The sequence below is a fragment of the Oscillospiraceae bacterium genome (genome assembly GCA_015068525.1).
Taxonomy (GTDB): domain Bacteria; phylum Bacillota; class Clostridia; order UMGS1840; family HGM11507; genus SIG450.
This window is the reverse complement of the sequence record SVKJ01000001.1, coordinates 57,672-115,342: the sequence shown is the minus strand read 5'-3', so window position 1 is coordinate 115,342 and position 57,671 is coordinate 57,672. Positions and strand designations below refer to the sequence as shown.

Annotated in this window: 48 protein-coding genes, 1 pseudogene and 2 riboswitches (2 of these 51 cut by a window edge); of the genes and pseudogenes, 9 read left to right on the top strand and 40 right to left on the bottom strand. The window is 33.8% G+C overall.

Going from position 1 to position 57,671, the window contains the following annotated elements; all coding sequences use genetic code 11:
• From E7419_00430 to E7419_00410, 5 genes are all read right to left on the bottom strand, one after another.
• On the bottom strand, positions 1-1,331 hold the 5' portion of the coding sequence (locus E7419_00430; protein ID MBE7013655.1) for a hypothetical protein. 283 nt of this gene lie to the left of the window's left edge; the window shows 1,331 of its 1,614 coding nt (coding positions 1-1,331); its start codon is at positions 1,329-1,331; the stop codon falls past the left edge of the window.
• Positions 1,332-1,407: 76 nt separating this feature from the next.
• Positions 1,408-5,673 (bottom strand): DUF4430 domain-containing protein, encoded by a 4,266-nt coding sequence (locus E7419_00425; protein ID MBE7013654.1) that lies wholly within the window; start codon positions 5,671-5,673, stop codon positions 1,408-1,410.
• Between the two features lie 238 nt (positions 5,674-5,911).
• Positions 5,912-6,143, bottom strand: a riboswitch (cobalamin riboswitch).
• Between the two features lie 119 nt (positions 6,144-6,262).
• Positions 6,263-6,412, bottom strand: coding sequence for a FeoB-associated Cys-rich membrane protein (locus E7419_00420; GenBank protein ID MBE7013653.1), 150 nt, complete (start codon positions 6,410-6,412; stop codon positions 6,263-6,265).
• A gap of 4 nt (positions 6,413-6,416) precedes the next feature.
• Positions 6,417-8,399: a ferrous iron transporter B gene (locus tag E7419_00415; GenBank protein ID MBE7013652.1), complete on the bottom strand. Its 1,983-nt coding sequence runs from the start codon at positions 8,397-8,399 to the stop codon at positions 6,417-6,419.
• Positions 8,400-8,444: 45 nt separating this feature from the next.
• Positions 8,445-8,657 (bottom strand): ferrous iron transport protein A, encoded by a 213-nt coding sequence (locus E7419_00410; GenBank protein MBE7013651.1) that lies wholly within the window; start codon positions 8,655-8,657, stop codon positions 8,445-8,447.
• 209 nt (positions 8,658-8,866) lie between these two features.
• Here E7419_00410 and E7419_00405 point away from each other — a divergent pair, with 209 nt between their 5' ends.
• The 4 genes and pseudogenes from E7419_00405 (at position 8,867) to E7419_00390 (ending at position 11,263) form a co-directional block, all read left to right on the top strand.
• The gene (locus E7419_00405; protein ID MBE7013650.1) at positions 8,867-9,229 is read left to right on the top strand and encodes a metal-dependent transcriptional regulator; all 363 of its coding nucleotides are present in this window, start codon (positions 8,867-8,869) and stop codon (positions 9,227-9,229) included.
• 21 nt (positions 9,230-9,250) lie between these two features.
• Positions 9,251-9,349, top strand: a pseudogene (locus E7419_00400) (cell filamentation protein).
• Between the two features lie 270 nt (positions 9,350-9,619).
• Positions 9,620-10,129: a cell filamentation protein Fic gene (locus E7419_00395; GenBank protein MBE7013649.1), complete on the top strand. Its 510-nt coding sequence runs from the start codon at positions 9,620-9,622 to the stop codon at positions 10,127-10,129.
• A gap of 366 nt (positions 10,130-10,495) precedes the next feature.
• Positions 10,496-11,263 carry a glucosamine-6-phosphate deaminase gene (locus E7419_00390; GenBank protein MBE7013648.1) on the top strand — a complete coding sequence of 256 codons (768 nt, stop codon included), beginning with the start codon at positions 10,496-10,498 and terminating at the stop codon, positions 11,261-11,263.
• Positions 11,264-11,334: 71 nt separating this feature from the next.
• On the opposite strand, the gene E7419_00385 is transcribed toward E7419_00390, so the two are convergent.
• A complete protein-coding gene (locus tag E7419_00385) occupies positions 11,335-11,781 on the bottom strand; it encodes a low molecular weight phosphotyrosine protein phosphatase (protein MBE7013647.1) in 447 nt (148 codons plus the stop codon).
• A 113-nt stretch (positions 11,782-11,894) separates the two neighbouring features.
• Here E7419_00385 and E7419_00380 point away from each other — a divergent pair, with 113 nt between their 5' ends.
• Entirely contained in the window at positions 11,895-12,749 is an 855-nt protein-coding gene (locus E7419_00380) for a hypothetical protein (protein ID MBE7013646.1), read from the top strand.
• Positions 12,750-12,787: 38 nt separating this feature from the next.
• Here E7419_00380 and sigE read toward each other — a convergent pair whose 3' ends face one another.
• From sigE to E7419_00300, 16 genes are all read right to left on the bottom strand, one after another.
• The gene (gene sigE / locus E7419_00375; protein MBE7013645.1) at positions 12,788-13,498 is read right to left on the bottom strand and encodes an RNA polymerase sporulation sigma factor SigE; all 711 of its coding nucleotides are present in this window, start codon (positions 13,496-13,498) and stop codon (positions 12,788-12,790) included.
• A gap of 22 nt (positions 13,499-13,520) precedes the next feature.
• Positions 13,521-14,360 carry a hypothetical protein gene (locus E7419_00370; GenBank protein ID MBE7013644.1) on the bottom strand — a complete coding sequence of 280 codons (840 nt, stop codon included), beginning with the start codon at positions 14,358-14,360 and terminating at the stop codon, positions 13,521-13,523.
• A gap of 164 nt (positions 14,361-14,524) precedes the next feature.
• Complete coding sequence (gene thiT, locus E7419_00365; GenBank protein MBE7013643.1) at positions 14,525-15,082, bottom strand: energy-coupled thiamine transporter ThiT; 558 nt, start codon at positions 15,080-15,082, stop codon at positions 14,525-14,527.
• 101 nt (positions 15,083-15,183) lie between these two features.
• A riboswitch (TPP riboswitch) is annotated at positions 15,184-15,297 on the bottom strand.
• A gap of 32 nt (positions 15,298-15,329) precedes the next feature.
• On the bottom strand, positions 15,330-15,752 hold the full coding sequence (locus E7419_00360; protein ID MBE7013642.1) for a hypothetical protein: 423 nt from the start codon (positions 15,750-15,752) through the stop codon (positions 15,330-15,332).
• A gap of 21 nt (positions 15,753-15,773) precedes the next feature.
• A complete protein-coding gene (locus E7419_00355) occupies positions 15,774-16,118 on the bottom strand; it encodes a type II toxin-antitoxin system PemK/MazF family toxin (protein ID MBE7013641.1) in 345 nt (114 codons plus the stop codon).
• Between the two features lie 2 nt (positions 16,119-16,120).
• Positions 16,121-16,375 (bottom strand): hypothetical protein, encoded by a 255-nt coding sequence (locus E7419_00350; protein ID MBE7013640.1) that lies wholly within the window; start codon positions 16,373-16,375, stop codon positions 16,121-16,123.
• An 86-nt stretch (positions 16,376-16,461) separates the two neighbouring features.
• Positions 16,462-17,616, bottom strand: a complete 1,155-nt coding sequence (alr, locus tag E7419_00345; protein MBE7013639.1) for an alanine racemase — start codon at positions 17,614-17,616, stop codon at positions 16,462-16,464.
• Positions 17,617-17,669: 53 nt separating this feature from the next.
• Entirely contained in the window at positions 17,670-19,145 is a 1,476-nt protein-coding gene (locus E7419_00340; protein MBE7013638.1) for an NAD(P)H-hydrate dehydratase, read from the bottom strand.
• 10 nt (positions 19,146-19,155) lie between these two features.
• A complete protein-coding gene (locus E7419_00335) occupies positions 19,156-19,668 on the bottom strand; it encodes a hypothetical protein (protein MBE7013637.1) in 513 nt (170 codons plus the stop codon).
• A gap of 9 nt (positions 19,669-19,677) precedes the next feature.
• On the bottom strand, positions 19,678-21,816 hold the full coding sequence (locus E7419_00330) for an RNA-binding transcriptional accessory protein (GenBank protein ID MBE7013636.1): 2,139 nt from the start codon (positions 21,814-21,816) through the stop codon (positions 19,678-19,680).
• A gap of 18 nt (positions 21,817-21,834) precedes the next feature.
• Positions 21,835-22,545 (bottom strand): rRNA pseudouridine synthase, encoded by a 711-nt coding sequence (locus E7419_00325; protein ID MBE7013635.1) that lies wholly within the window; start codon positions 22,543-22,545, stop codon positions 21,835-21,837.
• Positions 22,546-22,656: 111 nt separating this feature from the next.
• Entirely contained in the window at positions 22,657-23,190 is a 534-nt protein-coding gene (locus tag E7419_00320; protein MBE7013634.1) for an inorganic diphosphatase, read from the bottom strand.
• Positions 23,191-23,284: 94 nt separating this feature from the next.
• Complete coding sequence (locus E7419_00315) at positions 23,285-24,184, bottom strand: FAD-dependent oxidoreductase (protein MBE7013633.1); 900 nt, start codon at positions 24,182-24,184, stop codon at positions 23,285-23,287.
• Between the two features lie 10 nt (positions 24,185-24,194).
• Complete coding sequence (locus E7419_00310) at positions 24,195-26,555, bottom strand: ribonucleoside triphosphate reductase (protein ID MBE7013632.1); 2,361 nt, start codon at positions 26,553-26,555, stop codon at positions 24,195-24,197.
• A gap of 84 nt (positions 26,556-26,639) precedes the next feature.
• Positions 26,640-27,314 carry an anaerobic ribonucleoside-triphosphate reductase activating protein gene (locus tag E7419_00305; GenBank protein MBE7013631.1) on the bottom strand — a complete coding sequence of 225 codons (675 nt, stop codon included), beginning with the start codon at positions 27,312-27,314 and terminating at the stop codon, positions 26,640-26,642.
• A 357-nt stretch (positions 27,315-27,671) separates the two neighbouring features.
• Complete coding sequence (locus E7419_00300) at positions 27,672-29,963, bottom strand: cupin domain-containing protein (protein MBE7013630.1); 2,292 nt, start codon at positions 29,961-29,963, stop codon at positions 27,672-27,674.
• A gap of 403 nt (positions 29,964-30,366) precedes the next feature.
• Here E7419_00300 and spoIIID point away from each other — a divergent pair, with 403 nt between their 5' ends.
• Positions 30,367-30,609: a sporulation transcriptional regulator SpoIIID gene (spoIIID, locus tag E7419_00295; protein ID MBE7013629.1), complete on the top strand. Its 243-nt coding sequence runs from the start codon at positions 30,367-30,369 to the stop codon at positions 30,607-30,609.
• 63 nt (positions 30,610-30,672) lie between these two features.
• Positions 30,673-32,109, top strand: a complete 1,437-nt coding sequence (locus E7419_00290; protein ID MBE7013628.1) for a proline--tRNA ligase — start codon at positions 30,673-30,675, stop codon at positions 32,107-32,109.
• An 86-nt stretch (positions 32,110-32,195) separates the two neighbouring features.
• On the opposite strand, the gene E7419_00285 is transcribed toward E7419_00290, so the two are convergent.
• The 3 genes from E7419_00285 to E7419_00275 all read right to left on the bottom strand — a co-directional run bounded on the left by E7419_00285 (position 32,196) and on the right by E7419_00275 (position 35,711).
• Positions 32,196-34,322 (bottom strand): polyribonucleotide nucleotidyltransferase, encoded by a 2,127-nt coding sequence (locus E7419_00285; GenBank protein MBE7013627.1) that lies wholly within the window; start codon positions 34,320-34,322, stop codon positions 32,196-32,198.
• A gap of 141 nt (positions 34,323-34,463) precedes the next feature.
• Entirely contained in the window at positions 34,464-34,727 is a 264-nt protein-coding gene (gene rpsO / locus E7419_00280) for a 30S ribosomal protein S15 (GenBank protein MBE7013626.1), read from the bottom strand.
• Positions 34,728-34,877: 150 nt separating this feature from the next.
• Positions 34,878-35,711 (bottom strand): pyridoxamine kinase, encoded by an 834-nt coding sequence (locus tag E7419_00275; protein MBE7013625.1) that lies wholly within the window; start codon positions 35,709-35,711, stop codon positions 34,878-34,880.
• A 101-nt stretch (positions 35,712-35,812) separates the two neighbouring features.
• Between E7419_00275 and cls the strand changes: the two genes are divergently transcribed.
• Positions 35,813-37,030, top strand: a complete 1,218-nt coding sequence (gene cls / locus E7419_00270; protein MBE7013624.1) for a cardiolipin synthase — start codon at positions 35,813-35,815, stop codon at positions 37,028-37,030.
• 29 nt (positions 37,031-37,059) lie between these two features.
• Here cls and E7419_00265 read toward each other — a convergent pair whose 3' ends face one another.
• Positions 37,060-38,712, bottom strand: a complete 1,653-nt coding sequence (locus E7419_00265) for a hydantoinase B/oxoprolinase family protein (protein ID MBE7013623.1) — start codon at positions 38,710-38,712, stop codon at positions 37,060-37,062.
• Positions 38,713-38,727: 15 nt separating this feature from the next.
• Positions 38,728-40,800 carry a hydantoinase/oxoprolinase family protein gene (locus E7419_00260; GenBank protein MBE7013622.1) on the bottom strand — a complete coding sequence of 691 codons (2,073 nt, stop codon included), beginning with the start codon at positions 40,798-40,800 and terminating at the stop codon, positions 38,728-38,730.
• Between the two features lie 92 nt (positions 40,801-40,892).
• Here E7419_00260 and E7419_00255 point away from each other — a divergent pair, with 92 nt between their 5' ends.
• Positions 40,893-41,798, top strand: coding sequence for a LysR family transcriptional regulator (locus tag E7419_00255; GenBank protein MBE7013621.1), 906 nt, complete (start codon positions 40,893-40,895; stop codon positions 41,796-41,798).
• Between the two features lie 117 nt (positions 41,799-41,915).
• On the opposite strand, the gene E7419_00250 is transcribed toward E7419_00255, so the two are convergent.
• The 13 genes from E7419_00250 to ileS form a co-directional block, all read right to left on the bottom strand.
• Entirely contained in the window at positions 41,916-43,157 is a 1,242-nt protein-coding gene (locus E7419_00250; GenBank protein ID MBE7013620.1) for a hypothetical protein, read from the bottom strand.
• An 862-nt stretch (positions 43,158-44,019) separates the two neighbouring features.
• Positions 44,020-44,937, bottom strand: coding sequence for a dihydroorotate dehydrogenase (locus E7419_00245; protein ID MBE7013619.1), 918 nt, complete (start codon positions 44,935-44,937; stop codon positions 44,020-44,022).
• Complete coding sequence (locus E7419_00240; GenBank protein MBE7013618.1) at positions 44,937-45,710, bottom strand: dihydroorotate dehydrogenase electron transfer subunit; 774 nt, start codon at positions 45,708-45,710, stop codon at positions 44,937-44,939. Before E7419_00240 ends, E7419_00245 begins: the two co-directional genes overlap by 1 nt.
• Before the next feature lie 12 nt (positions 45,711-45,722).
• Positions 45,723-48,905: a carbamoyl-phosphate synthase large subunit gene (gene carB / locus E7419_00235; GenBank protein ID MBE7013617.1), complete on the bottom strand. Its 3,183-nt coding sequence runs from the start codon at positions 48,903-48,905 to the stop codon at positions 45,723-45,725.
• Entirely contained in the window at positions 48,898-49,983 is a 1,086-nt protein-coding gene (gene carA, locus E7419_00230) for a glutamine-hydrolyzing carbamoyl-phosphate synthase small subunit (GenBank protein ID MBE7013616.1), read from the bottom strand. Before carA ends, carB begins: the two co-directional genes overlap by 8 nt.
• 16 nt (positions 49,984-49,999) lie before the next feature.
• Complete coding sequence (pyrF, locus tag E7419_00225; GenBank protein ID MBE7013615.1) at positions 50,000-50,911, bottom strand: orotidine-5'-phosphate decarboxylase; 912 nt, start codon at positions 50,909-50,911, stop codon at positions 50,000-50,002.
• Complete coding sequence (locus E7419_00220) at positions 50,912-52,186, bottom strand: dihydroorotase (protein MBE7013614.1); 1,275 nt, start codon at positions 52,184-52,186, stop codon at positions 50,912-50,914.
• Positions 52,187-52,469: 283 nt separating this feature from the next.
• Positions 52,470-53,390, bottom strand: a complete 921-nt coding sequence (locus E7419_00215) for an aspartate carbamoyltransferase catalytic subunit (protein ID MBE7013613.1) — start codon at positions 53,388-53,390, stop codon at positions 52,470-52,472.
• 74 nt (positions 53,391-53,464) lie between these two features.
• Positions 53,465-54,856 (bottom strand): uracil-xanthine permease, encoded by a 1,392-nt coding sequence (locus E7419_00210; protein ID MBE7013612.1) that lies wholly within the window; start codon positions 54,854-54,856, stop codon positions 53,465-53,467.
• A 33-nt stretch (positions 54,857-54,889) separates the two neighbouring features.
• A complete protein-coding gene (pyrR, locus tag E7419_00205; GenBank protein ID MBE7013611.1) occupies positions 54,890-55,417 on the bottom strand; it encodes a bifunctional pyr operon transcriptional regulator/uracil phosphoribosyltransferase PyrR in 528 nt (175 codons plus the stop codon).
• Between the two features lie 168 nt (positions 55,418-55,585).
• Entirely contained in the window at positions 55,586-56,500 is a 915-nt protein-coding gene (locus E7419_00200) for an RluA family pseudouridine synthase (protein ID MBE7013610.1), read from the bottom strand.
• A 1-nt stretch (position 56,501) separates the two neighbouring features.
• On the bottom strand, positions 56,502-56,942 hold the full coding sequence (gene lspA, locus E7419_00195) for a signal peptidase II (protein MBE7013609.1): 441 nt from the start codon (positions 56,940-56,942) through the stop codon (positions 56,502-56,504).
• A gap of 50 nt (positions 56,943-56,992) precedes the next feature.
• A protein-coding gene (gene ileS, locus E7419_00190; GenBank protein ID MBE7013608.1) for an isoleucine--tRNA ligase crosses the window boundary here: on the bottom strand, positions 56,993-57,671 show its end. Its footprint extends 2,114 nt past the window's final position; the window shows 679 of its 2,793 coding nt (coding positions 2,115-2,793); the start codon falls outside the window, past its right edge — the gene reads right to left on this strand; its stop codon occupies positions 56,993-56,995.

Genomic DNA, 57,671 nt, shown 5'->3' with positions numbered 1-57,671 from the left:
GGATTAAACTCATTTTCCGATATACCTTTTATAATTCCGTAAGAATATGCAATAGAAACATAGTTGTAAAACCAATCATTTACATTTACATCTTTAAAAACAATGTTGCTCTTTTTATAAATGCCAAGACCTTTGGTTATAATAGTTGCAAATTCTGCACGTGTCATTGTACCGTCCGGATCAAAAATATTTTCTGACTTACCGTTTATAATTCCCCTTTCAGCCAATGCTTCAATTTTTGTTTTTTCTTTATATTCTGCTATATCTGTAAAAGTCTTACCCGGAAGAATAACATCCATTTTCATAACATCTTTATTTTTATTTTTCAACCCAATCAAAGACTCAGTATTTTCAAAAAAGGAAACTGCATCAGACATTTGGAACAAACCGGGTTTACCTGTACTTGCTCTCTTTACTGAAACTATACCATAAAAAGCCTGCTCGGTTGCCATAAGATTTGAACTGTTCCCACCATTTTCGTGAGTAAATCCTTTTCCCCGAACATAGCAGGTCATAAGATTATCTAAAATCGTATATCCGTTTTTAACAAACCGCGAATCATTAATTGAAATACCAAGTTCACTAAGAGCAACAAGCATTTGAACACAACTTTCAGAATTCGGAGTTCCAAAACTCGAAAAGCCTCCTTTATCATCCTGATTTTTACTCATTGTATCAAGTGCTGTGTTTATTGCGTTTTTCACACTCTTATTATACTGATATTTCGAAAGAGCACAAAGTGCCATTCCCGTAATATCAGGATTTGCTGTATCTCCTGAAAGCGCCCATCCTCCATCTGATGTCCGATTATCAAGAATATAGTTTATATACATCTCTCTTGTTGCCTGAATGGTAGCATCAGGATTATCCGGCATATCATAATTTCCGCAATCAAGTGCAATAAGTGCCCATATTGCTCCATTTATTCCTTGCCAAATTGTTTTTTCATAATCGCCAAGTGGTGTTAGAAGATTATAACCTGCAACATCTTCAGGACTTTTACCGATAGATGTAAGGGCAACAATAACTCTTGCATATTCAGTATATTTCTTATCGTGAAGATTACCTTTATTTTTCTTCACATATTCTTCTGCATTTTCATAATAGTTCATATAGTATTCATCCGTAATCTCTATACCACTTCGCGAAAGACCTAAAACCGTCCATTCCCCTCCAACAGAACCTACTTTTGGATTTGGTACAGTTTTTAATATATATGAAGCAATATCATTTAAAACAAAATCAATATCATAATTTATTTTAGCAAAAGATGTAACATAAGTTGATAAACATATTATCAGTATTAAAAACATTGATATAAATCTCTTCATTTTTAATGCTCCTTTTAAAAAGGCGAAAGCGAGCAGTCAGTTTTTACTCTAACTGTTCGCAAAATACCTTAAATTCTTATTTTATTACATTCTCACAAAAACGCATCAGAACTTTCGCAACCTGAGCACGGGTTGCGGTAGCTTTCGGTGAAAGTGTAGTTTCACTTGTACCATTTACAAGTTCAGCTTTGTTTGCCCAAGAAATTGCATCAAGTGCCCAATCACTTACATCACCTGTATCTGCAAAGCTTGAAATTTCAGCCTTATTAGTTACATCATAACCCTGCATTTTTGCAAAACGATAGATAATAAGTGCCATCTGTTCACGGGATATATCACTATCGGGTGCAAACTCTGTGCTTGTGATACCATTTACAATTCCTTTTGCAGCCGCCCAAGCAACCGCATCAGAATACCACTGACCTTTAACTACATCTTTAAAGTTATGTGTGCTTTCAACACTTTCAGGCTTTGCCATTCTGTAAAGAACGGTTACGAGCGTAGCTCTTGACATTTTACCTTCAGGCTCAAAACCGTTACCCGTACCACACATAAGATTATTTTCATATACATACTTTATGTAATTATAGTGCCAATCTTCTTTTTTAACATCATAAAAAGTGGTTTCTGTGAAAGTGGGTTTTTCTTGAATTTCGGCATCTTCCTTTTTGGCTTCTTCCTCATTTGTATCTTTTTTAGGAGAAGTTCCTTTTCCACCAAAGGAACCTGTTGTGCCGGGAACAGTCGTCCAGTCATTAGTAAAGAACCAAACAATTTTATCTCCGTTATTAATTTCGCATTCAGTCAGACCCACCTTTGGCAAGGTATCATTGACTTTATACATCCATCCGGAATTTTTACTATCGTTAAACTCAGCCAATGTGCGTCCACTTTTTGTCATGGATTCAATATATCCGCTTTCAGCTCCTACCTGAGTGATGCCACTGTTTTCAAGTGCTTTTATCAGGGCATGATATACGGTAGCACCTGTACCTGATAAGGTTACAGATTTGTTATTTAGCCAATAGCCTGTATCTGACTTAATGGTTACTCTGACAGTGATACTATCTCCACTTGGTTTAGATGGAGTTATAACTGCACCTGTGCCTGTAGCACGTCCTGGGGACAGAGTGTTACTACTGAAGTCATAGACATTGTAGGCTGTACCATTTTTAATTACTTGATATACCGCAATAAGAGCAGGAAAGCCCTGCTGTGTGGCATAAGCATTTACCGTTGTATCACCGTCATTAAACCCAAATCCGCTATTATCCTCCAAAGCAAAATCTAAAAGTCTATCCACAACACTGTTACCGTTTTTGATGAAACGGCTATCAGTGTCAGGGTTGATGCCCATCGCACTAAGTCCCATAATGACACAGGCAGAATTGTTGGCATTCTCACCCCATGTTCCGCCAAAACCACCGTTACTGAGCTGAACTTCACTAAGATAATGAACCGCCTTATCGATAGCATCCTTTACAGCAGCATTGTCATTATAATATTTAGCAAGTGCCAGGATAGCTATACCTGTAGCATCTGCCTCTGCTGTTTCAAATGCAGTCCAGCCGCCATTTTCAAGTTGAGTATCTAAAAGTGCATTAACTAAATCCGCTTCCTTTGTATCCGTACTATAGTTACCTTGCTGATAAGCAAGAAGTGTATAAGCAGCAGTCCAGATTGCGCTTTGATGAGAAGTACTGTTTAGCCCCGCCACAACATCTACAGGTGTGTTACCGTTGACCGGATAAATCTCTTTAGGATTTATACCAATACTTTGCATATCAAGAATTGTCTTAGCATAGACGGATTCATCAGGATTTCCTGAAGAAATACTATTAAGTGAGATATTTATCATATTTTGTTTTGCTGTATCCGTAAGTTTCAAACCCGAAGGACGTACCTTTTCATAGGCAGCCATAGCCATAAAAGACTCCCAGTTGGTTGTATCTGTTGTTTGTGCTGCAATACCATCCAGTAAAGCCTCTAAAGATTCAGCAGTGTTTAAACTGCGAGAGCCTGGAATGGTAATCTTAATTGTTTTCTTAACACTTTTTACACCTTCGATAGAAGCCTTCAATGTAATTTCAGCATCAAGGCTAACTTCTGTAGTATTAAGAGGTGCTGTAACCTTACCTGTGCCATTACTGAATGTAATTACATCGCCTGGTGTAATGTTCCATGTAATTTGATAGGGATAAGATGCAGAATTGTATGTATTGAAAGTAACTTTTTCTCCATCAATTTTGGCATTTTGTCTTAAATATAGATTTGATGTAACCGAATTAGCATCGGTATTTTTATTTTTTATCTCATCGAAGGTCAGTGCATCCGCTATTCGTTGTAACTTGTCGCGTTCCGTTTCCAGTTCAGATTCTGTCCATGCTAATACTGTGGCATCAAAGTTTTTGGATAAAATTGTTTTTCCTTTGGCAAGCGTGAGAGTTATTGTTCCTGTTACATTTTCTCCTAAAACAGGGCGAGTTACTGTGGATTTGTCATATCCTTTATCGGGAATTGTGATTGGCAGATTTTCTGTACTCCATGTGGTAGTGTAGCCCTCGTAAGATGGAAAATACAGGTTATCCTTAATATTTGATAAGTCTGCAATCGCACCGTTTTTATCCGTAACTTTAATATCAGATGCAGCACCATCTAAAACAGTCTGCATTTCTTCACGCGTTACAGCAGAAACTACAATATCAAAGGCAATCTGACAATCTGACTTCTCAGGCATAGGACCTGCACCACACATAATAGAAGTTTCCTTATAGACAAGTGTTGCTGTCAAAGTAACATTTACATCCTGTTCTCCTACATTCGGACGATTAATCTTAACCTCATACTTACCACCTGAGGGATGAGAAGAAGAACTAACAGGATTTCCGGTGACTTTAATTACATCTTCGTTGCTTGATGCCCATACGATATACAGTCCTGATGTCTTGCCACCTGGTAGTAAAAGTGTAGTCTTCACATTGTTTAAAGAAGTGTTGCCATTTAGCACTTTAGGATCATTCATATACGCTGCAACATCTGATTTCATAGCATCTATGGTTTCTGCTTTCGTTTGTGAATGTTTTGGAATTACAGCACTTACATTTATCTGTTCACTTTGTTCATTAAAAGTTAGTATAATAGGCAGGATAATTTCTTTTACATCATCTTTTGGGTAAGTGATAGTGCCATCTTGGGCAATAATATCTGTTGGAGTAAAATTCTCAGCAAACGCCACAGTAATACCATCATCATTTATTAGTTCACATACCAAAGCTAATATATTGGTGTCATCTGTCACAGAGTCATATTTAAATCCCGAACCTGTTGAATTGGTATATTCTATCGGTTTAACAGTACTTGATTCTATTATTTTTTTCGCAGTGTTAAGTCGTCCGGGAATATTAATGGGAAATGTTTTAGTATCTGATGCTTCATTGCACCAGATTGTAGCTGTCAAGGTGACCATTGTATCTTCATCGGGAATAGTGACTACGCCTGTATCAGCATTTATACTCGAACTATCAGAAATCCATTCAATTCTGGTTTTCCCACTTTTGCCTGTTTTTGGAAGAGTAATGTTTTGTTCGTTAGTATAAGTAACAGAGAGTGCTTCTTTGTCTTCCGCTACATATTCCGCATCTGTTTTACCTTCTTCCGTTACAGTAACAATACAAACGGGAGGTACAATGTATGAACCGTCAAATTTAGCAGAAACCGTATATGTACCACCTTCTTCAAACGACAGAGAAACCTTACCCTCGGCATCGGTTATTTTGTCAGGAACCTCTTTGCCATCTACAGTAATCACTGCATTGGAAAGCGGAGAATTCCCTTCCTTAATAAGAGTCAGATTTAAAACATCTTCACTAGCCACTGTAGCGGTAGTTTTATCAAAAAATGTGTATGCGTCAGACCAGCCTTTTGTATCCTGATAGAACCAAAAAACGAGATGGGCTTTATCTTCAACCTTTTCGTTAACACTCCATGCAACGTGGTTGTTATTACAGTAGCCGGCATATTCAGATTCTATGCCCCAAAATTTCGTGATGGAGATATAAGCCCCCATATCAGTCGTTCTATAGCCGTTTGCTCCGTCTACATAATAGGTATCGTGCAGGGCGGTAAATGCATCATCAATCGTTGGTGACTCAATATCCAATGTAACCGGAACATATGCCATTGTTTCTTTGTTTTTTCCGGTTGTAAATTCTCCGTCTTGTACCACACTAACATAAACCGTGATGCTGTCTGTCGCCATAACTCCTATAGGTAAAAGTGACATAAGCATTGTGAATACTAATAAAATAGCTGAAAAACTTTTAAATCCTTTTTTTAATTTCAATTTGATTCAATCCTTTCATCTAAAAAACTCAATTTTAAAATAAGTTGTTTTATTGTGTTTCTCACCTCCGATTTGCTTACCGCAGGCAACAAAAAAACTGCGGCAATTTTTCTTTTTAAAAAAATTACCACAGCTGAGTTTTTCTGTGATGAATCACAATTCAGATAAGAATATAGGATAAATCCCCTAAATATATTTAAATCTCAATCTGAAAACACCATTCCTATGCCAATTGGCACTTACGGAACAATACCAAAGCAGGTCTTGTGACTCGCACCATATAGGCAAAAAAGCCCACATTTTTATATCCTGCCTTCTCAGTTTCCCAATGACTATCTTTCGATAACGGATATAAAAACTTCGATGCACACACCGACAGTTTAACCGCAGGGGATTCTCACCCCATTCCCTTTACACTGATTATGCCTTTTTTTTGCGACATAATCAACACTTTGTGTGAATATATTAAATTTTTACATTAAATAACTTAACACATTATTAAATTAAAGTCAATAGATAAAAATATTTTTCACTATAGCAACAATAATTTTGTAAAAGCACACGTGTTAATTTACAATAATATTATTTTTTAAGAATCCTCGCCGCAGGATTTCTTACTGCATTCTTTAGCATACGGGCAGCCAATACATTTAGCCCCCTGCTTTTTGGATTTATATATGTATCTTAGTGCCAAACCAACTATACATACTAATATTAAAATCACAATTAAGTTTTCCATAAGTTTATACCTTTTGTTTTTTAAGATTATTATCTGCTTTTACACAAAGATAAATGATAATACCTATCATACACAAAACAGCAATAAGTCCTCCGATAAATCCATTGCCAACTGTTCCTGTTTCAATAAGAGAGCCTATCTGATATACCAGATATGATACTATGTAACCTGTTGCAATCTGGAGTGAAATTCCGCCCCATAACCATTTAGCACTTTTCATTTCAGAATTCATTGCTCCGATTGCAGCAAAACAAGGAGGAGTAAATAAATTAAACATTAAACATGCTAACGCTGCCGATTTTGTAAGAGCAAAAATTCCTGCAACCTCTAAAGAACCGCTTGTAAGTGCAAGTTCTTCAACATCTATAAAATTAGTTACGCCATAGCACACTGCAAGTGTACCAACAACATTTTCTTTTGCGATAAATCCTGTAATTGCCGCAGCAGCCATTTGCCATACACCAAATCCCAAAGGAATAAGTAAAACAGCAAAAGGAGATGCAACCTTAGCAAGAATTGAAGTTGATTCCATACCTTCTTCTATAAGTTCAAAGTTCAAATTAAATGATTGCATAATCTGAACAGCAGTATTACATATAAGGATAACAGTACCTGCTTTTACAATATAAGCCCAACCACGTGAACACATAGACAAAAATGCTCTTTTTATACTTGGCATTTTATACTCGGGAAGTTCAATTATAAAGTATGATTTCCTTGCCTTATTACCTGTAATTTTATTAACAAGAAGTGCGCCAATAAAAATAATTACAATACCTGCAAAGTACATTAAAGTACCTACCCAAGACGCGTCATCAAAAAACACACCTGCAAAAAGTGCTATAACAGGTAGTTTTGCACCGCATGGCATAAATGGCGCCAGCATTGCTGTTGCCCGCCTTTCCCTTTCATCTCTTATGGTACGACAAGCCATAACTCCCGGAATTGCACAACCTGTTCCTATAACAAAGGGAATAACAGATTTACCCGATAAACCTACTTTTTTAAATATAGGGTCAAGTACTACTGAAACTCTTGCCATATATCCGCAATCTTCAAGCAGTGCGATAAGGAAATACATTACCATTACAAGAGGAAGGAAACCTACAACAGCACCTACACCGCCAATAATACCGTCAACTAAAATTGCGTATAAAAGTGGATTAATATCAGAAAAAATCCCTCCAACCCATTCCTGAAACATTTCTATCCACGCAACTAAAGTATCTGCTAAGAACGGACCGAATGAGGATTGAGATATATCAAAAACAAGAAACATTATAAAAGCAAATATAGGAATTCCAAGCCACTTGTTAGTAAGAAATGCATCTATTTTATCCTGATAATTTAATTCTTTTGTTAAAATTTTTCGTTGCTCAACGTTTCTGACAATACTGTTAACAAAGCTGAATCTTTTTCTGTCTGCCATTTCGGATGACTTTTTATCTTTAATATCAATATCATTTTGCATAAACGGAGCGTCTTGCCCTTTTCCAATTTGAAAAACTGCTTTTTTTATAACTTCTTTTAGTCCGTCAGAAGATGTGGATACAGTTTCCACAACAGGACAACCTAATGTAAAAGATAAAGTTCCTATGTCAATTTTTGTTTGTTTCTTTTCATTTATATCAGTTTTATTAATTGCAACAACAACAGGAATACCAAGTTCTAAAAGCTGAGTTGTAAAAAACAAACTACGGCTTAAATTAGTTCCGTCAACAATATTTATTAAAACATCAGGTTTTTCATTTTTTATAAAAGAACTTGTTATACTTTCTTCCGATGTAAAAGGTGACATAGAATACGCTCCGGGCAAGTCAACTATGATAATTTCTTCTTTCCCGTCATAAAATTCTTTCCTTAAAGTGTGTTCCTTTATGTCAACCGTAACCCCTGCCCAGTTCCCTACTTTTTCATTAGCACCTGTGAGTGCATTAAACATTGTAGTTTTTCCACTGTTGGGATTACCTGCTAAAGCAATTCTCATTTTTTCTTCTCCTTTATTATATTATGGTTAGTACCTACTAACATACTATATTTTTATAGCTTCTGCCAACGGGTTATCTATATGATATCTTCCATCTTTAATAGAAACAATACACCCTCCTTTAAGATGTGATATAACAGTAACAGGTTCGCCACTGTAACACCCTAAAGAAAACAAGAATGAATTAAGTTCCTCGTCAAAAGTTTCAATAGATTTTATTATGTATTCTTTTCCAATCTCTGCATTTTTTAAATTCATTAATATCGCCTGCCTTTTATTTAATTAGCCACTGCTAACTCGTTTTCAAAAAAATCAATTAGCATATGCTAACCAATAATTATGATAACATAACTTATCTTATTTGTCAATAATTTTTAAGTAAAAAAATTCCTATTTTTCTTTTACTTGAAAAAAATCATTATCTGTGATAAAATAAATATAAAATATAGGAAAAAGGAGAAAAGTTTATGCAATTACAGGAATCTGCCGAAATGTATCTTGAAACAATATACATTTTATCTAAAGAAAAAAACATTGTAAGAAGCATCGATGTTGCAGAATATATGAACTACTCAAAGCCTAGTGTATCAAGAGCAGTTGGGCTTTTGAAAAACGGCGGGTATGTAATAATGGCAGAAGACGGTTCTCTTACTCTTACCGAACTTGGAAAAGATGTTGCAAATAAAATATTTGAAAGGCATACTATTTTATCAAAACTTTTAGTCCATATCGGTGTTTCGGAAGATGTTGCTGCAAAAGAAGCATGTAAAATAGAACATGTTATAAGTGACGATACACTTTTAAAAATCAAGAACTTTCTTAAAATATAATATAATTGGTGGAGGTTTATTGTGGCTTTAGAAAATAAACTCAACATAACAGAGTCTGTCGAACTTGCTCGTTTCGAAGAAAAAATCAGCAAGAAAAAAGCTATCGAACTTTACAATAGCCTTCGGAAAGTTATCCAAACTCGTTTTTAAATTGTAAATTTTTGATATAATATCGTTAAAAGTTTTGAAAATATTGCATATTCCCTGCACCTTTTGCCTCATTCTATCGAAAAATTTCCTAATTTGAAAATTCTTCGAACCTCTAACGCTTTAAAATTGAGATTTTTCTAGGCGGAAGATTTCGATAATACGAGGTATATCGGAATCGACAACAACGAAAAAGCCGATTTTTAAGGGTTAGAGGCGGGTTCGGATAGCTCTCCGACGGCTATAGGTTTGCTTGACGGACTGTACGCAGGTGAATTTTCTGCCCTTGCTTTTATTCATAAATATTTATTCGATGAGATTTATGACTTTGCAGGCAAAATAAGAGATGTTAACATTGCAAAGGGTGGTTTTCGCTTTGCACCAGCAATGTATCTTGAAAGCGCATTGGAACACATCAGTAATATGTCGCAGGGAACATTTGATGAAATAATTGAGAAATATGTCGAAATGAACATTGCACATCCATTCAGAGAAGGCAACGGCAGAAGCACGAGAATATGGCTTGACCTTATGCTAAAAAAAGAACTTGGAAAAGTTATTGACTGGAGCAAGGTTTCAAAAGAGGACTATCTGCTTGCTATGGAGCGAAGTCCGATAAAAGACATTGAAATCAAATATATCTTAAAAAATGCTTTGACTGATAAGATAAATGACCGCGAACTGTATATGAAAGGTATAGATAACAGTTATAACTATGAAGGCTATGCGGCTTTTAAAACAGAAGAATTGTGAGATTATAAGAATTTTTAATAACTTGTTGTACTTCATAATAACTGCAGCAAAAATCAAAATGGACGCAATGGGGTCTGTCCCTTTTGCGTCCATTCCGTTTTGTAATAAAAATTTTCGGGAGGGGATGGAACCCCTCCCCTACTGTTTTATAATATTTTTTTTAAAAATTATCAATATATTTTAATAACTTTATTTTTTGTTTTTAATTTCATTATTATATAATATTAACAAACAGTTTTCATAAAATGTTTAATCTTTCATTTTAACAGGCAAATATTATTATAAAGTATTCTTTTTATGATTTTTGATTATTTTGGTTTGACAAAATGTGTCAATGATGTTATCATTAAATAAGTAAAAATTAATATGGAGGAATTTAAAATGTTAGAAAAAACAAGTTTTAAAGTTAACGCTTATAAAACAAGAAAAGAAATGGGTCTTGCAGCTGCTGAAGACTGCAAAGCAAAAATCATTGAACTTCTTTCAAAGAAAGACGAAATCAATATGATTTTCGCTGCTGCTCCATCACAAAATGAATTTTTAGAAAGTTTACTTAACTGTAAAGAAATTGATTTTACAAGAATCAATGCTTTCCACATGGATGAATATATCGGTTTACCTGAAGGTGCTCCTCAGGGATTTGGTCAGTTCTTAAAAGACAGACTTTTTGGAAAAGCACCATTCAAATCTGTTAATTACCTAAATGGTAATGCAGAAGATCCTGAAAAAGAATGTGAAAGATATTCTCAGTTACTTAAAGAAAATCCAACAGATATCGTTTGCTTAGGTATCGGCGAAAACGGTCACATTGCTTTCAATGACCCACACGTTGCATTCTTTGATGATCCTAAAATGGTTAAAATAGTTGAACTTGACAATGTTTGCCGTCAGCAACAAGTTAATGACGGATGCTTTAACCACATTGACGAAGTTCCTACTCACGCTTTAACACTTACAGTTCCAACACTTAAAAATGTTGACTGCCACATTTGTATAGTTCCTGCTCCAACAAAAGCACAAGCAGTTAAAAATACAGTTTATGGCGAAATCACTGAAAAATGCCCTGCATCAATTATGAGATTATCAAAAGATGTTAATATCTATCTTGATGCTGACAGTTCAAGTTTACTATAATTTTAAGAATTTTTTAAAAAAGTAAACAAACTTTAAAACGCACCAAAAAGTTTTCCTTTTTGGTGCGTTTTTTATGTATATAGTTTATCTCTGACGGCCTTACAGCCTTTTAATATATCACGGTATGCCGTTTCAAAATCCCCCGTGTACCAAGGGTCACTAACCTCTTTTTTCTCGCCTGTCCATTCCATTAAAAGAGAAATTTTGTTATAAGTATCCTCTCCAACAACATATCTTATATTTCTTAAGTTGTTATTATCCATACATATTATATAATCAAATTTTTCATAGTCCTCTTTTGTTATTTGCTTTGCAACCTTTCCATCACATAAAATGCCATATTCTTTTAATTTTCTTTTTGCAGGAGGATAAACAGGGTTGCCAATCTCTTCTCTGCTGGTTGCACGCGATTCTATATGAAATTCCTTGTCATCTTCTTTTACAAGGTCCTTAAATATAAATTCAGCCATAGGACTTCTGCAAATATTTCCATGACAAACAAAAAGTACTTTAATCATAATAACTCTCCTTTCTTTTTTTAATTATAACAAACTTTTAAAATATAAAAAAGATTTGAAAATCACATAATACTATGATATAATATAATGTGATTTATTACGGAGGTTTTTATATGCACCTTTTAACACATACACTGTTTCATTCTTTTTTAGACACAATTAAAATTATACCTTTTATATTTTTAATGTATCTTTTAATTGAATATTTTGAACATAAAAATAATACACATTTAAGCCACAAACTTATGAAAACCAAATTTTCAGGGCCTGTTTTCGGAGGACTTTTCGGAAGTATTCCCCAATGTGGATTTTCTGTTATTGCATCAGATTTGTATTCAAAGCGTGCGATAACTTTGGGAACTCTTATTGCAATCTTTATTGCAACAAGTGATGAGGCAATTCCGATTATACTTTCCACCCCTCAAAAGTCACACATAGTATTGGAACTTATTTTAATTAAAATAATAATAGCAATTCTTTTCGGATTTATAATAGATTTAATATATAAAAACAAAAAAGAGATAATTTGCGATAGCAGTAATGAACATCACCATTTTCACGGAAACTGCGAAAGTTGTGAAGACGGCATTATAAAATCAGCACTTATACATACTGTTAAAATATTTTTATTTGTATTTATTGCATCTTTTATTTTCAGTCTTGCAATAGAAATTACAGGCGAAGAAAAATTAACTTCTCTTTTTTTAAAGGAAAGTTTTATTCAGCCATTTATTGCGTCTTTAATAGGACTTATACCAAACTGTGCGGCATCGGTTATTTTAACACAAGGTTTTTTAAATGGAATAATTTCATTTGGATCACTTGTAGCAGGATTATGCTCGGGTGCAGGAGTCGGGCTTTTAGTATTATTTAAAAGAAACAAAAATTTAAAAGAAAATATTACTATACTTATTATTCTCATTTTAATCGGTACATTATCAGGATTTACAATTCAATATATTATATAAAAAAGCATCACATAGTGATGCTTTTTTACTTTTTCAATTTATGACTCCATCATCTTTATGATTTCCCGTTGCAATCTTGATATTATTTTTTTCTCAAGCCTTGAAATATACGACTGGCTTATTCCAAGCATATCAGCAACTTCTTTTTGAGTTTTTTCAGGACCGCTTGTTAAACCAAAACGCAAATTCATTATATTTTGCTCTCTTTGTGAAAGTTTGGATAATGCTTCTGTCAGAAGTTCCTTATCTACTTTTTCTTCAAGAGTTTTATATATAATATCATTATCCGTTCCAAGTATATCTGAAAGCAAAAGTTCATTTCCGTCCCAGTCAACATTTAACGGTTCGTCAATTGAAATTTCTGTTTTCTGATTTGATGTTTTTCTTAAATACATTAAAATTTCGTTTTCTATACATTTGGAAGCATAGGTAGCAAGTTTAATATTTTTATCGGGATTAAACGTATTTATTGCTTTTATAAGTCCTATTGTTCCTATTGATATTAAATCCTCTACATTTATCCCCGTATTTTCAAATTTTCTGGCAATATAAACTACCAGCCTTAAGTTATGCTCGATTAAATATTCTTTTGCTCCCGGAACACCGCTTTGTTTCTTTTTTAAATATTCTTCTTCTTCCAAAGGGGTAAGAGGGGGTGGCAGAATATCTGCTCCCCCAATATAGTAGAGAATATTATCAGTTTTTAAAATTTTTTTTAAAAATAAATCTACCCATTCTATAAGTTTCATATTAACCTCCTAGAGCCGATGGCTATATCTGTGGATTTAATATTGCATTAAATTCGTTATTTTCTGACAATTTATTATAAGTGACTGCAATTATAACATCCGTTATTTTTCTCTCTTTTTCCTCCTTTATGACAATATAATCAGGTTTAAATCCTTTTAAAATATCATTGGAACTTGAATTTTTATAAGGAATAAGCCTTATTTTATTTATAATTCTCCTGTTTATATTTACACAAAGATTATCATTTTCCTCTAAAAATTTTTCTAAATCTTTATTAATTATTTGTTTTATATCAGAAAAATTTACCAGTATCACAGGATACTTTGTTATAGGATCTAAAAGCAAATTACCGGTATCAAGCATACCTGATACTGTTACGCTTTTCCCATCACAAAAAATATCAACGGTTTTAATTTGCCTAAGTTTTATAGTATTTCTTTTTATAAGTTTTAGTGAAATTACAACAATAAAAGAAGACAGTACAACTCCCAGAATCACTGCAAGTAAATTATTTTCAATGTAAAAAAAACCGTTTGACATTTTAATCACTCCATACAAATTATTTAAATAACCACTTATCCCTCCAAAGAGAAATGAGATTATGTAAAAGGTAGAAACAATCTTGAAATTCAATTTTGAAAAAGTAACATAAAGGATAAAAAACGTTACAAAAATATATGTAAGAGTATTAAAAACAAAAGATTTTTCAAAAGCAAATATTCCGTATATTCCGCCTATTAAAGCACCTGATAAAATTTTAAAAATATTTCTTTTTAGAAATAATGTTTTAGCAGTTGAATAAAGTATTATATAATCAATTGCAAAGTTTATTAAAAACATCATATCCCAGTATACCGTCACTTAAGTCACCTCACACGATATATTATAATACTTTACATAAATAAAAAATGTCGAAACATTGTATGAAAATACAAAAATGTTTCGACATTTCTTTAGGGGCTTTTAAAAAACTCCAGACAGCAACCAGTAGGGAACGACCTATGTGTCGTTCTGATAATAACATTCTATTTAATAATATTCTTAAAATATGTAATTTTAGAAATCACAGTTATAATAACAACAGTTATAATAAGTTCAATACCCATATAAGAACCGTTATATATAAGAGAGTATAAGAAAGCACTTTGACCTTCAGGCGCATAAACATTCCATATAAGAATCCCTGACAAAAAGTGACAAACAAATCTTAAAAACACAACAACAAATGTTCCTGTTATAAGTTTTGCTGTTTTATTTTTTATAAATGCACTAAAAGTTTTTCCTAAGCCAAGCACTGTATACGCAACTACATAATCTAACATTATTACTAAAAAATAATAGTAAAAATTTTGGGTAGGCGGTGCGGCAATACCTCCGATTAACATTTGTATAAGTGAATAACAAAATGCAGAACAAATCCCCCATTTTGCATTTAAAACAAATGATATAAGTATAACAGGTACCATACTTCCTAAAGTTACCGAACCACCGTTTGCAAGTTCTATTATCTTAAAAAAAGACAGTGCCGAAGAAAGAGCAATCATAACCGCCGCTCTTGTTAAATTAAATGTTTTTTGTTCCATAATTTTTCCCCTTTCTTATTAACATATCTGTTTAGTTAAAACAAGGAATAACCCAATTAAATTTCACAAAAAAACCACAGGTAACAAGACCTGTGGTATATTATGCGCATACAAAATATTCCCTACGTTGGCATTATCCAAATCAGGTTACGGGTCGAAGTCAAACCTTCCTCTCAGCCTGAGTAAAACTCATTAAGGCTCCCCTTGTTGACATCATTATATTATAAAATGAAAAAAATGTCAATATTTATTTTATTTCATAGTTTCCTTTAACCATAATTACAACATTGGTTATTGCCTTAAATCCTCTTCCGTCATCTCTTGGAATGATAAGAAGATGATTTGCCGGCATATCATAGCCGGTTGACAAATCCCCTGCCATTGTTACATCAGAAAGTCCTCCGAGTTCCGAGCCAAGTACTTCGGCTTTACCTTGCCTTAAAATCACTTCGCACCCACTTTTACCGATAAAAGTCTTACCTTGTTCTATTGAAACAACTTCAAAGGAAGAGCCGCCTTTATTTGCATCTATGTAGTCTTTTACTTCCTGCATAAATACATCATTTAAATAACTTTCGGTAATAAGAGGATCGTCAGTTCCTATTACTGTTAAAAAACTTAACGACAGAACTAATATAAAACCCAGTGTCAACAATATTTTCTTTTTCATTTTTCCCGCTCCTTAGTTAATTTACATAAGACCGAAGCTTATACTTAAAGCATCGCTTACCTTATACATATAGTCATCATTAAGATGCCCAATTCGTTCCCTTAATCGTTTTTTATCAATAGTTCTTACCTGTTCGGCTAAGATAACCGAATCTTTAGGTAATCCAAATGTTTCTGCATCTATCTCAATATGAGTTGGCAGTTTTGCCTTATTTATTTTGCTTGTTATCGCCGCTGCGATTACAGTTGGACTGTATTTATTGCCCACATCATTCTGAACTATAACTACCGGCCGTATTCCGCCTTGTTCAGAGCCTATTACAGGGCTTAAATCGGCATAATAAATATCTCCACGTTTGATTTGCAAATTTATTCACACTCCGTCAAATACTGCTCTGTTACTTTAAGAGCATCTTCATCTGCCTCCAAACACATCTTTGCAAACCCCAAATTTATATCGCCCATCTTAAGATATCCTTCTTTTAATTCATTCTTTTTAAAAGTATATCTTACTTTTTTAAAAAGCGCATCGGTTACTTCTTTTTTTATATCAATATTTAATTTTTTTAATTCGTCATATAATGATTTAGGTATTTCAATTTCGATTTTTTCTAATGATTTCAATGTTATCTCCTCCCTTTATTTTTTTAGAGATAATTCTTTGTAAAATCATTATACTATTTTTTATACATATAGTCAAACATCAAAATTTACCTTTTTTGCTCATTATCGACAAAATATACCCTTTCAACACGTTTACCTATATCACACAAAATTTCATAACTTATAGTTCCAAGTTTTTTTGCCATATCGTCTGCGGTAATCTCACATTTGCCGCTCTTTCCTATTAATATAACATCATCGCCCTTTTTAACATTTGCAATTCCTGTTATATCAACTATAATCTGATCCATACAAACTCTGCCCGTAATCGGTGCTTTTTTCCCGTTTATTAAAACATAGAAATCATTTGAAAGGTTTCTTCTGTATCCGTCTGCATAGCCTACTGAAACTACGGCAAGTTTTGTACCTTTTAAAACCTTTTTTGTTCTGCCGTAACTTACAGTAACATCAGATGAAACTTCGCGTATCTGAGAAATTTTCGCTTTCCATGTAAGAAACGGCTTAATGCCAGGTAAGACATTTTTTAAATGCTCTTCGGGATAATACCCATATAGTATAATTCCACATCGTACCATATCAAGATGCTTATCTTTACAAGCAATTACACCTGCGCTGTTGCAAGTATGCTTTATCGGAATTTCAATGCCTTTTTTATTAAGAGCACCTAAAACATTCAGGTACAGTTCCTGCTGTCTGTCACAAAAATCCAAGTCCTCGTTGTCAGAATCGGCAAAATGAGTAAATATACCCTCAACTTCGATATTGGAAAGATTATTTATTTTTTCGATTTCTTTAACAGTTTCATAACAAGATGAAGCATCAAATCCAAGCCTTGTCATTCCTGTATCAAGTTTAATATGAACTTTTAAAATTTTGTTAATACTTTTAAGGTGTTGATTTAAAATATCTGGAAATTCAAAATCATAAACGGTAGGGATAAGGTCATACCTGATTACTTCATCAATATCCTTAAAGTCAATATAAGAAAGAACAAGTATCGGTTTTTTTATTCCTGCTTTTCTTAGTTTGATACCTTCTTGTAAACATGCAACAGCAAAATGGTCGACTTCATTTTCTTCGCATATTTTTGCAAGTTCTATAGCACCATGCCCATAGGCATCTGCTTTTATAACTGCAAGAAGTTTAACGCTTTTTCCAATATGTTCTCTTATAATTTTAAGATTATTTTTAAAAATATCCAGATTGACTTCAACCCATGTTCTTGACCTATGAAAATCCATTTCAACTTTCACCCTTATTATAATTTACTTATTTTTTCTTAATTATAACAAATTTAACTAAAAATTTGTTTTAAAGCCTCAGGAATATACTGCGTTATGTCCGAAGCAATTAAACCATATTCCGTTTTATTAAGTGATGCCAAATCACCTGAAAGTCCGTGAATATAAGCACCTAAACTTGCAGCATCAAAAGTACTAAGTCCCTGTGCAAGCAGACCTGCAATTATTCCGGATAATACATCTCCTGAACCTGCAGTAGCCATTCCGGAGTTACCTGTAGGATTTATTCTTATATTACCGTCAGTTCCTCCAACAAATGTTGATGCACCTTTAAGAAGTATAACTGAATTAAATTCCTTAGCAAACTTTGAAGTTAAATACATTCTGTTTAAATTTATTTCCTCTGTATCCATATTTATAAGTTTGGAGAATTCCCCTGTGTGAGGAGTTAAAACTGCAGAGCATTTTTTATTTTTGATTAACTCTTTATTTAAAGCCAGATATCCGATACTGCCGGCATCAAACACAACAGGCTTTGAAAATTTTTGAGTTATCTGTTTTATTATATGCTTTTTCTTTAAATCCTGGCAATACCCCATTCCGACTGCAATAGCATCAAGTTTATCAAAATAATTTGCAATTTCGCTTTCTTTTACCACTATTGCTTCAGTTAATTTACAAGATACAATAGAAAAAATTTCGTCAGGAACAAACACGTATAAAAGTCCTGCTCCTATTCTTAGCGCTGCCATAGCAGATAAACACACCGAGCCTGCCATACCATAACTTCCGCCAACTATTCCTACCTTACCATAATCTCCTTTATGTGAATCAGGCTTTCTTTTCGGTAAAAGTGTTCTTACAGTTTCTGAATCTGTAAGATGGTTCTTAAATACAAGTTCATTTACACATTCATAAGGTATGCCAATATCCAGAACTTTTTTCTGCCCCACATAAGATTTTGCAGGGTATACATTAAGCCCGACTTTATCAAGTGCCAAAGTATATGTATAATCTGCTTTAATAGCACTTTTTGAAACCTTACCCGTATCAGCACTCACGCCGCTTGGCACATCTACTGATACAACTGTATTTTTAAGATTTGAAATTCTATCAATTGCTTCTTTAATATTTCCTTTAGGTTCTCCTGTTAAAGATATTCCTAAAAGAGCATCAACAACAACTGAATTTTCAGGTACTTGTTCAGTAAAATCCTTAAATTCCACCCCACAGTTTAAGGCATCATGATATTTTTCCAAAACGACCTCGTTAAACTCATCTTCCTTACAGGTTAAATATACGCGCACATTATTCCCATCACATTTTAAGTATCTGGAAAGAACGATGCCATCTCCCCCGTTATTTCCTTTTCCGCAAAATATAGAAAAGTCATTTCCAAGATTATCTTTTTTTATTTCCTCAAATATACTTTTACCTGCATTTTCCATAAGAGTGGATACGGGAATATTATATTTTTCACTTGCCAGTTTATCAAGTTGTTTAATATGTGCTGATAAGGCTAAATACATAACTATACCTCTATTTTATATTTTTGTTGTAGATTTTAAAAGCATCTGTCATTTTACTTGTTGGATTAAATATTAAAAGCATTCTGTCACCATGTTTGTTATAAAATGTCGCATAACATCTGTTAATACTATCCTTTCCGATACTTGCATCTAAAACTACTTTAAATTCTCTTTTTCTTTTAAAGATACTATTATCTTCAACCTGTCCGAATTCGTCAAAATTCTTAACGGATACAGTAACAAGCCTTTTCCTCGACCTTTTGGCAACAATTCTGTCAACATCAAGTTCATCATTTGTAAGTATATATTCATATTCTACACTGAGTTTTTTATGTACAAACCATACACCAAAAAACAAAAGTGCAATTAAAAAGCCTGAAAGTTGCATTACAACAGGACTGGTAATAGCAACTAAAAATACTCCGACAGAAAGAACAGATGCAAGTGTATATAAGAATATGAGTAAAACTATTTTTCCAAAAGTATATTTTTTTCTAATAATAAATTCCAAATAAGTATCCATTATATTCTCCTATTTCATCGTAAGTGAAATTCTTCCTTTTTCCACATCGACACTTAAAACCTTAACTTTAACAATATCTCCGACAGAAAGAACTTCTGATGGATGTTTTATATATTTATCGCAAATTTGCGAGATATGCAAAAGCCCGTCATGGTGTACTCCTAAATCAACAAAGGCACCAAAATCTATAACGTTTCTTACAGTACCTGTAAGAAGCATATCAGGTTTTAAATCTTTAATATCTAAAAGGTCAGAACGAAGTTCAGGTTTTGGAGCAGAATCTCTGATATCTCTTCCCGGTTTTTTAAGTTCTGAAATTATATCAGTTAAAGTCGGCAAACCTATATTTAATTCTTCGCATATTTTTGATTTATTATATTCTTCTGCCTTTTTTTCTATATCATTAAGATTGCCTATATCGTCTTTTGAATATCCTAAAATATCCAAAAGTTTAAGTGCCGCATCATAACTTTCAGGGTGAACAGATGTATTATCTAAAATATTCTTTCCACCCGATATTCTTAAGAATCCTGCACACTGCAAAAATGCTTTTTCGCCAAGTTTCGGAACTTTTAAAAGTTCTTTTCTTGTTTTAAATTCTCCGTTTTCTTCTCTGTATGTTAAAATGTTTTTAGCAACTGTTGAATTTATACCCGATATGAATGATAAAAGTGACGGAGAGGCAGTATTTACATCTACCCCAACCGAGTTAACACAGTTTTCAACAACACCTTTTAGTGATTCTGAAAGTCTTTTCTGATTCATATCGTGCTGATACTGACCAACACCTATGGCTTTCGGGTCAATTTTAACAAGTTCGGCAAGTGGGTCTTGAAGTCTTCTTGCAATTGAAACTGCACTTCTTAGTGCAACATCAAATTCAGGAAACTCTTCTGCACCGAGTTTTGATGCTGAATATACTGATGCTCCCGCTTCGGATACAACTATATAGTAAACTTCCTTATCGGTTTCTTTAATAAGGTCAGCAACAAAAATTTCAGATTCTTTTGATGCAGTACCGTTACCGATTGATATTAAATCTACATCATATTTTTTAATAAGAGAAAGAATTTTCTTTTTTGCTTCCTCTACTTTATTCTGAGGCGGTGTCGGATAGATAACGCAGGTATCTAAAACTTTACCTGTTTTGTCAATAACTGCTATTTTACAGCCTGTCCTGTATGCAGGGTCTAAACCTAATATTGTTTTACCTTTAAAAGGTGCCTGCATAAGAAGATTTTTAAGATTAACAGCAAAAACTTTTATCGCATCTTCCTGTGCTTTTTCGGTTAAGTAATTTCTCATTTCCCTTTCAACTGACGGGAAAATAAGTCTTTTATAAGCATCGTCACACGCTTCTTTTACATAAGAATATCCAATACTACCTGTATTTACAATAATTTCGTTATATATAAGTTCAAGTGCATTTTCTTCAGGGACAGTTATTTTAACAGTTAAAACGCCTTCGTTTTCCCCTCTGTCCATAGCAAGAACTCTGTGATTAGCAACTCTTAAAACAGGCTCTTTATAGTCATAATACATTTCGTATACTGAATTTTCTTCTTTTGAATTCTTACTTTCAATAAGCCCATTTTTTAATATAAGACTTCTCAATTTCTTTCTTATTTCTGCATTGTCAGAAACGTTTTCAGCGATAATATGCATTGCTCCCTCTAATGCGTCTTGGGCTGTTAAAACTTCTTTTTCTTCGTCTATATAATCTTTGGCAATTTCCAAAATATCTCCTTCAAATATATTCTGAAGATAAATTTTAATTGCGAGAGGCTCTAAACCTTTTTCTTTTGCGATTGTTGCTTTTGTTCTCTTTTTAGGTTTATAGGGTCTATATATATCCTCAACCTCAGTAAGAGTTTTAGCGTTATTTATGTTTAAAACAAGTTCGTCAGTAAGTTGCCCCTGTTCATCTATAAGACGGATAACCTCTTCTTTTCTTGTGGTTAAGTTTCTAAGATATGTAAGCCTGTCAAAAAGTTCTCTTAAAAGCTGGTCATCTAAAGAACCTGTTTTTTCCTTTCTATACCTTGCTATAAAAGGAATGGTACATCCTTCGTCAATAAGTGCGACAGTGTTTTCAACCTGCCATAAGTTAATTTTAAATTCTTCTGCCAAAACTTTTGTAATATCCATTTTATATTTCCTTTCCTTTTATATTTCGTTTCCCTTAATCAATTCTATTTCTTCATTTGTAAGTTCCCTGTACTTACCAAGTTCTAAATTATCGTCTAATATAAGATTGCCGATAATAATTCTTTTTAAATATATAACTTGGTTATTTACTGCTTCAAACATTCTTTTAACCTGATGGAACTTTCCCTCATATAAATCTATAAGACATTTATCTTCGCAAAGCCTGATAACTTTTGCCTCTTTGGTTAAATATCCGTCATCAAGGGTAACGCCTTTTTCTAAGTTCATAATATCTTCTTCACTTAATTTATCCCTTAAGTGAACTAAATATCTTTTTCTTACATGACATTTCGGACCTGTTATAAAATGGTTAAGGTCTCCGTCATCCGTTAAAAAGACAAAACCTTCGGTATCTATATCAAGCCGTCCTGCAGGTGCAACTCTTTTTTTAATAAGAGGGTCGTCTATTAAATCAAGAACTGTTTTATTATAATTATCTTCAGTTGCTGTTACATATCCTTTAGGTTTATTAAGCATAATATATAAGTTTTTCTTAAAAGTCACTTCTTCACCCATAAAAGTTACAACATCTTTCGTTTCATCAACTTTAAAAGACGTATCTTTTATAACCATTCCGTTAACAGTTACTGAACCTTTTTTAATAATCTTTGAAAGTTCACTCCTTGACCCTTTTCCCATATTGGATAAATATTTATCAATACGTATCATTTTATTACCTTTCAAACATATATTTTCTTACCTTTTATAATATCAAATTTTATGTAATAAGTCAAATAAAAAGGGCAAGATTTTATATATCTTTACCCATTTATAGTTTAATTATTTACAAAACTTATCTATATAATTTTCTATCGCCTTATCAATAATTTCAAGTGATGTTTTATAATCACTTACTTCGTTTACTGCTGTTTCCTTATTTTCTAAATTTTTATAAACTGCAAAGAAATGGCTCATTTCATCAAAAACGTGTTTTGGCAGTTCGTCAATATCCTTATAGATATTATAATAAGGGTCATTAAACGGAATAGCAATAATTTTTTCATCATTTCTTCCGTTATCTATCATAGATATAACTCCAATAGGATATGCACGGACTAAAGTCATAGGTTCAATTGTTTCAGAGCAAAGAAGAAGGACATCAAGCGGGTCATTATCATCTCCGTAAGTTCTTGGAATAAAACCGTAATTTGCAGGGTAATGAGTGGATGTATGCAAAATTCTGTCAAGCAGTAAGTAACCTGTTTCTTTATCAAGCTCATATTTCTTTTTGCTACCTTTTGAAATTTCTATAACACAGATAAAATCCTCTGCGTTTATTCTCTTTGGTGAAATATCGTGCCATATATTTGACATTAAAAAACCTTCTCCTTTTTTAACATAATTTAATTATTATAAATATTATATTTCCTTTATCCCAAAAAAATATCAACTTTTAGTTGATATTTTTTTACTTAATATAATCACAAGCAGCAAGGGCAGCAATTGCGCCATCAGATGCAGCTGTTGCAACCTGACGTATTCTTTTTGTTCTGCAATCTCCTGCGACAAAAATTCCGTCACGGTTTGTTTTGCAGTCTTCACTTGCTTCAACGTAACCCCAGTCATTAAGTTTTAGTGTATCTTTAAAAATTTCATTCTGAGGAATTAATCCGACAGCAATAAACATTCCGTCAATATCCAAAGTTGTTTCTTCGCCTGTTGCTTCTTTTTTTATAATTATACCTTTTATATCTTTATCTGCAATAATTTTACTTACGGTAACACCTAAAATAATTTCAACATTCTCTTTTTTCTCAAGTTGTTCTGCTAATTTCTTTTCGCCTGTAAGAAAATCAAGGTTTTGCACTATATAAACTTTTTTGCAGGTTTCAGATAAAAGAACTGCTTCCTGAAGTGCAGAATTACCTCCGCCTATTACTGCAACAGTTTTATCTTCATAAAATGCGCCGTCACAAACTGCACAAAAAGAAATTCCGTTACCAATAAATTCTTCTTCTTTTTCAATTCCTAAAAGTCTATGCTTTGTACCTGTTGCAATAATTACAGATTTTGCGTAAAAATCTCCCTCATCGGTTTTTACAGTTTTTATATCTTCGTCTATAATACCTAACGCTTCACAACATTCAACGTCAAGTCCTAAGTTCATAGCCTGTTCTATAAGTTTTTCGGCAAATTCATTTCCCGTTACACTTACAAAACCCGGTATATTTTCAACTTTAGGAGAAGATGTAATCTGCCCGCCAAAAGTACCTTTTTCAATAACAAGCACTTTTTTTCCTGCACGAAGACCGTACACAGCGGCGGTAAGCCCTGCAGGGCCACCGCCGATTATTATAATATCATATATATTCATACTATCACGCCTTTAAAAATTTCTTGATATCTGAAACCCCTGCATACTTTGAAACATTTCCGTTTTCTATATGAACAAGAGTCGGAGCCTGTTTAACTTCAAGTTCGGTTGCAAACTCTTTATTTTCATCGGCTAAAAGTTTCAAGTATGAAATTCCCGCTTTATCAAGGAATGTTGATGCCATTTTACAGTTAGGACAAGTTGCAGTAGTAAAGAGGTAGTAACCGTCATTTTTTGATACACTGTTATTTTCTTCTTTTACTGACTGTTCTTCTTTTTTTGCGCCTTTAAACTGTGAATTTTCTATATCGTATACTTTTCTTTCAGAATATTCCTGACTCTTACCGTCATTCCAGTTCTGAACAGGACGATAATATCCTGTAATACGGCTGTATACTTCCGTCGTTTCCCCACATTCAGGGCATTTATATTCTTCCCCTGCAATATATCCGTGATTTTTACATACTGAATATGTTGGAGAAAGTGTATAATATGGAAGTGAATAGTTCTCAGCAATTTTTCTTACCAAATTTGCCGCTGCTTTCCAGTCAGGAAGTTTTTCTCCTAAGAATGCATGGAATACTGTTCCTGATGTATAAAGTGTCTGAAGTTCGTCCTGAATATCAAGGGCTGTGAATATATCTTCTGTATATCCAACAGGCAGATGTGAAGAGTTTGTATAATAAGGCTTGTCCTTATCCCCTGCTGTTATAATACTTGGATAATGTTTAAGGTCGTGTTTGGCAAGACGATATGCAGTAGATTCTGCAGGTGTTGCCTCTAAGTTATAAAGGTCGCCATATTCTTCCTGATAGTCAGAAAGTCTTTCTCTCATATGATTTAACACGTCTTTAGTAAACTTTTGCGCTTTTTCTTCAGTAAGATTTGCTTTAAGCCATTTAGCATTAAGGCATGCTTCATTCATACCAACAAGACCAATAGTTGAGAAATGATTATCAAATGTGCCAAGATAACGTTTTGTATATGGATACAGTCCTGAATCAAGAAGTTTGCTGATAACAGTTCTTTTAACTTTTAATGAACGAGCAGCAATATCCATCATATGATCAAGGCGTTTATAAAAATCTGTTTCATTTTCTGCCACAAATGCAATTCTTGGCATATTAATTGTAACAACACCGACTGAACCTGTAGATTCGCCACTTCCGAAGAAACCGCCTGATTTCTTTCTTAATTCACGTAGGTCAAGTCTTAAACGGCAACACATACTCCTTACATCGCTTGGTTCCATATCAGAGTTGATATAGTTTGAAAAATACGGTGTACCGTATTTAGATGTCATCTCAAATAACAGACGGTTATTTTCTGTATCAGACCAGTCAAAATCTCTTGTTATGGAATAAGTAGGAATAGGATACTGGAATCCTCTGCCGTTAGCATCGCCGTCAATCATAACTTCGATAAAGGCTTTGTTAATCATATCCATTTCTTTCTGACAGTCTTTATATTTAAAGTCCATTTCTTTTCCGCCAACTATACAGTTAAGTTCTGATAAGTCGTTAGGAACTACCCAATCAAGAGTAATATTGGAAAATGGTGCCTGCGTACCCCATCTGCTTGGTGTATTTACACCATATATAAATGATTCAATACATTTTTTAACCTGATTATAACTTAAGTTATCCACCTTAACAAAAGGTGCAAGATATGTATCAAATGATGAAAACGCCTGTGCTCCTGCCCATTCGTTCTGCATTATTCCAAGAAAGTTAACCATTTGATTACACAGTGTAGCAAGATGGCTCGCAGGAGAAGATGTAATTTTACCTGAAACTCCGCCTAAACCTTCCTGAATTAACTGTTTTAAAGACCAACCTGCACAATAACCTGTAAGCATAGATAAATCGTGAATATGAATATCAGCATTTCTATGTGCTTCTCCGATTTCGCTGTCATAAATTTCGGATAACCAATAGTTAGCAGTAATAGCACCTGAATTGCTTAAAATAAGCCCGCCGACTGAATATGTAACTGTTGAATTTTCTTTAACTCTCCAGTCATTTATTTTCAAATAGTTGTCCACAATTGCTTTATAGTCAACCATTGTGGCATTAATGTTACGAATTTTTTCTCTCTGGCGTCTGTATATAATATATGCTTTTGCAACATCATCATAGCCTGCTTTAATAAGCACGGATTCAACACTGTCCTGAATATGTTCAACTTCAATATGACCATCTTCAATTTTAGGTTCAAATTCCGCAGTTACTTTTAAAGCCAAAAAATCAATTATATCTTTATTATACTGTTTCTGACAAGCATCAAACGCCTGATATATGGCTGTGCTTATCTTAGAAAGATCAAAATCAACTATCTTTCCGTCTCTTTTAATAACATTATACATAATACCCCTCCTAATCGAACTGAATTCATTCTACCACATATATATTGTGTTGTCAATAGCAAAAACACTATATATATTATTTTTTTATCGTATTTTTACTGTGGGAACAAATTTTTGCGCTCGTTGAGCCATTTGTTCTAATTCATCTTCGCTTACAGGTGTTAAATTATTTGAAAATACGTTTCCTGAATCGACAAAATTCTGAATAAAATATCTTTTTGCACCAGAAATTCTCATAGAAATTTTCTCTAAATCTATGGGTGTATGGAATTCTTTTGTAACAGTCGTTCTAAATTCATAATCTACTTTATCTGACAGTAAAAAATCAATACTTTTCTCAATTAAGTTATAATAAAAATTGACACCTGCAGTTTCAAAGTATTTTTCAGGCACATTTTTTATATCCATTGCAACATAGTCAACAAGCCCTTTTCCAACCAAACCTATAAGTTTATCAGGATAACTTCCGTTAGTATCAATTTTAATTTTATATCCCAATTTTTTTACTTTAACAAGAAATTCTTCTATATCGTGCATTAAAGGTTCTCCGCCTGATATCACTATACCATCAAGTACATTCTTTCTTTTTTCTAAAAATGAAAGAATTTCCTCTTCTTTATATGTTTCACATTTTCCCTCTACTAAAAGTGAATTGTGACAAAACGGACATCGGAAATTACAGCCTTTTGTAAATACAATACAGGCAACCTGACCGGGAAAGTCAAGCACTGTTAATTTTTGAAAACCGCCAAATTCCATAAAATTACCTCCATACAATGATGAATTCATTATACAATAAAAAAGGGGATGTTAAAAAACTCCAGACCGCAAAAAGTAGCAAGCGGCCTATGTGTCGTTCCGATAAAAACAACACATTGTAAATAACATAAAATATTATTTTGTAACAAGGTAAAGATTTTTTAAAAAATCTTTGGAATTTATACTTTTTGCTATAAACGAATTTAGCCGCTCGACATACTTAGTACGCCTTCGGGTGACCCAAAATGAAGGATTTTGGCTAAATTCGTTCATTCTGAAGCTTTTTTCCTATCCCCAAAATAGAGGGTGTTTAAAAATTTAGTTTTTAAACACCCTCCTTTTCATTTATTAAACTACTTATAATTTATTTCTTTGAATTTTTCCGCTTACCGTTTTTGGCAGACTGTCTTTAAATTCAACAATTCTCGGATATTTATAAGGAGCAGTTTTTTCTTTAACGTAGGTCTGGATTTCCTTTTTAAGTTCTTCTGACGGTGTTGTTCCGTTAACAAGCACGATACTTGCTTTTACAATCTGCCCTCTTATTTCATCAGGAACAGCAGAAACACCACATTCTAAAACATAAGGAAGTTCCATAATAACACTTTCAATTTCAAATGGACCTATACGATATCCTGAAGATTTAATAACATCATCCACTCTGCCCACATACCAGTAGTATCCGTCTTCATCGCGCCATGCGACATCTCCTGTATGATAATATCCGTCATGCCATACTTCTTTGGTTTTTTCTTCGTCACCATAGTAGCCTGTGAATAAACCGCAAGGAGCACCGTCTTTAACATTAATTACGATTTCTCCTGATTCACTTGTTGCTACCTCATTGCCGTCTGCATCGTGAAGTTCTACCTTATATATAGGTGCAGGTTTACCCATCGCACCGATTTTATGAGGTTTGCCTACAAGATTACCGATAATCATTGTACTTTCAGTCTGACCGAAACCTTCTTTTATTCGAAGTCCTGTAGCCTTTTTAAATTGACGGTAAACTTCAGGGTTAAGCGCTTCCCCTGCAGTTGTCATATGCTTAACTGATGAAAAATCATATTTGGATATATCCTGCTTAATCATCATTCTAAGCATTGTAGGCGGTGCGCAGAATGTTGTTATCTGATATTTTGCAAACATTGGAAGAATTTCTGCTGCATCGAATCTGTCAAAATCATATACAAAAGTTGCCGCTTCGCATAGCCACTGACCATATAGTTTACCCCACATAGCCTTTGCCCATCCTGTATCGGATATTGTAAAATGAAGTCCGTCAGGATCAACATTATGCCAGTACTTTGCAGTATGGAAATGGCCAAGAGGATATTTATAATTATGGGTTGCGATTTTTGGATATCCTGATGTGCCTGATGTGAAGTACATAAGCATTGTATCATTACCACATGGAGAGTCTTCGTTACGGTCAAAGTGAGTGCTGAATCTCTTAAACTCTTCATCAAAGTTTCTCCAGCCCTCTTTAGTTCCTCCAACCATAATTTTATTTATTACCTGTGGGCATTTTTCTATAGCTAAATCAACATGGTCTGAAATTTCGCCATCGTGAGTACAAACAATTGAAGATACTCCTGCTGAATCAAAACGATAAGTTAAATCATGCTCGTGCAGTTGGTCAACTGCAGGAATTGCAATCGCACCAAGTTTATTAAGGCCAAGCATTGCAATCCAGAACTGATAATGACGCTTTAATATGAGCATTACCCTGTCTCCCTTTTTAATTCCAAGGGATGCAAAATAATTTGCACATTGATTTGAAAGTTTTCTCATATCTGTAAAAGTAAATCGTCTTTCAGTTTTATCTTTACTAATATGCAACATTGCAAGTTTATCAGGCTCACGCCTTGAGAGTTCGTCAACAAGGTCAAAAGCAAAGTTAAACTTATCTTCGTTCTTAAAGGTAATTGAGGTAGGAGTTCCCTGCTCGTCCTCAACTATATCTATGTATTTATGATATACTCTGTCTTTAGTATCCCTGTGAACAGTTCCTATAATTTGTTCAGGTGTTACCTCCTCAGAATTTGCATCTTCTGCTATACTGCCATCACCTTTTAATACTATCGCATAAAAAGTACAGTCTTTTCCGTTAACTGCAATCATACCGTGTGGCGTATCACTGTTATAATAAATACTGTCACCAGGGCCAAGAACTTCTTTATGTTCCCCAACCTGAACCATGAGGTGACCTTCAATTACTATATCACATTCCTGACCTGTATGTGTTGTAAGTTCAATATCTTTATTTTGTGCCTGTTCGTCAAATTTACTTACAACAAATAAAGGCTCGGCAATTCTGTTTTTGAATGCATAAGCAAGGTTATGGTAAACCATACCATGCGCTTTTGCAATTTGTTGCCCCATTCCTGAACGTGTTACAGTATAAGATTTAAGATTAGGACTTATACCTTCAATAATATCGGTAACGTTTACGCCAAAAACAGATGCACAACGGTAAATAAAAGCAAAGTTAAGATCTGCCTCTCCGTTTTCACATTTTAAATATTCGTCAACCGTAACGCCTGTTTTCTCAGCCATATAGGACGGTGTATAATTTTCAATTTCACGAAGCTCTTTTATTCTTTGAGCCATCTCTTTAATTTTCTCGTTGATTTTAATATCCTGCATAGAAAATTTCTCCTTTTATGTGAGGCATAAAAAAACCCGCCTCAAAGTAAATTTGAAACTTTGAGACGAGTAAATAAATTACCCGCGGTACCACTCAAATTGCGATTTAAAAACCGCCTCTTAAGGTCAATCAACCTTTATGCATTCACGCAGCAATAACGGAAAGGTTCTACTTGTAATAATACTTTCTTCCTTTCGGCTCAGAAGCTACAAACTTAAAAACTCATTTATGACTTGCACCAACCGTCATTTCTCTTTAAAACTCTATTTTTAAGCCCTCTTCGTCAACGCCTTTATATTAATATACTATATTTTATTTATTTTGTCAAGTTTTTATTTTAACATCATATCTTAAAATAAGCACTCATATAATTTATAGAGATCTATTTTGGAGGGATTTTTAGTGAAAGGTAATATTGAAGAACGCGCTCTTAATATTGCAAAATACATAGTAGATAATAAACAGACAGTACGAAATGCTGCAAAGGTTTTTAATATAAGTAAAAGCACGGTTCACAAAGATTTGACAGAGCGTCTAAAAAAAATAAACAGGCAGTTATACCTGTCTGCACGAGATGTTCTTGATTTAAATAAAGCAGAAAGGCATTTAAGAGGCGGCGAGGCTACCAGAAAAAAGTACAAATAACTCTAAATCTATTGACATTGATATGATTTTCAATTAAAATAGATAGGTAAAGGTGGTTATATTATGGCTAATGATAAAAAATTTGTTGAAGAAATAACATCTATGGATGTTGATTTTGCAAAATGGTATACAGATATTGTAAAAAAAGCGGATCTTATTGAATATACATCAGTTAAAGGTTGTTGTGTTATAAGACCATACGCTTATGCCATTTGGGAAAATATAAAAAGTGTTTTAGACTCAATGTTTAAAGATACAGGGCATGAAAATATTTATATGCCGATGTTTATTCCTGAAAGTTTACTTCAAAAGGAAAAAGACCATGTTGAAGGATTTGCTCCCGAAGTTGCATGGGTTACACATGGTGGAACTGAAAAGTTACAGGAAAGATTATGTGTAAGACCTACTTCCGAAACACTTTTTTGCGAACATTATAAAAATATTATACAATCTCACAGAGATTTACCAAAATTATACAATCAATGGTGCTCAGTTGTAAGATGGGAAAAAACAACAAGACCATTTCTTCGTTCTGCAGAATTTTTATGGCAGGAAGGTCATACAGCTCATGCAACGAAGGAAGAGGCACAGGAAGAAACAATTAAAATGCTCAATGTATATGCAAAGTTCTTAGAAGAATATCTTGCTATCCCTGTTGTTAAAGGAAGAAAAACTGACAAGGAAAAATTTGCAGGTGCAGTTGCTACTTACACTATTGAAAGTTTAATGCATGATGGTAAAGCACTTCAATCTGGAACAAGTCACAATTTTGGTGACGGATTTGCAAAAGCATTCGGTATTGAATACACAGATAAAGACAATAAGAAACAAAATGTATTTCAGACTTCATGGGGTGTTACTACAAGACTTATTGGTGCAATCATTATGGTTCACGGGGATGACAGTGGTTTGGTTCTTCCTCCTAAAATTGCTCCGACTCAACTTGTTATAGTACCTGTTGCTATGCATAAAGAAGGAGTTTTAGATAAGGCAAATGAACTGAAAGACAAGTTATCATCTTCTTTCAAAGTTAAGATTGACTCATCAGATAAATCTCCCGGATGGAAATTCTCGGAATATGAAATGAAAGGTGTTCCTCTTCGTCTTGAAATCGGCCCTAAAGATATTGAAAACAACCAGTGTGTTTTAGTAAGACGTGATACAAGAGAAAAAGTATTTGTTTCACTTGATGAGCTTTCAGATAAAGTTCAGCAAATTTTAGATGATATTCAGAATTCTCTGTTTGAAAAAGCACTTAAACACAGGGAAGAAAACACAAGCGTTGCCTTAAATTATGACGAATTTAAGAAGGTTGTTTCTGAAAAACCAGGTTTTGTCAAAGCAATGTGGTGTGGAGATGTAGAATGTGAAAATAAAATCAAGGAAGACACTACTGCCACTGCAAGATGTATGCCATTTGACCAGGAAGAATTAGCAGATACCTGTGTATGCTGCGGAAAAAAAGCCAAATCAATGGTATATTGGGGAAAAGCGTATTAAAAAAAGTTATATGTTTTAACACAAAAATAAACCTATGAAAAATATCATAGGTTTATTTTTTCTATTAAATCTTTTAATACTGTTTATTATTCTTCAGTTTTTTCTTCTTTAACTTCTTCTTTTGTTTCAGGTTTTGGTAAAGCATCTTTTCTTGAAAGATTTACTCTTCCCATCTTGTCAATTTCAATAACTTTAACAACGATTTCGTCACCTACATTAACAACATCTGTTACTTTGTTAACACGTTTAAAATCAAGTTTTGAAATGTGACAAAGGCCTTCTTTATTAGGAAGAACTTCAACAAAAGCACCGAAATCCATAATTCTTGTAACTTTACCTGTATAAACTTCGCCAACTTCTATTTCTTTAACAATGCCTTCAATTATTTTAACTGCTTTATTTCCTGATTCGGTATCATTAGCAGCGATAAATACTCTTCCGTCATCTTCAATATCAATTTTAACACCTGTATCAGCAATAATTTTCTGAATCACTTTACCGCCTGAGCCGATAACATCTCTGATTTTATCAACATCAATCTGCATTGTCATAATTTTTGGTGCATATTTTGAAAGTTCAGGTCTTACTTCAGGAATTGCTTTTAACATTACTTCGTCTAAAATGTAGTATCTTGCTTTCTTGGTTTTTTCAAGTGCTTCTTTTATTATTTCCATTGTTAAACCATCAACTTTGATATCAACCTGAATAGCAGTAATACCTTTTTTAGTACCACCTACTTTAAAGTCCATATCTCCGTAAAAGTCTTCTAAGCCCTGAATATCTACCATTGTTGCAAAACCGTTATCATCAGTAATAAGACCGCACGATATACCTGCAACAGGAGCAGTAATCGGAACACCTGCAGCCATTAATGCTAAAGTAGATCCACAGATACTTCCCTGAGAAGTTGAACCATTTGAAGATAAAACTTCAGATACAACTCTTATAGAATATGGGAACACATCTTCGGAAGGAATAACAGGTTCTAACGCTCTTTCAGCTAAAGCACCGTGACCTACTTCACGTCTTCCCGGACCACGTGATGGTTTTGTTTCCCCTACTGAATAACTTGGGAAGTTATAGTGATGGATGTATCTTTTTGAACTTTCTTCGTCAATTCCGTCTAATTTCTGCATATCGGATAAAAGTCCCAATGTTACTATAGAAAGAACCTGAGTCTGACCACGGGTAAACATACCTGAGCCGTGAGGACGAGGAAGAAGGTCAACTTCTGCAGACAGAGGTCTTATTTCATCCATTCCTCTGCCGTCAACTCTTTTTCTTTCATCTTTTAACCATGCTCTTACTATTTTCTTTTGAAGTTTATACATTACTTCGCCGATTTCAGCTTCAATGATTTCTTCGTATTTTTCTTTAAATGCTTCAACTGCTGCATCGGTAATTACGCCGATTGCTTTATCTCTTTCTGATTTTTCGATAATAACAAGTGCTTTTTTAACATCTTCTGCAAATTTTTTCTCAACATCATCAAATAAATCATGGTTAACATCGATTGATTCATATGAGAACTTTTCTTTACCGATTTCTTTTGCTATCATATCGATAAAGTCGCACATCTTCTTAATTTCTTCATGAGCGATTTCGATTGCTTTTAGCATATCTTCTTCGCTTACTTCTTTAGCGCCTGCTTCAATCATAACAATTTTTTCTCTTGATGCGGCAACTGTTAAATTAAGAGTAGAAATTTCTCTTTGTGCGCTTGTTGGATTTATTACGAATTCCCCGTCACATATACCCATATTAACTGCACCGATTGGTCCGTTAAACGGAATATCCGAAATTGCAACTGCAAGTGCTGCACCGTTCATAGCGGCAATTTCAGGAGAGTTATCCTGTTCAACACTCATAACTGTTGCAACGATGGAAACATCGTTTCTTAAGTCTTTAGGAAATAGTGGACGCATCGGTCTGTCAATAAGTCTTGATGTAAGAATTGCTTTGTCAGTAGGTTTTCCTTCTCTTTTCATAAAAGAACCAGGAATTTTACCAACTGAATATAATCTTTCTTCAAAGTCAACGTTAAGAGGGAAGAAATCAATTCCTTCTCTTGGTTTTTGTGATGCAGTTACATTTACTAAAACTGCAGTTTCCCCATATCTTACAAGACATGAGCCGTTTGACAATCCTGCCATTTTACCTGTTTCAACAATAAAAGGACGCCCTGCCAATGTTGTTTCATAAACTTTAAACATATTTTTCTCCTTTCGGGAGTTTGGGTTTTAGCAGTTAGATATATATTCTTTTTTTAAAACACATATCTAATTGCTATAACCCTATCTTCTCCCCTGTAAATTTTTAAATATTATTAAAGGGGCATATTTGCCCCTTTAAAACTACTTTCTGATGTTCAACTTTTCAATGATTGCTCTGTATCTTTCAATATCTTTTTTCATAAGATAAGATAAAAGATTTTTTCTTTTACCAACCATCATTAAAAGACCTCTTCTTGAGTGGTGGTCTTTTTTGTGAGTTTTAAGATGCTCTGTTAAATGATTGATTCTTTCAGTTAATATAGCAATCTGAACTTCCGGAGAACCTGTATCACCGTCTTTTAATTGATAAGTTGTGATAAGTTCCTGCTTTCTTTCTTTAAGCATAATAATTTACCTCCTTTTTATATTTATCAGATATCTTAGTAAAGGGTCAAAGGTGTGCGGAAATTATCCGCTTTATCCCAAAGTGCAGTAATACTGCACTAAACCAAGAATATCGACCATAGAACATTTTACCATAACATTTTAGGTTTGTCAATTTATTTTTTCTCTAAATTTAAAGAATTTTTCATAAACTAAACCTTGTTCCCATGTTCCTCCCATATTGTAGGTTTCCTTAATAATTTCTGTTAAAATTTCATGAGCGCAATTTGCAGAGTCGAGAATGTTTTTACCGCCTAAATACTCGCCTAAAACAAGTGAAGAAAACACATCTCCTGCTCCGCAATACTCACCTTTTACATATTCACATTCCACTATTTCCATTTCGCCAAGTTCTGAAACTATCATACAGTTTTTATCATCAATGGGGGCAGATGTTATAATTATTTTATTTGCTATTCCCATTGCATTTATCCTGTCTATAAGTGTTCGTGCATTTTCTCTTGTGATTTTTTCTTTATAAGGAAGATTTGCAAGAAAACAGGCTTCCGTATAATTAGGTGTTATAATATCTGCATACAGGCATAATTCTCTCATTTTTTTCACTGTATTATTATCAAAATATGTATATAACTTTCCGTCATCGCCTAAAACAGGATCAATAAGAATAAGGTTTCCTTTAATTTTGTTTTCTATAATAAATTGTTTTACAGTTTCCATCTGCTCCACTGTTGGAATATAGCCTGTGAAAACTGCATCAAATTCTACATTTAGATTTTTAAGCTTTTCTATTATATCTTTTGTTGTATAAGATAAATCAAAATTTGCAGGTTCCAAAAAACCTGTATGATATGAAAGATATGATGTAACAATGGGGCAAACTTCATAACCCATTGAAGATAAGGTCGGTATTACTGCAGTCAAAGAACATTTACCGAATGTTGACAGATCGTTAACGGCTGCAATTCGTTTTAATAATTTTTTCATTTATTTCTTTCCTTTTTTATAAAAAATCTATTTCCATTATTTATTTTAATATAAAACTTTTTAAAAAACAATAATAAATTAAAAAAAAGAGTGAGAAAATTATGAGTTTTATCCCCTTTTATGATTATTTACTTATAAACAAGAAAGATATTTTAGAAGAAAAAAACGAAACTGTAAGAAAAAATCGTGATTTAATCCTTTTTAATCTTATAAACGGAGAAAGTATTTTTTCAAAAGATAACTCTCTTGTATTATTTACTGACGCAAAAGAAAAATACAAAAGTTTATTTTACGATATTTTAAATGCCAGACATTCTGTGAATATTGAATATTTTATAATCAGAAATGACAGGCTTGGAAGAGATTTTATAAATCTGCTTTGCAAGAAAGCCAAAGAAGGTGTAAAAGTAAACCTTTTATATGACGAACTGGGAAGTTTTAAGACAACAATGAGAATGTTCAGACCACTTATAGAAGCAGGAGGAAATGTTTGCAGATTTTTAGGACCTATAGGTGTACTGAGGGTAAATAACAGAAATCACAGGAAAATAGCAATTATAGATGGTAAAATCGGTTATATAGGAGGAATGAACATCGGGCTTGAATACATGGGACTAAAAAAACCCTCTCCATGGAGAGATACCCATTTAAAAATTACAGGTTCTTCTGTTTATTCCCTTCAGGCAAGATTTTTAAATGACCTTGTAAACACCAATAAAGGACTAAGTAAAGAAAATTACAATTCTTTTTTCCCCGAATATAATTTTTGCGGCAACAAATGTATGCAGATTATTTCCTCAAATCCTGAAACAAAAAAAGAGGAAATTAAACTTTCCTTTCTTAAAATGATAAATAATGCCAAAAAAAGCATCTATATACAAACACCTTATTTCGTTCCTGATAATTCTTTAAAAGCAAGTCTTAAAATGGCATCGCTGTCAGGAGTTGATGTAAGGATTATGATACCGGGAAAACCTGACAAAAAATATATTTATTATATAACTTTGTCGCATATTGAAGAACTTTTAAAATGCGGAGTAAAATTTTATATTCACGATGGATTTTTACATTCTAAAACTATTATTACTGATTGTGAAATTACATCAATAGGAACGAGCAATTTTGATATAAGAAGTTTTTCATTAAACTATGAGGTTAATGCATTTATTTATGATAAAGATTTTGCACTAACAAACATAAACGCCTTTTTAAAAGATGTTGAAAAAAGCACTTCTTTAACATATGAAAGTTTTTTAAAAAGAAGTTTTTTAAAAAAACTTTGTGAAAAAGTGCTTAAAATATTTTCACCGTTTGCATAGCAAACGGTGATTATTCTTATACAGGTTTATTAATCAAGGCATCCTGCCTCTTTTAGCCAGTTTTCATCAATTATGCCTTCTCTTAATTCCTTTTCTAAAATACTCTTATCACGCATGGATACATCTCCGTATCCACCGGCACCGGCAGTAATCATTTCGATAACATCATTTTCCTTAAGTTGTATATTTCTTGGTTTTGGATTATCAAGAATAGTTTCGTTATCTCTGTATATTTTTATTGAGGCATTACCCCCGCTTTTTCCGCCTGCCAGTCCCCATGGTCGAATTTTACTTCGTTCTGTTGATGCGCTGACGAGCATGGTATCGGAACTATCGGAAGTAATTTTTATCGTTCTTATTATACCAAGACCTCCACGATATTTCCCTGCGCCACAACTATTTTCAGATAAAGCATATTTTTCAACCATAAGAGGATATTCCATTTCCAGTGCTTCTACAGGAAGATTTGAAGTGTTTGTCATATGCACATGAACAGCATCAAGTCCATCTTTGTTAAACCGTGCTCCGCTGCCTCCGCCAATTGTTTCCACATATACATATGGCTGTTCTGTTCTCTTATCATATCCTGAAAAAGAAAAGTAACTCATTGCGCCATTTCCTGCAGCAGTTACCATTTCGGGATTTATTTTAGAAAACGCGCCAAAAATTACATCTGCTATTCGTTGTGTAGTGGACTCACGGTCAGAAGTTGGGGCAGGTTCACTCGCACATACTATACTTCCCTCTTTTGCAACTACATTAATACTGTCAAAAAACCCTGAATTTGCAGGAATTGTGTGATCGAGTATAGCCATTAAAGAATAATAAACAGTCGCCTTAAGCGCACATTCAACGCAGTTATGCGGGCCTTTGTTCTGAGGCGAAGAACCTGTAAAATCAAATGTAATGTTATCGCCCTTAACAATAAGTTTAAGTTTAATTAAAACACTTTCGCCGCCTATACCGTCATCATCCATATAGTCTTCGAAAAGATATTCGCCGTCAGGCAAATCCTCAATTGCCTTACGAGCCTTTTTTTCGCCATATTCAAGCCATTTTTTACAAAATGCTTCATATGTATCAAAACCAATTTTATCAATCAGTTCCGCAAATTTTTCGGCACCGAATTGATTGGTTATAATCTGAGCATTCAAGTCCCCTTTACGCTCATATTTCATCTGAAAATTAAGCATAATAAGTTCTAAAACATCACTGACAATTTCACCTTTATTATATAGTTTGACAAGAGGAATTCTAAGACCCTCGTCATAAATTGTAGTTCCTTTTCTGCTCCTGTCGGCGTGATGTCCGGTGTTAACCATAAATGCTGCAAGTTTCCCTTTATAGAAAACAGGTTTTACTAAAACAATATCAGGTAAATGAGAACCTCCCCCTGTATAAGGGTCATTAGCTATAAAAACATCTCCGTCATATATTTCTTCCGGCTTATATTTTTTTAAAAGCACGTCAATCGCGCCCGATAATGAACTAAAATGCAAGGGAATATGCTGCGCAAGAGAAAGAAGTTTGCCCTCAGGACTGAAAACAGCCACCGATAGATCTTTTCGTTCTTTGATGTTTGTGCTGTAACCCGTTTTTGCAAGTATAACACCCATCTGCTCTGCTATAGAAGTAACAGCATTTGAAATTATTTCTAAAGTAACAGGATTTATCTTCTTCATTCTATCCGCCCCCTTTTACCCGCGCTCAATAATCATATTGAGATATTTGTCAACAGTTGCCTTTTGATTTGGAAACACTATGGTAGTACTGTCCATCTGTTCAATTATAGCAGGACCGTATATGATATTTCCATTATGTAATTTTTCTCTGTCATATAAGGTATAATCGCAGGCTTCTCCATTGTCACCATATACTTTTCTTGTGCCTATAATGGCTGACTTAGGATCTTCTCCCATATAATCATCTTCTTTGATAACAGGATAAACTATATCACCGGTTGCAGATAATCCAAAATTAACAATCTGAACGGTATCATCGGTACTAAAAGAATACAAACGTTCATAAGCCGATTTAAAAGTTTTTATCAGTTTTTCAGCGCATGAAAGTTCATTTTCATTTACTGATACACGAATTTCATAATTCTGACCTTTATATCGCATATCAAGAAAATAACTTTTCTTTCGAAGATGTTCGCTGATGTTTTCTTCTTCAAACCAGACGTCCGCTTCTTCTTTTAGTTTTTCCATTTGCTCTATCAGGATTTTTTCGCAATTTTCAGACAAATTCATTACACATGTCTGCACAAAATCGCGGCGCATATTCTCTGTTAACAATCCATAAGCAGCAAGAAGACCAGGTGTTTTAGGAATGAGTGCTTTTTTTATTGACATTTCTTCGATTAGTTCTGCTGCATGCAGCGGACCTGAACCACCAAATGCCGCAAGACATAGTTCAGAAGGATTATAACCTTTTGAAACAGTAACGTTTTTAATTTCTTTTACTATATTTGAATTACTTATCTGAATAATACCTCTTGCTGTTTCAGTTAATCCCATTCCGATAATATCAGCAATTTTCTGCACTGCCTTTTTAGACAGCTGCGCATCTATTGGCAATCTTCCGCCTAATAAAGTTTTATTGTTAAGATGTCCCAATACAACTCTGGCATCAGTAATTGTCGGATTTTCTCCACCTTGCCCATAACAAGCAGGTCCAGGACTTGAGCCTGCGCTCTGAGGTCCGACCTTCAGTACGCCACCGTTATCTACCCATGCAATACTTCCTCCGCCTGCACCTATGGTAGAAATATCAATAGATGGAATTCGCACAGGATAACCGCTTATTGCCTTTTCATCTGAAGATTCAAATTTTCCGTCAATTACAAGACTGATATCTGTACTTGTTCCTCCTATATCAACTGTAATAAGATTGTCCTCTCCTATCAGTTCTGTTATATAACGCGTTCCAACAACACCTGCTGCCGGACCGGATAATGCGGTTTTAACAGGATATTTAACAGATTCATCAATGGACATAAGTCCACCGTTTGAGTGATTTATATATATTTTGTGAATATCTGATTTTTCTAGTGTCTTTTTCAGATTATTCATATATTTTTTAACTTCAGGACCTACAAATGAATTTATAACAGTACCACAAAGACGCTCATATTCTCTGAACTGTTTGGATAAATCCCCTGAAGAAGTCAGAAAAGCTTGTGGAAAATGTTTTTTAATAACCTTATTTATTTTATTTTCATTCTTAGGATTTATGTATGAGTTAAGAAGCATAATTGCAATGGCTTCTACCCCTTTGTCACGAATTTCTTTTACTATATTTTCGATTTCTTCCTCATCAATTTCAGTTATAACTTCACCTTTATAATCTATGCGTTCATTTACTTCATATCTTAAATCACGGCTTACGAGTACAGGTGCCTTATCTGTTTGCAAATTGTATAAATCCGGTCTTCTCTGACGCCCAATTTCGAGCAAATCTCTGAACCCTTTTGTTGTAATAAGAGCGGTTTTAGCACCTCTGGCTTCCAGAATTGCATTTGTTGCAACAGTTGTTCCATGAATAAAGCGACTTACATCACTACCGCAAAATCCATATTCATCTGCTATAGCATTAATACCTTCAACAACTGCCGCTGACTGATCAAAAAGAGATGATGGCAATTTATAAACCATTAGTTTGCCAGTTGCTTCATCGATAGCACATATATCGGTATTTGTTCCCCCGACATCAACTCCGATTCTTATTTTTCGTTCGTTCATAAATAACCTCCGCATAAATATAGTCATAATATATTAATTATACTATTGACTTTTCATAAAAACAAATATATAATTATATATATATTTATAACTTTTTATTTATATATTATGGAGGTTATATGGATTTATTACAACTTCAATATTTTCTGAAACTTGCAAAATATCAGCACGTATCCCGCACCGCAGACATACTTCACATTTCCCAACCTGCTTTGAGTGCAACCATAAAAAAACTTGAGAAGGATCTTGGTGCAGAATTATTTTTACGAAACGGGAGAAACATAGTCCTTTCCCCTTACGGCAAAATATTCAAAGGATATGTTGAAGATGCATTTTTGTCACTTGAGAACGGCAGACGGGAAATTGCCAGAATTAAAAAAAATGATAACCTGGCTTTAAATCTTGGAGTACTAAGCCCATATATGTGGAACGAACTTATTGAATGTTTTCAAAATGCTCATCCTGAGATTAAAGTTCATATAAGCTCTATTGAAGAAAATAATTACTATGAAAGTATTGTATCGGGAGAAATAGACTTTTATCTTGGAAGCATAAATCAGATAGAAAAAAACTATATGTCAAAAATTGAATATATAACTTTATATGAAGATGATATGGTTATTCTTATGAATAAATCTCATCATTTTGCAAACAAGAAACAAATATCACTTTCAGAATGTAAAAATGAAGACTTTATAAATCTTAACTCAAATACCAGTCTTCAGCAATTTATCGACTATTTGTGGAAAAAGGCAGGTATTATACCAAAAACTATTATGACTTGTGACTATACATTACGTGATTTAATGGTATCAAAAAAATACGGCATCAGCATTACTACAATGCGTGCCGCAAAAGAATGTAATTTATCAAATGTAACTTTTTCTAAAATCAAACACCCTGCAGAAAAAAGAAAACTCGGACTTGTATGGTATCACAGTAACAAAGCGTTCACCTCTGCTATGCAAAAATTTTATAATGTTGCAACAAAAATGTATAACCCTAAAAGAGATGATTTAATTTAAGAATAACTCTAAACAAATTTTTTTGATAAAATCTTTATATGATTTTGTAAAGTCCGTGACAAAATTTTTTTTGATATGCAGACTAAATGAAACAATCAGGCAGACTTCAGTATTATTCTACTTGAATTCTTTTGCAGATACATAGTTTGCATAAAACTCCTCATAAGTTATATCTTCTTCGTATATAATCTTTGCCACTTCTGTGCCAACAAAGCGATAATGCCATGGCTCATAGGAGTATCCTGTAATCCATTCTTTCCCTTTTGGATACCTCATAATAAAACCATACTCGTGTGCGTGTTTTTGCAACCATTTAAATTCAGCCGAATATTCAAACACAGTTCTTGTGGAATTTATATCAACAGCTAAACCTGTCTGGTGTTCCGAAAACCCGGGTCTTGCCGAATAATTGTCGGCATACACTGTTCCTACTGTTTTTAATTTGTTATTGTATAGACCTCTTTGATAGTTTTCTGTTCTGTATGCTGAAACAACCTTCATCGAAAGGCCTTCTTTTCGTGCAGCATCTGACATTAGGACATAATATTCGTAAGCCACACCCGCAAGTAAATACTGTTTTCCATCATTTACAGTATATTTCCTATCCATATTTACAAGATTATACTGTGTAAAATCTGCAGGTAATTTATTATACTTATTCACCAAAACCAAAAGTTCATACGGTTGTTCAATCGTGATTACATTTTCATAAAAAGGATAATCCAAGCCCAGATTTACTCTGATAATGACATCATGTATATTGTAAGCAGACATTTTGGCATGATAATCTATGTATCTTTGAAATTTTTCCGGATGAAAATTACTGAGCCAGGACAGATCCAATACATCCTTAACCACTTTGTGATATTCGCTGTCAAACAGGTGCTTTTGAATGTTCAGATGTTGATTATCATACGAAATTCCATCAGGCACAAGAGCAACCGAGAGCATATCTATGGGAATGTATGTTTCATTATTATTCAAAACAGAAGAAATTTCAAATGTTTTTTGTTCTTTGTTAACAATGATACTATTTTCTCCGGCTATATGACGTATCATATCCCCGTCACGCGTCAAAGCCAGAATCTGACCGTCGCGATTTCTGTAAAATACAGTTGCTCCCATTTTTTCAAAAACTTTCCTCATTGGAACATAGTGTGTGTCGTTATAAATAACAGAAGTACAATCTGTAGATTCTCCGTTAAACTCAATTAAAAATCCGCTCCCGGCATTCATAGCCTGAGTAGATACATTGACAAAGTTCCAAGAAGCAATATACATCAAACATACCAAAATAGCCGACAACCATTTTTTCATAAATACTCTCCTTTTTTCGTTTCCAAATGAGAAATAAAACATAAAGTTTCTTTATATGAAAACTCAAATTTCTATATTATTTTGTCGATATGAAAACTAAAGTTTGCTTGCATACGAATTCTCGTTTAAGGGTTCGTTGAGGACGCTATACCTTAGCCACAACCAACAGCATACGAACCCGCTTTAAGATATAAAATTTTCCTTACTCATCGTTGTCGGGCTTGAAATATTTTAATATTCCTTCACCCTTTCGCCTTGATTAAGAAAAATTTTATAACTTAAAGTCCATGATTTGTCTATAATATTTTTTGATGAAAAATGTTTTAAAAAATGCAGACAATATGCGATATTGTCAAGGCTTTTTAGAACATTTGGCACTAAAAATATATAGAGAAACGAGTTCGGATACTGTTGATTATGGCTAGACACTCGGGAGTCGAACACCTTATGGTTTAAAATTAGAAATTTCGCTTTATACTGCACAAATTCCTGCGAATATACGAAAGTATTATCCTTAAAATTTATTTGTCTAAAACAAAATTTCTTATTATGTATTAACATAACAAGGTTATCCGAAAAACTCAAACTTTTAGTTTGTTAGTTTTTCGTGATGTTCTTAATTTTAAACTCTTCGACCTTAAATGCAGGGAAATTTTTAAGATTTTCAATGCGAAGGACGATGTCAGGCCGTCGCCTTACGAGGACGCCAAGTTGAAAAGATTAAAATTTAACAAATTTTAGGCATAAGGGGTTTTGGCTCCCGAGTGCCTACAGTAAAACTCGATATGCTATTAACTCTCGTTGCCACAAGGTGACATATCGAGTACGTCAGCACATATCGAGTCTAAAATACATATCGAGAATTCATAAGAATTCATACCTATGCAATTGAGTATCAACTGCGTTACTTCCCATTAGGGATAACTGTTCCGACAATTTCGGAAATACTTTCAAGATTATTTTTCTTTACGTATTCTTCTAACCCTGAAACAATATTAAGCGGTGCAAACGGATCAATAAAGTTTGCAGTACCGACAGAAACAATATCAGCCCCTGCCATCATAAACTCAACTGCATCCTCCCAATTAGAAATACCACCCATACCGATAATAGGTAGTTTGCAAGCATTTCTTACCTGCCATACCATTCTTACTGCAACAGGTTTTATACAAGGCCCTGAAAGCCCACCCATATTATTATAAAGTACAGGGCGTCTTGTATTAATATCTATTTTCATACCAAGAAGAGTATTTATTAAAGACAAGGCATCTGCACCACCTGATTCAGCAGATTTTGCAATTTCTGTGATATCGGTAACATTAGGTGTAAGTTTTACAATAAGAGGTTTTTTGCAGTGCTTTTTAACTTCTGACGTAATTTCTTCTACCATTTTAGGATCTGTTCCAAAATTAAGACCGCCTTTTTTAACATTCGGGCAGGATATATTCATTTCTATCATATCGATAGATGAATCGGACAGAATTTCTACCATCTCACAGTATTCTTCAATTGTATTTCCTGAAATATTGGCAATAAGGTTAGTATCAAACTTTCTTATAAACGGAAGCATATTCTTACAAAAAGTTTCAACACCCGGATTCTGAAGACCGACACTGTTCAGTATCCCCATAGGTGTTTCAGCAATTCTTTTAGGAGGATTTCCCTGACGTGCTTTAAGTGTCAAACCTTTTAAGCATATTCCGCCTAACTTTGAAACATCATAATATCTGTTATATTCAGTTCCGAAACCAAATGTTCCCGAACTTGTTATTACAGGGTTTTTAAATTCCACACCGCAAATCGAAGTTTTTAAAATACTCATTATAATATCACCTCATCTGCATTAAATACGGGCCCGTGACTGCATACATGCGCATAAGTATAGCCTTCTTCAAGTTCACTGTCTTTAACAGGTGTTGCACAGCAAAGGCAGGCACCTATCCCACATCCCATTCTTTCTTCTAAAGATACTTCCAAAAATATATTATTTTCTTCAGCTATTTCTTTTACTGCTTTAAGCATAGGCATCGGTCCGCAGGCAAATATTGCATCTACCTCTTTTTCTTTTATCACTTCTTTTAAAACATCTGTAACAAGACCTTTTCTTACGTAACTGCCATCATCAGTAGTAATATAAACATTTTTGCAAACTTTCTTAAAATCTTCTTCAAGTGTAACAAAATCCTTGTTTCTGAAGCCTAAAATTGCATCTGCACCTGTTTTCTTAGCAGTTTCAAGAAGTGGGTATATACCAATACCTCCACCAATTACAACAGGGTTTTTATACTCTTTATCTACTGAAAATCCATTTCCCAATGGACCTAAAATATTAAGTTTGTCGCCTACTTTAAATTTTGATAAGGCTAAAGTTCCTTTACCTCTTATCTGGAAAATAAATCTTAAAGTATTGTTTTTTATTTCCGAGATACTTATAGGTCTTCTTAAAAAAACCGAATTATCGCACTTTAAGTGAATAAACTGCCCTGCTTTTGCTTTTCCAAGTTTGTTATCAGCATCAATGATAAATTCAAAAATATCTTTTGCAATTTCTTTTTTACCAAGTATTTCGGCATTTATAACTTCGCTTATAGCCATAAAAATCGACTCCTATATTGTTGTTATATCAATAATTGACGTTTCGTTTTTCTTTAAGTTCTTATCAAGAAGAATTTTACCTACTGCTTTTGCAGTATCCAAAGATGTGAAACATGGAATACCATGTTCAACTGCAAGTCTTCTTATTTTAAAACCGTCAGTTTCTTCTTTTCTTCCTCTTGTAGGTGTATTGATAATAATATCAAAACCATTTTTACCCATAATATCTATAACATTGTTTTCGCCGTCTGCAATTTTCTTTACAACACTTGCAGCTATAAAGTGATTATTAAGAACATTCGCTGTTCCGCTTGTTGCGTAAATGTCATAGCCTAACATATCATATAAAGACGCTATATCAATTATTTCCTGTTTATCATTATCTTTTACAGATATAAACAGTTTGCCCTTATCTTTAACTTTTATTCCCGATGCAACAACACCTTTATAAAGTGCTTCGTCAAAGGTTTTAGCAATACCTAAAACTTCGCCTGTTGATTTCATTTCAGGGCCGAGTGTCGCATCAACACCGTGAAGTTTTTCAAAAGAGAATACAGGCACTTTCACGCAGGAATATTCGCTTTCTTTATATATACCTGTTCCATACCCTAAATCTTTTAGAGGTGTTCCTAAAATTACTTTTGTTGCAAGGTCAACCATTGGAACAGTTGTAACTTTACTTATATAAGGAACGGTTCTTGAAGAACGAGGATTTACTTCGATAATATATACTTCATCATCATAGATAACAAACTGAATATTAACCAAGCCTTTTACATTAAGTGCCATCGCAAGTGCCTTTGTGTAGTTATATATAACCTCTTTAAGACGCGGCGATATAGATTTTGCAGGGTAAACCGAAATACTGTCCCCTGAGTGAACACCTGCTCTTTCAACGTGTTCCATAATACCCGGAATTAAAATATCCACTCCATCGCATATTGCATCTACTTCAACTTCTTTACCGAGTAAGTACTTATCAATAAGTATCGGATGTTCTTTAAGTTCAGACTGAGATGTAATAATTTTCATAAATTCTTTTATATCGTTATCACAGTATGCAATTTCCATACCCTGACCGCCAAGAACGTAAGAAGGACGTACTAAAACAGGATAGCCAAGTTCATTTGCAACTTTAATGGCTTCTTCTTCTGTAAATACTGTATCGCCTTTTGGACGTTTGATATTTAATTTTTCTAATATCTCATCAAACTTTTCCCTGTCTTCCGCAGCATCGATATCTTCTAATTTTGTTCCCAATATTTCAACGCCAAGTTCAGTAAGTGCTTTGGTAAGTTTAATAGCAGTCTGACCACCGAACTGAACAATTGCTCCGTCAGGCTTTTCTGTATTTACAAGATGTTTCATATCTTCTTTTGTTAAAGGTTCAAAATATAGTTTATCGGCAGTATCAAAGTCAGTACTTACAGTTTCAGGGTTATTGTTTGCAATAATTGTTTCGTAGCCTTCTTCCTTTAATGCCCATACGCAATGAACTGAACAATAGTCAAATTCTATACCCTGACCTATTCTTATAGGTCCTGAACCAAGCACAAGAATTTTCTTCTTATCAGTTCTTACACTTTCGGTTTCGTCATCGTAAGTAGAATAAAAGTAAGGTGTTTCTGCTTCAAATTCACCCGCACATGTATCAACTATTTTATATACTGCATCTTTTGAAAATTCAACTTTTTCACCTGAAATTTTTTCTATTATTTCATCTAAAAAGCCCATTTTCTTTGCTTCGATATATGTTTCTTCTGATAAATCTTCTTTGATTTTTTCTTCCATATCAATGATATTTTTAAATTTCTTTAAGAAGAATAAATCCATTTTTATTTTTTCAGAAATTTCGTCTATAGTAACTATATGTCTTCTTAAACCTTCACAGATTGCAAAAATTCTTTCATAATCCATTGTAAAAATCTTTGCTCTTATTTCTTCATCGGAAAGTTCGTCAAATGCTTCAAGCCATAAATGCTTTGTACCTATCTCTAAAGACCTTACTGCCTTTAAAAGTGCACTTTCAAGGTTATTTGATATAGACATTACTTCCCCTGTTGCTTTCATTTGTGTGCCAAGTGCTTTTTTAGCATTAACAAATTTATCAAACGGGAAACGAGGAAATTTTATAACGCAGTAGTCAACAGTTGGTTCAAAACATGCATAAGTTTTCTTGGTAACTGCATTAACAATTTCATCCAAAGTATATCCTATCGCAATTTTTGATGTTACCTTTGCAATAGGGAAGCCTGTTGCTTTAGACGCCAAAGCAGAAGAACGGCTTACTCTCGGGTTAACCTCAATTACCGCATATTCAAAACTTTCAGGGTTAAGAGCAAACTGAACATTACATCCACCTTCAATTTTTAAGGCAGATATAATATTTAATGCAGCAGAGCGAAGCATCTGATATTCTTTGTTTGCCAAAGTTAAAGCAGGTGCCACAACAACACTGTCCCCTGTATGAACACCAACAGGGTCAATATTTTCCATACTGCATATAGTAATCGCATTATCTTTTGCATCTCTTAATACTTCAAACTCTATTTCCTTCCAGCCGGATATACATTTTTCAATTAATACCTGAGTAACACGGCTAAGTCTTAAACCATTTATTGTTATTTCCCTTAATTCTTCTTCAGTGTATGCAATACCACCACCTGTGCCACCCAATGTATAAGCAGGTCTTACTATTACAGGAAGACCTATTTCCGCAGCAAAATCAAGTGCATCCTCCAAAGTATTTACAACCTTAGATGCAATACATGGTTGATTTATGCTTTCCATAGTATCTTTAAACGCCTGTCTGTCTTCAGCTTTTTTAATAGAATCAACATTTGTTCCTAATAGTTCAATATTGTGCTTACTAAAAAATCCTTCTTCTGCAAGTTCCATTGCAAGATTAAGACCAGTCTGCCCTCCAAGTGCAGGAAGAACGCTGTCAGGCTTTTCTTTTAGGATAATTCTTTTTACTGTTTCAACATTTAAAGGTTCTATATATACATGGTCTGCTATATTGGAATCAGTCATAATTGTTGCAGGGTTTGAATTGATTAAAACAACTTCTAATCCTTCTTCTTTTAAAGAACGGCAGGCTTGTGTTCCCGCATAGTCAAACTCTGCTGCCTGACCTATAATAATGGGACCTGAACCGATAACCAAAACTTTTTTAATATTCTCTTTTCTAGGCATTTTCGTATCCTCCCATTAATTTTACAAAATTGTCATATAAGTAAGAAGTGTCTTTATTTACTTCACTGCTTTCAGGATGGAATTGAACTGAAAACGCAGGATAGTTTTTATATATGATTCCTTCAACCGTATCATCATTTATATTTATGTGAGAAACTATCATTTCACTCTCAACACATTCTTCTACAACATATCCATGATTTTGCGTTGTAATATGAGTTCTTCCTGTATCCAAATCTTTAACAGGCTGACTTGATCCTCTGTGTCCGTATTTTAATTTACCTGTTTTAGCACCAAGTGACAAAGCCATTATCTGATGCCCAAGTTCAATACCAAACATTGGGATTTTTTTATCAAAAAGTTTTTTAACTTCGCACAAAGTATCTTTCAAATCATTCGGATTTCCAGGTCCGTCAGACAGTATAACTCCGTCAACACCTAAATTTTCTATTTGGGAAGAAGTATAATTATACGGAACAATTTTAATATTTAAGTTTCTTCTTTTTAAACTTTCTATAATACTGTCAGTTACACCAAAATCGTATACTGCAACGGTTTTAGAGGAACTGTCAATATTTATTTCATTAACTTCTTTTGATGAAACTTCAGATACAACATCTTTAATCTCATATTTTCTTATTTCTTCAAGTTCTTTTTTGATATCGAAACTACCGTATTCGCCTACAATAATTTTCCCGTTCATTGTTCCGTTATCTCTTAAATGCTTTGTAAGTGCTCTTGTATCAATGTCATAAAGAGCTACTATATCATTAGTTTCAAGATAATCGTTAAATGTTCCTTCACACCTGAAGTTATTAGGAAAATCGCAAATATCTCTTGCGATAATACCATCTAAATATGCACCATTTCTTGACACATCTTCTTTATTTACTCCGTAATTTCCAATCAAAGGAAAAGTAAGAAGAACAATCTGCCCTTTATATGCAGGGGTAGTAACAATTTCCTGATATCCTACCATAGATGTGCAAAATACAACTTCTCCAAGCGCATTTTTAACTTTTCCTTTTACCTTACCCTTAAATTCTCTGCCATCGGCAAGTAATAGTGTTGCTTTCATTTTTTTACCTCACAATCTATCTGATAAATGAAATTTCGTTTCTCATTCTTATTGCTTCGTTAAGCGCTGCTTTAGCATAATCTTCTTCCTTGTAGTCGCCTTTTTTATAAGCGCACATAATACCCCTTGACGAGTTGATAACTGCACCAAGTCCGTCTTTATCAAAAGCATATTTTATATCATCTGCTCCTCCGCCCTGTGCGCCATAACCGGGTACTAAGAAGAAAGTGTTTGGATTAGATTCTCTTATACTCTTTAACTGTTCGGGATAAGTTGCTCCTACAACTGCCCCTACTTTTGAATAACCATACTCGCCTATAGAGTCTTTTCCCCACATATCAACAAGTTCAGCCATTTTTTCATATATTTTCTTTCCGTCTTTTAGTTCTAAGTCCTGTAACTCTCCGCTTGATTTATTTGATGTTTTAACAAGTACAAATATAGTTTTTCCACTGTCAAATGTGTTAACAAAAGGTGCAATACCGTCTGTTCCAAGATAACCGTTAACAGTTAAGGAATCAGCAAAAAATGCACGGTCTGAAATTTCGTCATTAATTTTTGTTTTACCAAGATATGCATTTGCATACGCTTCACTTGTTGCACCTATGTCATTTCTTTTTCCGTCTAAAATTACATATAAACCTTTTTCTTTGGCATATTTTACAGTTTCAAAAAGAACTTCTTCTCCGTAATGCCCGTACATTTCATAGTACGCACTCTGAGGTTTTACGGCAGGAACAACTTCTGAGAGAGCATCAATTAAACCTTTGTTAAATTCTAAGATTGCCTGAGATGCACCTTTTAAATTCGCGCCATACTCTTTATAGCATTTATCAACTATAAATTTCGGCACGTATTCTATCTTAGGGTCTAATCCTGCAACTGTAGGGTTTTTCTTTTCTATTATCTTTTTAATAAGTAAATCCATTTATATTTCCTCCAATACATCTTTACCGTCAACAAATACATTTTCTATTTTACTTAAAAACTTAAATCCTATATACGGCGTATTTTTGCTTTTCGATACAATATCTTCCTCTTTGTACTCGTATTCTTTATCGATTGAAGCAATTACCAAATCTGCTTTAACGCCCTCTTTTATTTCCCCACCGTCAAGTTTTAAGAATTTATTAGGATTGTAACTCATAAGTTTTATGATATCACAAAGTGACATTCCTGCACCCTTATGAAGATATTTATATGCTACATTAAAAGCAGTTTCAAAACCGATAATTCCGTTTAGTGCTTTATCAAACTCCAGATTTTTTTCGTCAATATGATGCGGAGCGTGGTCGGTTCCTATCATATCTATTGTTCCGTCTTTTAATCCTTCGATTATTGCAAGAACATCTTCCTCATCTCTTAGAGGAGGATTCATTTTTGCATTTGTATTAAATCCGTCACACATCTTATCAGTTAAAGAAAAATAATGCGGACATGTATCACAGGTAACTTTTACACCCTGCTTTTTAAAGTTTCTTATTATTTCAACTGACCCCTTTGTGCTGACATGGGTTATGTGAACAGCAGTATTAGTATTTTTAGCAATTAAAATATCGCGTGCGGTCATTGTTTCTTCTGCGGCTTTATTTATTCCTCTTAAGCCCAGATATGTTGCCATAAATCCTTCGTTCATAGCACCGTTATCAACCAGACTTAAATCTTCTGCATGTGATATTACAGGAAGATTTAACATATTAGCATATATAAGTGCTTTTTTCATTAAGGAAGAATCAGTTACAGGTTTTCCATCATCTGTTACAGCAATTATACCTGATTTTTGCATTTCTCCCATTTCGGCAAGTTCTTCCCCTTTTAATCCTTTGGAGATTGCACCTGACTGATAAACTTTTATGCACGCTTTTTCTTTTATTTTTTTATAAATATAGTCTATAACAGTTTTATTGTCAGCTGTAGGTTTTGTATTAGGCATTGCAAGAACACCTGTAAATCCACCCTTTGCTGCACTTTTAGAGCCTGACTCTATATCTTCTTTATATTCATAACCAGGGTCTCTTAAATGACAGTGAATATCAAAAAGTCCCGGAAAAGCAATCTTACCGCTTCCGTCAATTATTTTATCAAAGCCGTCAGTTCCCAAATTTTTACCTATCTTTTCAATTTTTTTATTATCTATAATTATATCACATATATTTTCAGAGTCATAGTTTATTAAGTTTATATTTTTAATTATTGTTCTCATTTATCTTCACCCTGCCCTTTCCTTGTAGCCATCGGAGTGTCAAACTCCATACGCCTTAAACTTGTTAAATTTTAATCTTTTTAATTTGTCGTCCTCGAAAGGCGACAAGCATTCCTTCGTCCTTCGCATCAAAAATCTTAGAAATTTTCCTGCGTTTAAGGTCGAAGAGTTTCAAAACAAGAAATTTTCATTAAGATAAAGAAATTTCAAGAATTATACTTTCGTATGTTCGCAGGAATTTCTGCGATATTAAGGGAAATTTCTGTTTTCAAACCGTATGGAGTCAGATACTCCGACGGCTAAGTAAATATAACACTGCCATTCTTACGGCAACACCGTTTGTAACCTGTGTATCAATACATGAACGTTCGTGTGAATAAATTCCTGATGTAATTTCCACTCCTCTGTTAACAGGTCCCGGATGAAGAATTATCGCATCTTCTTTTGCAAGTTTTAATCTTTCTTCGTTTATACCGAAAAGGTCCGAATATTCATCAATAGACGGGAACAATCCTTTTTTCTGCCTTTCAAGCTGAATTCGAAGTCCCATAATAACATCTGCGCCTTTTATCGCCTTTTCTACATCAGTATATGTTTTAACATTAAGTTTTTCTATTTCAGGAGGCATTAAGGTTGTCGGCGCACATAAACTAACCTCTGCTCCTAATTTATTAAGCAAGTATATATTACTTCTTGCAACTCTGCTGTGCAGTACATCGCCGCAGATTGCAACTTTTAAGCCTTCTATTTTTCCTTTTTGTTCAATCATTGTATAAGCGTCAAGGAGTGCCTGAGTTGGATGCTCGTTCATTCCGTCTCCTGCATTTATTACCGATGCATTTACATTTTTTGCAACTAAATGAGGCGCACCTGCACACTCGTGCCTTATAACAAGGGCATCTGTTCCCATCATATTTATGGTACGGGCAGTATCAATTAAAGATTCACCCTTAGCAACAGATGAAGAAGCAACTGCAACATTTGCTGCATTGGCACTTAAATATTTTGATGCAAGTTCAAAGGACAGCCTTGTTCTTGTACTGTTTTCATAAAACAGAGTAATTACTGTTTTACCTTGCAGATGCGGAGCTTTTTTATTGTTGTTAACAATAATTTCTTTCATTATCTTAGCAGTTTTTAAAATTTCTGATATCTGGTCTGCATCCAAATCTTTTATTCCAAGCAAATCCTTTGGAAACTTCATTTTTATTTACCCCTTTCGCTTTTTAAATGGCGATGTTTAAAAAATAACTTTTTAAACATCGCCCCATTATAATTCTACTTGTCCTCTTTATCAAATACGTAATCGTTGCCGGGAAGTACTATGTTAAGTACTATACCCAATATTGATGCAACTGCAAGTGCAGAAAGTGAAATTGTAACTGCACCGATTGTAAATGTAGCAGCAGAGCCAAGACCTAATGCTGATACAAGTATAATTGCAGCAATAATTAAGTTTCTGCTCTTTGTAAAGTCAACTTTATTTTCAACAATGTTTCTGACACCTACTGCAGAAATCATTCCGTATAGGATAAATGAAATACCGCCGATTACAGCTGTAGGAATAAGTGAAACAAGTGCTGCAAATTTAGGAGAGAATGAAAGAACGATAGCAAAAAGTGCTGCAATTCTTATTACTTTAGGGTCATAAACTTTTGATAAAACAAGAACCCCTGTATTTTCTCCGTAAGTTGTATTAGCAGGACCTCCGAACAACGATGCAAGTGATGTAGCAATACCATCACCTATTAATGTTCTGTGAAGACCAGGTTTTGCAATAAAGTTTTTACCAACTGTTGAAGATATTGCCGAAATATCTCCGATATGTTCCATCATTGTTGCAAGTGAAATTGGAATAATTGCAATAATTGAACTTACAATTAATGAAGTATTTGTCCAGTCAACACCGCCAAAAATTGTTCCTTGCCATTTAATCGGGAATCCAATCCATGATGCGTTAAGGAAATTATTAAGCGCTCCGACATCAAAAAGTATTAAACTTGGATTTCCGCAAAGTGCAATATAAGATGCGCCGTTTACATCTATTGTTTCTCCCCATAAAAGAGCAAGAACTGCTGCAACAAAGCAAGAACCTAAAACACCAAGTAAAATAGGGATAATTTTAGCCATACCTTTACCCCAGATGTTAAATACAATGATAATAGTCAAAGCAATAATTGCAAGTAACCAGTTCTGAGTACAGTTATTTACTGCACTTCCTGCTAAGCCAAGACCGATAGAAATAATAATCGGACCTGTTACAACAGGTGGGAAGAATTTCATAACTTTGTTGATACCAACAAGTTTGATAAGCCCTGAAAGTACAAGGTAAACAAGACCTGCACATGCAACACCGATACAAGCGTATGGAAGAAGCTGAGCATTTGTCATCCCGTTTGCACCTGCAATCGGTGCAATTGCTCCGTATCCGCCAAGGAATGCAAATGAAGAACCTAAGAATGCAGGAACTTCACCTTTTGTAACAAGGTGGAAGAACAATGTACCAAGACCTGCCATAAGTAAAGTTGTAGCAACATCAAGACCTGTTAAAAGCGGTACTAAAACAGTTGCTCCGAACATTGCAAACAAGTGCTGGAAACCTAATACAATTGTTTTACCAAGCCCAAGTTCTCTGACATCATAGATGCCATCGTTTAATTTTTGTGACATAAAAACCCCTCATTTCTTTTTTATATTTTTTATTTACTGCTCTAAAATAACTTTATCTTCCCCGTCATATTCATTCATCTTAACATGAACAACTTCTTTTTTTGAGGTAGGAAGATTTTTCCCCACATAGTCTGCATGAATAGGAAGTTCCCTGTGCCCCCTGTCAATAAGAACAGCAAGCTTAATAATTTTAGGCCTTCCTAAATCCATTATTGCATCTATTGCGGCACGGCATGTCCTGCCTGTATATAAAACATCATCGACAAGAATTATTTTCTTATCATAAACTGAAAATGGAATATCTGTTCCGTTAAGAACGGGATGCTCATCAAGAACACTAAGGTCATCACGGTAAAAAGTAATGTCTAAAATTCCAAGTTCAACATCTATTCCCTCGTTCTTTTTTATATTATCTCTTACCATTTTAGCCAATGATACACCACGTCTTTGGATACCTATAAGGCATATATCCTTCGCACCCTTATTTTTTTCAATTATTTCATAAGAAATTCTTGTAGCCGCCCTTTTTATACCATCACTATCCAAAATAAGTTTTTCCATTATTCCACCTCTTTTTAAAAAAACCGTTTATCCTGCTGATAAACGGTATTACTTGATCTTAAAAGAATAGAACTATAGCCATATAATATCGCCTTATCAGCCTCACAGGACTAATTTAAAGGTCTTTTAATTTACAATATAAATTATACTACTTTTATACTGACTTGTCTATACTTTTTTCGATAATTTTTCTAAAATTTCCAAAAAATATTTGGGTAGCGGTGCTGTAAAGGACATCGCCTTGCCACTCGTTGGATGAGTAAATTCTATCCTGTGTGCATGGAGCATTTGCCCGTTAATTATTATTTTTTGCTTTTTAGGGCCATAAACATTATCGCCAAGTATTGGTTTCCCTATATGGGACAGGTGAACTCTTATCTGATGAGTTCTGCCCGTTTCAAGTTTACATTCAAGCAGTGTATACCCTTCGTATCTTTCTTTTACAAAATAATGGGTTACTGCTTCTTTGGAATTTTTATAGGTAACTGCCATTTTTTTACGGTCCTTTTCACATCTTCCTATAGGCAAATTGACAGTTCCGTCTTCTTTTACCTCGCCTATTACAAGTGCAAGATATTCTCTTTTGGCAGAATGTTCTTTTATTTGTTCTGCTAAGGAAAGATGGGCACGGTTATTTTTTGCAACAAGTAAAAGTCCGCTTGTGTCTTTATCTATTCTGTGAACAATTCCCGGACGTATTATGCCGTTTATTTCAGATAACGAATCTTTACAATAACCCAAAAGTGCATTTACAAGTGTTCCCTCATAGTTTCCGCAGGCAGGATGAACTACCATTCCTTTTGGTTTATTTATTACAAGTATATCACTATCTTCATATACAATATCAAGAGGAATATTCTCTGCCTTTATATCAAGTTCTTTAGGCTCGGGGATTTCAACTGTTATTTCGTCACCCATACGGACTTTATAATTTGATTTTACTGTTTTTAAATTAACAGTTACAGCACCATTATCAATTAAATTCTGGATGTTATTCCTTGTATATTCACTGTAAAGATTGGAAATATACTTATCAATTCTTAAGTTTTCATTATCTGCTACATTTATAATTATTTTATTCAAGTTATTTCTCCTTTGAAAATAATATATATACACACAGCAACACTGCACCTATTACAACAAAGCAGTCAGCAATATTAAAAACCGGATAGTTTATAATTCTTAAATCAATAAAATCAACAACATACCCTTTAAAGACACGGTCAATAAGATTGCCTATTCCCCCTCCTATAATAAATGAAAGGGACAGTTTCAAGAGTATATCCTGAGGTTTTACCTTTAAAATATAGAGTATCATAGCAATAATTAAAATCAAAGTTATTAAAATAAAAAACCATTGTTTGTTTTGCATTATACCAAAGGCAGCGCCTCTGTTTTCCACATAAGTAAAATAAAGAATGTTTTTTATAACCTCAATTTCCGATACTTTAAAATAAAAAGATGAGAGATATTTTGTAAAAATATCAAAAACTAAAATTAAAGATATAATTATAAAATATAACATATTTTTTCCTCGTTTTTAAAAAAAGGGGTGTTTTAAACCCCTTTTAATATTTATTTTAGAGCGTCTGCACATCTTGCACAAAGTGTAGGATGTTCGTCATTTTCTCCGACTGATTTTTTAATCATCCAGCATCTTTCGCATTTTTCTCCTTCTGCTGAAGACACTTTGATTTTTAAACCTTCTATGTCTTCCGAACTTACGGCATCCAAAGCATCCGAAAGACCTTTTAATTCCACATTGGAAACAATAAGAATTGTTTCTAAATCACTTTCGATTGATTTTAGGAATTCGTAAAGTTCTCCGTCTGCATATAATGTTACACTCGCACCAAGTGAGTGACCGATAATTTTTTCGCCTCTTGCAAGTTCCAATCCTTTTGCAACTGCATCTTTAATTTTTGAAATTCTTTCCCATTTATTTAAAAGATCTTTGTCATTTAATTCTTCCTTAAATTTTGGCATATCGTTAAAGAGTACACTGTAAGTATCATCTTCCTTAGTGTGAGGCATTGATGCCCAGATTTCTTCAGTTGTAAATGCCAAAACAGGTGCAAGAAGTTTAACAAGAGAGTCAAGCACTATATACATAGCAGACTGTGCACTTCTTCTTTTAAACGAATCTTTCTTTTCTGTATAAAGTCTGTCTTTAATAATATCAAGATAGAAGTTTGACATATCAACAACACAGAAATTATGAATTGTATGATATAAAATATGATATTCATAATCT

What these genes read in the sequence shown, in the direction of transcription:
- E7419_00420 (MBE7013653.1), bottom strand. Translation starts at nt 6,412, where the DNA reads ATGGAAAACTTAATTGTGATTTTAATATTAGTATGTATAGTTGGTTTG.
- E7419_00415 (MBE7013652.1), bottom strand. Translation starts at nt 8,399, where the DNA reads ATGAGAATTGCTTTAGCAGGTAATCCCAACAGTGGAAAAACTACAATG.
- E7419_00410 (MBE7013651.1), bottom strand. Translation starts at nt 8,657, where the DNA reads ATGAATTTAAAAAATGCAGAGATTGGAAAAGAATACATAATAAAATCT.
- E7419_00405 (MBE7013650.1), top strand. Translation starts at nt 8,867, where the DNA reads ATGCAATTACAGGAATCTGCCGAAATGTATCTTGAAACAATATACATT.
- E7419_00390 (MBE7013648.1), top strand. Translation starts at nt 10,496, where the DNA reads ATGGAGGAATTTAAAATGTTAGAAAAAACAAGTTTTAAAGTTAACGCT.
- E7419_00385 (MBE7013647.1), bottom strand. Translation starts at nt 11,781, where the DNA reads ATGATTAAAGTACTTTTTGTTTGTCATGGAAATATTTGCAGAAGTCCT.
- E7419_00380 (MBE7013646.1), top strand. Translation starts at nt 11,895, where the DNA reads ATGCACCTTTTAACACATACACTGTTTCATTCTTTTTTAGACACAATT.
- sigE (MBE7013645.1), bottom strand. Translation starts at nt 13,498, where the DNA reads ATGAAACTTATAGAATGGGTAGATTTATTTTTAAAAAAAATTTTAAAA.
- thiT (MBE7013643.1), bottom strand. Translation starts at nt 15,082, where the DNA reads ATGGAACAAAAAACATTTAATTTAACAAGAGCGGCGGTTATGATTGCT.
- E7419_00360 (MBE7013642.1), bottom strand. Translation starts at nt 15,752, where the DNA reads ATGAAAAAGAAAATATTGTTGACACTGGGTTTTATATTAGTTCTGTCG.
- alr (MBE7013639.1), bottom strand. Translation starts at nt 17,616, where the DNA reads ATGGATTTTCATAGGTCAAGAACATGGGTTGAAGTCAATCTGGATATT.
- E7419_00340 (MBE7013638.1), bottom strand. Translation starts at nt 19,145, where the DNA reads ATGTATTTAGCCTTATCAGCACATATTAAACAACTTGATAAACTGGCA.
- E7419_00335 (MBE7013637.1), bottom strand. Translation starts at nt 19,668, where the DNA reads ATGGATACTTATTTGGAATTTATTATTAGAAAAAAATATACTTTTGGA.
- E7419_00330 (MBE7013636.1), bottom strand. Translation starts at nt 21,816, where the DNA reads ATGGATATTACAAAAGTTTTGGCAGAAGAATTTAAAATTAACTTATGG.
- E7419_00325 (MBE7013635.1), bottom strand. Translation starts at nt 22,545, where the DNA reads ATGATACGTATTGATAAATATTTATCCAATATGGGAAAAGGGTCAAGG.
- E7419_00320 (MBE7013634.1), bottom strand. Translation starts at nt 23,190, where the DNA reads ATGTCAAATATATGGCACGATATTTCACCAAAGAGAATAAACGCAGAG.
- E7419_00310 (MBE7013632.1), bottom strand. Translation starts at nt 26,555, where the DNA reads ATGTATAATGTTATTAAAAGAGACGGAAAGATAGTTGATTTTGATCTT.
- E7419_00305 (MBE7013631.1), bottom strand. Translation starts at nt 27,314, where the DNA reads ATGGAATTTGGCGGTTTTCAAAAATTAACAGTGCTTGACTTTCCCGGT.
- E7419_00300 (MBE7013630.1), bottom strand. Translation starts at nt 29,963, where the DNA reads ATGCAGGATATTAAAATCAACGAGAAAATTAAAGAGATGGCTCAAAGA.
- E7419_00290 (MBE7013628.1), top strand. Translation starts at nt 30,673, where the DNA reads ATGGCTAATGATAAAAAATTTGTTGAAGAAATAACATCTATGGATGTT.
- E7419_00285 (MBE7013627.1), bottom strand. Translation starts at nt 34,322, where the DNA reads ATGTTTAAAGTTTATGAAACAACATTGGCAGGGCGTCCTTTTATTGTT.
- rpsO (MBE7013626.1), bottom strand. Translation starts at nt 34,727, where the DNA reads ATGCTTAAAGAAAGAAAGCAGGAACTTATCACAACTTATCAATTAAAA.
- E7419_00275 (MBE7013625.1), bottom strand. Translation starts at nt 35,711, where the DNA reads ATGAAAAAATTATTAAAACGAATTGCAGCCGTTAACGATCTGTCAACA.
- cls (MBE7013624.1), top strand. Translation starts at nt 35,813, where the DNA reads ATGAGTTTTATCCCCTTTTATGATTATTTACTTATAAACAAGAAAGAT.
- E7419_00265 (MBE7013623.1), bottom strand. Translation starts at nt 38,712, where the DNA reads ATGAAGAAGATAAATCCTGTTACTTTAGAAATAATTTCAAATGCTGTT.
- E7419_00260 (MBE7013622.1), bottom strand. Translation starts at nt 40,800, where the DNA reads ATGACTATATTTATGCGGAGGTTATTTATGAACGAACGAAAAATAAGA.
- E7419_00255 (MBE7013621.1), top strand. Translation starts at nt 40,893, where the DNA reads ATGGATTTATTACAACTTCAATATTTTCTGAAACTTGCAAAATATCAG.
- E7419_00250 (MBE7013620.1), bottom strand. Translation starts at nt 43,157, where the DNA reads ATGTTTTATTTCTCATTTGGAAACGAAAAAAGGAGAGTATTTATGAAA.
- E7419_00245 (MBE7013619.1), bottom strand. Translation starts at nt 44,937, where the DNA reads ATGAGTATTTTAAAAACTTCGATTTGCGGTGTGGAATTTAAAAACCCT.
- E7419_00240 (MBE7013618.1), bottom strand. Translation starts at nt 45,710, where the DNA reads ATGGCTATAAGCGAAGTTATAAATGCCGAAATACTTGGTAAAAAAGAA.
- carB (MBE7013617.1), bottom strand. Translation starts at nt 48,905, where the DNA reads ATGCCTAGAAAAGAGAATATTAAAAAAGTTTTGGTTATCGGTTCAGGT.
- carA (MBE7013616.1), bottom strand. Translation starts at nt 49,983, where the DNA reads ATGAAAGCAACACTATTACTTGCCGATGGCAGAGAATTTAAGGGTAAG.
- pyrF (MBE7013615.1), bottom strand. Translation starts at nt 50,911, where the DNA reads ATGGATTTACTTATTAAAAAGATAATAGAAAAGAAAAACCCTACAGTT.
- E7419_00220 (MBE7013614.1), bottom strand. Translation starts at nt 52,186, where the DNA reads ATGAGAACAATAATTAAAAATATAAACTTAATAAACTATGACTCTGAA.
- E7419_00215 (MBE7013613.1), bottom strand. Translation starts at nt 53,390, where the DNA reads ATGAAGTTTCCAAAGGATTTGCTTGGAATAAAAGATTTGGATGCAGAC.
- E7419_00210 (MBE7013612.1), bottom strand. Translation starts at nt 54,856, where the DNA reads ATGTCACAAAAATTAAACGATGGCATCTATGATGTCAGAGAACTTGGG.
- pyrR (MBE7013611.1), bottom strand. Translation starts at nt 55,417, where the DNA reads ATGGAAAAACTTATTTTGGATAGTGATGGTATAAAAAGGGCGGCTACA.
- lspA (MBE7013609.1), bottom strand. Translation starts at nt 56,942, where the DNA reads ATGTTATATTTTATAATTATATCTTTAATTTTAGTTTTTGATATTTTT.